This is a genomic window from Clostridium tertium, assembly GCF_902652255.1.
Taxonomy (GTDB): domain Bacteria; phylum Bacillota; class Clostridia; order Clostridiales; family Clostridiaceae; genus Clostridium; species Clostridium tertium_A.
In genome coordinates this window covers 1-57,671 of sequence record NZ_CACRTO010000018.1, presented here as the reverse complement: position 1 = coordinate 57,671, position 57,671 = coordinate 1, and the positions used below count along the sequence as shown (strand labels likewise).

The window sequence follows — 57,671 nt, the reverse complement described above, 5'->3', positions numbered from 1 at the left end:
TTTCCTTACTTCTTATAAATGCAAGTTTATGTAGTATTAATGGGTGATTTATTTGAGTTACTTTGCTCATTTTACTCCTCCTATGGAATCAATTATTATTTATTATATTTTTTTTCAATTTCAGAGATTTTATCAATTCTCTTTTGGTGTCTTTCACCTTCAAATTCTGTGTTTAAGAATGTTTTAACTATATCTATAGCTAACCCAGGTCCAACTACTCTTTGACCTAATGTTAAGATATTTGCATTATTATGTTCTCTTGTTGCATGTGCACTAAAAGTATCTGAACATAATGCAGCTCTTATTCCTGGAACCTTGTTAGCTGCTATGCCTATCCCTATGCCAGTACCACAAACTAATATTCCAAGATCATATTCTTTAGCTGCTACTGCTTCTGCTACTGGAAGAGCATAATCAGGATAATCACAAGATTCAGATGAGTTAGTCCCAAAATCTTTTACTTCATAACCTTCCTCATTTAAGAACTTCTTAATTTCTTCTTTCAATTCAACTCCACCATGATCAGAGCCAACTGCTATTTTCTTCATTAACATTCCTCCTAACTATAATATGGTAATTTTATATAAAAAAAAAGGAAAGGTTCCCCCTCCCTCCCTAATTATACTTCTATAATATCAAAGCCAGCTGCTTTATTTAATCTATTCATTATTGCAAGGCCAACACCTTTTTCAGCAAATGCCTGACATAGAATTAAATCAACTTTCATATCATCACACTGTCTAAGAGATTCAAATAAATTCTTAGCAACTTCACTTAATTCATTTTCACTTCCAAGAGAAATAATTTCTCCTATAGGAAATTCACCTTTAAGTTCTTCAGTTGATAATATAGCTACTTTTTTTTGATTATCTATATAATTTTGTACTATTTCGTTGATTTTTTCAATAGTTTTTTCTCTATTTCCTTTTATTATCTTTAATTTTGCCTTTGGAGCATAGTGTCTATACTTCATTCCAGGAGCCTTAGGCTTTAAATTTGCATCAGGTTTTCCTTGAATTGCTTTATCAATTGTTATGTCACCACAAATTTCCTTTAACATTTCTAAAGTTATTCCACCTGGTCTTAAAATTACTGGTGGTGTAACAGTACAATCAACTATAGTAGATTCTACACCAACATCACTTTGCATTCCACCTATAATATATTCTATTTTTCCATTTAAATCTTCTATGCATCTCTCTACATCCGTAGGGCTAGGTCTTCCAGAAATATTAGCAGACGGAGCTGCTATTGGACATCCTGATAACTCAATAAGCTTTAAGGCTATTTCATTATTTGGCATTCTTATCCCAATAGAAGATAAATTAGCACTAGTCCTATTTGGTATTATATCTTTTTTATTTAAAATTATAGTTAAAGGCCCTGGCCAAAACTTATCCATAAGTTTCTTAGCAATTTCAGGTATTTCTTCAACTAAGTACTCTATCTCTTTAGAAGCTACATGAACAATTAAGGGATTATCTTGAGGTCTTCCCTTTGCTTCAAATATTTTATAAACAGCATCTTCATTTAAAGCATTTGCTCCTAATCCATATACTGTTTCTGTTGGAAAGGCTACTAGTCCCCCATCATATATTATACCTGCAGCTTCTTTTAAGTATTCTATATCATTATCAATACTATTAATAATAGCCACCTTTGTTTCCAAAAGTTATTCCCTCTTTCTTATATATACGTTTCAATTAATAATCTACATAAATATAGCTTTATAAAGTCAAATATAAAAAGAATTTATTAAAGTAAAATATAAAAATTGAAAACATATATTATTTAAATTTTTATATAAGCTTATAAAGTCATTATATTACCTAATATTATTACTCTAAAATATAGCTTAATAAAAAGTAAAACATTTATTACAACTTATATTTATAATTCTATTTGTTCTCTAGCTATCTTTATATTTTCGATAGCTGATGAAGTGTATGAAGCTTTAACACAGTTACTAAAAATCGAGTTTAATAACGTATATTTTTTTAAAGCTCCTCTTCTAATAACCTGAAAATAATAACTTTCTTCAGGTTTAATCTTCTTAACTTTTATGTATTCTTCTGCAGCTTCAGGATATTTCTTTAAAAAACCCTTGTTAATAGGTTTTAAATATTTATTTCTAAACTTCATAGTAGTTATTAATATTATGTCCATATCTTCTTTTTCTTTATCTGTATGTACTACCATTACTTTATCACATAGAATAATAGATTCCCTAACGAATAGACCACTTCTAAACCTCAGTTTATTATTACTACATTGAAATTTTAATCTATGATAATTCAACTTATTTACGCAAGCTAGTATTATAAGTACCTCTAATAAGCCTAAATATCCCCATAAAAATACAGAATCTATCTGTGCTAAAAAGGCTATTAAAGGAAGAAGTAAAAAAAGAGAAGTCATCAAAATATAAAACTGTTTTATTCTTCTATTTTCTTTTTTCAAAGCTTTTAATATCTTCATTCCCACACCTACATTAAAGGGCTGTCTCTCGACAGCCCAATTAAAAATTAAAAATGTAAAATTATATCTGCAATTTATTTCAAATCACTAAAAATAATTTAATTTATAAAACTCTGACGGAAGTTCTTTCATTAATTTTAGATTTTACATTCTAAATACAATACAATCTTTTTTTTGCATTAAATAGCATCTGTATTACCCATTTGCTTCATCTTTTCAGCTTGATCTGCTGTAATTAATGCATTAATTACCTCTTCAATATCTCCATTTAAGTAAGATTCTAATTTATAAAGAGTTAATCCTATTCTATGATCAGTTACTCTTCCTTGAGGGTAGTTGTACGTTCTAATTCTTTCACTTCTATCTCCAGAACCAACTTGGCTCCTTCTATCTTCTGCTATACCAGCACTTCTTTCAGCTTCTGCAGCTTCGTATAATCTAGATCTTAAAACCTTCATAGCTTTTTCTTTATTCTTAAGCTGTGACTTTTCATCTTGACATGCAACTACTAGTCCAGTAGGTAAGTGAGTAATTCTTACCGCTGAGTCAGTAGTATTAACGCATTGTCCTCCATTACCAGAAGATCTATATACGTCTATTCTTAAATCTTTTTCATTAATTTCAATTTCTACATCATCTACTTCTGGAAGTACTGCAACTGTTGCTGTAGAAGTATGAATTCTACCGCTTGACTCAGTATCTGGAACTCTTTGTACTCTGTGAACTCCACTTTCATACTTAAGCTTAGAATAAGCTCCATGACCTTTGATCATAAATACAACTTCTTTAAATCCACCGATATCTGTTTCATTAGCACTCATAAGTTCAACAGACCATCTTTGAGTTTCAGCATATCTCGTATACATTCTAAATAAATTTGCTGCGAAAAGCGCTGCTTCATCACCACCGGCTCCACCTCTGATTTCAACAAAAACGTTCTTTTCATCATTAGGATCCTTAGGTAATAATAAAATTTGTATATGTTTTTCTAATTCTTCTTCTCTAGCAGTTAACATTGATATTTCTTCAGAAAGCATTTCTCTCATTTCTCTATCACTTTCTTCAGATAACATTTCCTTATTTGCTTGTAAATCATCTATAACACTTTTATATTCTTTATATGCAGTAACTATAATTTCTAAATCAGCATGCTCCTTACATAGCTTTCTCCATTCAGCTTGATTAGCCATAATTGAAGGATCTGATATTTTTACTGATAGCTCATCATATTTATTTTCTATAAAAGCCAATTTATCTAATAACATAAATATCACTCCGTACTTTATTTTTTTACATCTCCCTATTATATCACAAGAAGTAGAAATTTATCAACAATTAAAGTATCCTAGTAAAACTCTGTCTAAACCCGCTAAATCCTTCACTAATTTTATATTGGAAAAACATTCTTCCTCCATAAGTTTCTTTACTGATTCACCTTGATCATGACCTATTTCAAAAGCTAATAATCCATTTTTCTTTAGCGCAAGCTTACTTTCTTTAATTATTTTTCTATAAAATACAAGTCCATCTTCTCCACCATCTAAAGCTGTATGAGGTTCATAAACTTTAACATCATCCATTAATTCTGGTATATCTGAAGCCTTAATATATGGAGGATTTGATACAATTACATCGTATTTTTTACCAACTTTTATTACTTCACTTAAAAGATTACTCTTAATAAACTTAACTCTGCCTTCTAATGCATGTTTAAGTATATTACTCTTTGTAACTTTTTCAGGTATATCATAATAATCTATTTCATCTACCTTAATGTTTTTTCTAAAAATAGCTAATGATATTCCAATGGCACCACTTCCAGAACAAAGGTCACACACTTCTAAGCTATCTTCTTTGTCTATTATAGAAAGTATTTCTTCAACAAGAACTTCTGTGTCTCCTCTAGGAATAAGTACCCCTTCTTCTACATCTAAATCTATGCCCATAAATTCAGTTTCTCCTAATATATATTTTATAGGCATTTTTCTACTTCTTTTTTCAATTAATTCTAGGTATTCTTTCTCATCTTTTGATGAAACTTCCTTATCTCTATTAGTTATTAAATATATTTTATCCTTACCTAATACCATTCCTAATAAAAGCTGAGCATCTAATATGTAAGTATCTACATCACTTTCCTTAAGAATTTTTGAACCTTCATCTAAAAGATTCCCAATAGTTTTATTTTTATCCTTGATTCCTTCAGCATTCTTAAGAGCTGCAATTGCTACTTCAAGTTGAGAATCATCTGGTTCCTTTGTAGTTAGCTCTTGTAGTTTAAGCCCTGGATAAGCTATAACTTTAGATAAAATATTATCGTTTTTACCTAACCATCTAATTAATTCATAAGTTATACCAGAAATTATAGGAATTAATAAAATTCTTAATACTAATCTTTCAAAGAATCCTCCCCAACCAGTTAAGCTAATAACTAAAATGCTAACAAACATTATCAAGAAAAGAAAATTAGTTCCACATCTCGGATGAAATCTTTTAAACCTTCTTACATTTTCTACTGTAAGTTCTTCTCCTGCTTCATAGCAAAATATTGTCTTATGTTCTGCTCCATGATATTGGAACACCCTATATATATCCTCCATTTTGCTTATAACATACATATATATAAGTAAAATAATTATTCTTATAACGGCTTCAATTAAATTTAAAACTACTGGATTTAAATTAAAAATATTAAAGATAGATGCGATTCCTGTTGGAACAGCAATAAACAATCCTATAGCTATTATAAATGACATTACCATAGTCCCAGCCATTATTAAATTATTAGCCTTATCACCAAATTTATCTTTAAGCCACTTATCAAATTTTGTCTCTTCTTCCTCTTCTTCAAGGAAAGAAGCTGAATAATTCAATGTTTCCACTCCAGTGATTAAAGAATCAACTAGTACAAATATCCCTCTAATAAAAGGAATATTTAAAAATTTATATTTTTTAGTTATAGGTACTATCTTCTTTATATCAACTTCTATTTTTCCGTTAGATTTCCTTATAGCTGTAGCTTGCCCCTTACTGCCTCTCATCATAACTCCCTCGATGACAGCTTGGCCTCCTACGTCGCACCTCTTCATTGTATCACTCTTTCTAATTATAAATTATTTTTATATTTAAAATAACAATGTCCGCATAAGGATTCATATTCTACATTATCTATATTATCTATAGCAACTTGCTCACCCTCAAAGACAAATTTGTTATTGATTTTCCTTCCATTTAATACAGCTTTTCTTCCGCATTTACATATAGTTTTCATTTCTTCTATGCTATGAGCTAATAATAAAAGTCTATTACTTCCTTCAAAGCCTTGCATCTTAAAATCAGTTCTTAATCCATAACAAATAACTGGTACATCTTCAACTACTGCAATTTCAAAAAGCTGATCTATTTGATTACTCTTTAAAAATTGTACTTCATCTACAAGCATGCAATCTATATGTCCATTTTCAGACTTATATAAATTAAATTTTTCCAATACATTGTCATCTTCTCTAATAACTAAATCTACTTTTCTTTCAACACCTAATCTAGATACTAATTTATCTCCTCCCTTAGTATCTGTAAAAGGCTTAACTAATATAACCTTCATTCCACGTTCTTTATAATTATATGCTACCTGCATTAAATGCGTTGATTTTCCTGAGTTCATAGCCCCATATCTAAAATATAATTTGCTCATATTCAAGTCTCCTTTTCATTAGATATATTAAGATTATAGCATTATTATTTTCAAAATGCGAAGCATTTTAAAATGAAAAAATTAAGGAAAAGAAAGGATGAAGAAATGAAGAAAGACGTCTTGCATTGCAAAACCACTTTTGTTTTAAAAATTCCATTATAAAAAAATCTGTGAGGATTTTTTTATATGCATTCTTTCATTTTCTAATTTTTTCATTCTTAATTTTTCATTATTTTACTTCTCAAAATTAAACCAAAATTCAGCTTACCTGAATTTCTTCCTTTGGTAAGCTTGCATCTACAAATATAAATTATTCAAGGAGTTTTTAACATAACAATTCTATATTTTTATTATGTATTTCCTTGACTGTAAATAACGCCTGTGATATACTCAAGTGGTTATTTTAGAAGTTGAAAGAGGTGAAAAATATGAGAGAAGGCATACATCCAAAATACAACCACGAAGCTGTAGTTAAGTGTGCATGTGGAAATACTTTTACAACTGGTTCAGTTAAAGATGAACTAAAAGTAGAAATATGCTCTAAATGCCACCCATTCTTCACTGGTAAACAAAAAATCATTGACGTTGGCGGTAGAGTTGACAAGTTCAATAAGAGATTCAATCTTAATAAATAAGAAATTCTGGAGCTGTTACACTAAATTGTTAGTGTGCAGCTTCGTTTTTTTACAAAAAAATAAATCTTAAGCTATTAATCAAATCTTTGTTACTTTTACCTTCAAATTAATATTTTTTATAAAATTTCAGTTTAATAGGATATTTAAAGCATCTATAACCCTTCAAATAATCTTGACAAGTATCCGATTTCGTACTAAATTGTTAATATCCTAAATCAAAAACTTTACAGTAAAGAGGCTAAAAATAAATGAATATATTAAATAAACAACTTGAAACTTTTAACCAAAATATAAAAGAAATCACATCTATCTACCATAATATCGCCTTAAAATTAGGTATTTCTGACGGTGAATTTTGGGTATTATATGCTCTGTTAGTCTTGGGTGGAGAATACTCACAGCAAAATATCTGTGATATGTGGTCTTTACCTAAACAGACTGTAAACTCTGTAATTTCTAATTTAAAGAAAAAAGGTTATGTATTTTTAGAAACTGTTCCAAAAACTCGAAACTTGAAAATTATACGCCTTACCCAATCTGGAAAGATTTTTGGAGAAAATACAGTTATGCGTATTTTCGAAGTAGAGCAAAGAACCCTGTCAAAAATGCTTGAGCATGAACGTCAGATGTACATTTCCTTGATGGGAAAATACATTACACTTTTACGTGAAGAAATTAAAGAATGGTAATTCATCAAATAAAATCTGAAAAATATTATTGATTTTTATAAGAAAAGGAGATAACTATGCCAAATAATAAAATCAATCTACTTGTAACATTTGATAAAAATTATATTAAACCCTTTAAAACTATGCTTAAGTCTATAATTATTAATAATCCTAAAGAGTCATTATCTATATGGTTACTACACAGTGCCATTCCCAAATGTGAACTTCAAGAACTAGAGGAATACTGCCGTTTACAGTCAGTATCATTTACTTCACTAGAAGTAGATCGTACTATATTCCAAAATTCACCCATTTCAAAAAGATATCCACAAGAAATGTATTATCGCCTGTTAGCTCCACATTTATTACCAACTTCTGTGGAAAAAATTCTATATCTTGATCCTGATATACTTGTTATTAATCCACTTCGTCCATTGTGGGATATTGATCTTAATCACTGTGCCTTTGCTGCTGCATCACATACTGGCATCACTGACATAATAAACGGAATTAACCGTGTAAGACTTGGAACTGAACACGATTATTTTAATTCTGGTGTTATGCTTATAGATTTAATAAAAGCAAGAGCAATTGTCAAACCTGATGAAATCTTTAAGTATGTCAGCGATAACGAATCAAAACTTCTACTCCCAGATCAAGATGTTTTTAATTTCCTATACGGAAGATATACTTTACCTTTAGATGATGCTATATGGAACTATGATGCTAGGTATTATTCTACTTACCTTATTAAAAGTGATGGAGATTATACTTTAGATTGGATTATACAAAACACAAGAATTCTCCACTTTTGCGGAAAAAATAAACCATGGCTTCCATCAAACTCACGCCGCTTTGCAACACTGTACAAACATTATATGCACATTGCTAATAAGTAGTTTTAAAATTTAACTTCTTTAGTTTTCTTTAAGAATAAATTATTATTTCTTAAATTTCTCTAAGTTTTTATAAATTTTACTTCTATTTAGCCTATTTGTATTATAATATAAGTATGGATTTTTAATAATATAAGTTGTAATAAAGTTTTTTAGTTAATTAAGCTATATTTCCTATGTGTAATATGTTAGTTAGAGAACTATCTTCAACTTAGATAATAATTAAAATATCGATACTTTCAATTAATGTAGTTTATTATAAGATTATTTTTTATTTATAATTTTATAATACTTAAAATGTAGATTAATAATTAGAACATAGATTAAGTTATTTAGAAAAGCGAGTGTATTTTATGAAGAAGATTTTAATATTAACAACATCAACTGGAGAAGGTCATAATCAAGCTGCAAAATCAATCTCTACTTCTTTTGTAAAATCAGGATATGAAGTAGTAACCCACGATTTTTTAAAAAATAATAGTAAAATATTAACTAAGCTATTTATTAGTGGATATGAAATTTCTGCTTCCTTTCTTCCAAAGACATATGGAGTTGCTTATAAGTTAACAGATACAAGTTTCACTAACAAGTTATTATCAATAGTTTTTTATTTTACTAAAAAGAAACTATTAAAATTAATAAAATCAGAAAATCCAGATATAGTTTTATTAACTCATCCTTTTGCTGTTAATATTATGGGATCTTTAAAAAGAAACGGATTAGACACTCCCGTTATTTCAATAGTAACTGATTTTAAAGCTCATGCTACTTATCTAGATAATGATATTGATGCTTTTATTACCGCAAGTGAAAATACATGTGCTGATATGGCTTCAAGAGGAATAAATAAGGATAAGCTATTTGCTTTTGGAATTCCAGTAAAAGATGAATTTTTAGAACATAAACAGGACATTAAAATCATAAAATCAGATGATTATTTTAACATACTGCTAATGAGTGGTAGTATGGGATTAAAAAACATCTCTTATGTTTTAAAAGAACTACTTACTAATTCTAACAAGTTAAGAATAACAGTAGTTTGTGGAAGAAATGAGAAGCTTAGAGATGAATTATTGAAAGAATATAATCATTCAATTAAGAATAAAAAACTTCATATTTTAGGATTTTCAAAGGATATCGATTCATTAATGGAATATTCCGATTTAATCATCAGTAAACCTGGTGGACTTACTGTAACTGAGGCAATAACAAAACATCTTCCACTTTTAATACCATTTGCTATTCCAGGACAAGAGACTCAAAATGTTGAGTTCTTAACTTCTAATGGCTATGCAATATATGTAGACAATCTCCTAGAGATAAATCTAATTATTAATGAATTAATCTCGGATAACGATAAACTTGAAAATATGAGAGTTAATTTATGTAACCTAGCATCTAAGTATTCAAAAGATAAAATAGTAGATATAGCTAATAAATTAATTTCTAATAATAGTAATAAATAAAGATAAAATAAAAAAACTCCTAAAGAGTTTTTCCAATAACATATTTTTAGTAATTTAGAATAAATTACTTTCTCAATTTTTAATTGTTAATTCGGGGCTGTCATAGACAGCCCCATTTATTCTATCTTTTTTCGATTTCACTCTTACTAAAAGTACCAATAAATTCTTTATTATTCTTAGTCTTAGATAGCATATTAATTAACTTTTCAGTTACATTTTCTATATTACCATCTCTATACATAACTTTTCTAATTGAATAAGCAACTTCCTTTTCATCTTCTGTTAAAATTAAGTCTTCTTTTCTAGTTCCAGACTTATAAATATCTATAGCTGGGAAGATTCTTCTTTCTTGAAGCTTTCTATCTAAGTGAACTTCCATATTTCCAGTTCCCTTAAACTCTTCAAAAATCATGTCATCCATTCTAGAACCTGTATCTATTAAAGCCGTAGCTAATATAGTTAAGCTACCACCCTCTTCAACATTTCTTGCTGCTCCAAAGAACTTTTTAGGCATTATTAACGCCCCAGGATCCAGCCCCCCTGATAAAGTTCTACCTGTAGGTGTTATAGTAAGATTATAAGCTCTTGAAAGCCTAGTTAAACTATCTAATAAAATAACCACATCTTTACCTTGCTCTACCATTCTTTTAGCTCTCTCAAGAACCATTTGTGATACCTTAGCATGATTTTGAGGCTCTTCATCAAATGTTGAGTAAATTACATCACCATTAATAGACCTCTTCATATCAGTAACTTCTTCAGGTCTCTCATCTATTAATAAGACTATTAATTTTACGTCCGGGTAATTTTTAGAAATGTTTTGAGCTATCTTCTTAAGTAAAGTAGTTTTACCTGCTTTAGGAGGTGCTACAATTATCCCTCTTTGCCCCTTACCAATAGGGCAAATTATATCCATTAATCTTGAAGATAAATCTTTTTCATTATTTGTTTCCAAATGCAATCTTTCTTCTGGGTAAATTGGAGTTAAAGTTTCAAAAGATTTTCTTCCAACAGCTTTTTCAGGGTTTTCCCCATTTACTCTTTCTACATAAAGTAAAGCCTTAAACTTTTCTCCTTCTTTAGACTCTCTTATCTTACCTTGTACTTCATCTCCTGTTTTTAGGCTAAACCTTCTAATTTGAGATGGAGAAACATATATATCATTTTCACCAGTTTGATAGTTATTGCATCTTAAAAACCCAAAACTATTATTTTCCAGTATTTCTAATACACCTTTTGCAGAATCTGATTCATTTATCATTACTTTTAATTTTTCTCTTTTTTCCTCTTTCGCTTCGTCAGTAACTTCTCTATCTGCTACAACAGGCTCAGAAGTTCTAACCTTAGGAGTTATTTTTTCTTTTAAAATCACTCCATCTTTCTCTATGCTTTTTGGAGCATTAGCGATAATTTCATCAATAAGCTCGCTTTTTTTAAGCTTACTAATATTTTTTATATTAAGATCTTTAGCAATCTCTTTAAGTTCTACCAAAGTCTTTTTCTCATAATTTTCTTTATTCAAAATTACACCTCCACATTTTATTCATAAGTTATATTCTGGGATAATTTAAGATAAGTAAAAGATATGGATATAACATTCTTATATGTATTTATATTATGAATTAATTTTATCTATTTATCAAGCTTATTTATTCATATTATCTCCAAGTTTATATACTTTAATCAAATTTGAGAGACTATGATATTTAAAATAAAGCTTATCATATGTAATTTCAAAAAATCTCTACCAACAAATTTTCTCCTCTTTTTAATAAACAGATTTTGTTTCATAATATGAATTTATACTCTAAAAATCAAAAAAAAAAAAAAATAAAGAAATCTGTTAAGAGTTCTTTATCATCTTACTTTTGGTAGTTCAGAAAATTTCACTTCTTTATATTTATCAATATAAAGAGGCTGTCTTCGACAGCCTCGTATATACTATTTAATTAAATCGCCTTGTACATCAGAAACAACGATTTTACCATCTTTAATTTGAGATAATATATCTGCTACTTTATCAGTAGTTTCTTTTGAAAGGTTAGGATTTTCTGCTGGAATTCCAATACCATCAGTCTTAGCATCAAATGTTAATGTTTGTCCACCTGGGAATTTGCCATCTAATTCATCTTTAATGATATTGAATGTAGCTTCATCAATCTTTTTAACAGCTGAAGTTAAGATTATTGATTTGCCATTTTCCATCATTCCATCTTCATATTGGTCAACGTCAACACCAATTATCCAAACATCTTCACCTTTAGCGCCTCTAGTCTTAGCTTCATTTATAGCTCCAACTCCAACTCCACCAGCTGCAGTAAATATAGCTTTAACACCATTATCATACATAGTTGCTGCTAATTGTTGTCCTGCTGCAGGTTGATCAAATGTACCTTGGTAAATTACATTTTCAGCTTTTAAGCTCATAGTAGTTCCTAAGTTTTCATTAGCATACTTAACACCTTGTTGGAATCCCCAGTTAAACTTTTGAACTGCTGGAATTTCCATACCACCTATAAAGCCTAATTCACCTGACTTCAATTCTAGAGATGTAGCAACTCCTGCTAAGAATCCAGCTTCATGTTCAGCAAAGAATACAGCAACAGCGTTGTCTCCAACTTTAGCTACTCTTTCCTCTCCCTCTTTTCCATTATTAGGTGATCCATCTATTATTACAAATTTAGCATCTTCATATTTATCTTGTGCTTGGAAAATAGCTGTTTCAAACTTAAATCCTGGAGTAACTATAAACTTATATTCAGTATCGTAAAGGTTTCCTATTTCCTTCATATAATCAGCTTCTGTAGTACCACCTGGTTTTAAGTAGTTATTATCAACCTTAAGTTCTTCCTTAGCCTTTTCAATTCCTTCCCAAGTACCTTGGTTAAATGACTTATCATCTATAGTACCTGCATCAGTTACCATCCCTACTTTTAATTGTTCAGCAGTATTACCTGCATCACTACAGCCTGCTAATCCAGCAACCATAAGAGCTGAAAGTGTTAATGCTATTAACTTTTTTTTCATATTATCCCTCCATTAATTGTGTATGTAATATACATTTTATCTAAACTCTTGTTATCAAGAATTTTGAACAATATTTAATCTTAAATCTTAATCTTTCTCTTATGTGCATTATAAGTAGCAACTGTTGAAAAACTGCTCAATTAAAAATTTTACAATGTGCAACAGCATTTCTTAACATCTTATGTTAGAATAACCATAATTTAATAAATACCCTTAATTTAATTATATACCCATAGCCTTACATTAGACTAGACATTAATTATATTTTCTGTAAATTTAAAAAATTGTAAAATTTATTAGTAAATCTTTAAACAAATATTAATATTTTACCATTTTATTTAAATTTTACTTAACAAACTCTTAACACTTCTTTAACGATGCTTTAATAAATCCTATAAATAGAGGATGAGGATTATTCGGTCTAGACTTTAATTCTGGATGGAACTGAACAGCTACATACCATGGATGATCTTTTATTTCAACTATTTCAACTAATTTTCCATCTGGACTTGTACCAGTTATGCTCATACCCGCTTCAATTAAAGCCTCTTTATATTTATTATTAAACTCATATCTATGTCTATGTCTTTCACTTATAACCTCTTCTTTATAGCAACTATAAGACATACTTTCTCTTTTTAATACACATGGATATGCCCCCAGTCTCATAGTTCCACCTAAATCATCTAACCCTACTTGTTCATTCATTAAGTCAATTACAGGATAATCAGTTTCCGGATTAATTTCTGAACTATTAGCTCCCTCTAAATTTAAAACATTTCTAGAAAATTCAATTACTGAACACTGCATACCTAAGCATATACCTAAGAATGGTATCTTGTTAACTCTAGCATATCTTATAGCTTCAAGCTTACCTTCTATACCTCTATCTCCAAAGCCACCTGGAACTAATATACCATGACAGTTTTCAAATATCTTATCTCCGTTTTCCCTAGTAACATCCTCAGCATTTATCCACTTAACATTCACCTTAGAATCATTAGCTAAACCGCCATGTTTTAAAGCTTCTACTACTGATATATATGCATCATGTAATTCAACATATTTACCAACTAAAGCAATATTAACTTCCTCTTTTAAAGATTTAAGGTTTTCAACCATTTGTATCCACTGGCCATTATCTATATTTCTTTCTTTAACTCCTAACTTCTCACAAACTAAAGAATCTAATCCTTCTTTATGAAGCATAAGTGGTACTTCATAAAGTTCACTTGCATCTAGATTTTGAATTACACAATTACTTTCTATATTACAGAACAATCCAATTTTAGACTTTATTGAATCTGATAGTTCTTTTTCAGATCTACATACTATTATATCTGGTTGAATACCTATACTTCTTAGTTCCTTTACCGAATGTTGAGTAGGCTTAGTCTTTAACTCTCCTGCCTTCCCTAAGAATGGAACTAAAGTTACATGTATAAAACATGTAGAGTCTTCTCCTGCTTCATACTTAATTTGTCTTATAGCTTCTAAGAATGGTTGAGATTCAATATCCCCAACTGTTCCCCCTATTTCAGTTATAACTACATCCACCTCTTGCTCTTTTGCTACGCTATATACCTTTTCTTTTATAGCGTTAGTAATATGTGGGATAACTTGTACAGTTCCTCCCAAGTATTCTCCTCTTCTCTCCTTAGAAATTACAGACCAATATATTTTACCAGTTGTTATATTATTGTCTTTGCTTAAACTTTCATCAATAAACCTTTCATAATGGCCTAAATCAAGATCAGTTTCAGCTCCATCTTCAGTAACAAAAACTTCTCCATGTTGGTATGGACTCATAGTTCCAGGATCCACATTCAAATAAGGATCAAATTTCTGTATAGAAACCTTTAATCCCCTATTCTTCAATAATCTACCTAGAGATGCTGCAGTTATCCCCTTTCCTAAAGATGAAACTACACCACCTGTAACAAAAACATATTTAGTTTTCAAAATAATCCCTCCAAAAAAATAAAATTTATTTATTTTCTTGACATTAAATTTACCTTTTGATACAATTATAATTACCTCACTAATTATAATGCTATTATAATGTCTAAAAATAATATCAATAATCGTATCACATATAGAACAAAAAATCTAGTGTTTTTTTGTTTTGTTTTTATTTGAATTATATTATTTTATTTATACCTTCTTGAACTTCTAAATACTTCTCTCTAAAATCCCTATTTATCAGAAACTTTTCTTCTGCCTTATCTATATTAAATTTCATACTTTTATCACTTATTATCTCTAATACACACTTCACATTACCTGCATTAAGGCAATTATATTTCTTCAAAAGCAATAATAGTAAATACTTATTTTCTTTTTTCTTAAGTTTATCATTCAATTCTTTTACTTCAATTCCAAGATAAGCTGCCAAAACATTCATTATTATAGTAACTTTATCTAATCCTTCAATACCATTCATTATTATCACCTCTTTCAAACTTTCTATATTATCTCCATAATACCTCTATATTATTCAATCATTACCTTATATATTATTCAGTCATTACCTTATATATTTTTAACACTATATATAAAATATGATAAATAAATATATTTTAAAATTTTTTATTATATATTTTCAATATTCTACATTTATAAATAAACTATAAAATATAAATAAATAAAAAAATCCTAGTAAATTCATTACTAAGATTTAAAAAACTAATTAGTTTTTACATTAACTGATAGTTTAGTTGTTATAGGCGGTTGTCCAGCTAATTCCATGGAATATTTAGCTATAATAGCTCCTCCATTTTCATTTACATCCACATTTAATTCTTCTGTATGTATCTGTAAGTCTAGAGCTCCATAAGGAGTATTATATAAGGATATAGATGTTTCACCTTTTTTAAAGTCCATTTTAGCACTAACATTTCCTTCTCTTTCAAGAAGTAAAGAATCCTTCAACATAGTTAATGTAGTTGTAGTTCCTCCCATACCTGAAATCTCCGTTTCCTCATAAATAGCTTTAAACCCATCTTCACTTATAATAAATTCTCCAGGAGTTACTACTTCTATCACATCATCAGAATCTAAATCATTATAGCTTTTTAAAGATATAATCGCACTCTTTTTCATATTATCTTCTTAAGTAAAGTAACTATAACTTCACTTATCTCCCTTCATCATTTTCTCATTTTGTATATCATATAGTTTAAATATAATCTATGGATTAATCAAGATTATTTTTTTAATAAAATTTCAAATATCTTAAACTTAAAAATCGCTTTATTATCCTGATTTTCACCTTTACCTTCTTTTTCAATATCCTCTTTTTCAATATCTTCTTTTGAATCTTCTTCATTTTTTTCTATTTCTTTCTTAATTTCACTGGAGTCTACAGCTTCTTTCGTCTCATCTACAAAGCATAATGGAGGAAACATAACGCACCACCAATTAGCACCTTTACCGTCACCTATTATAATTCTATAAGCTTCATATTCCCCTTGAGGAAATATAAGATCACCATATACCTTGTCCGGGAAATTTTCCCTAGATAAATCGCTAGTTACACTATAAGAATAATTATTTTCTTTTATAACCTTTTTTGCTATATCTTCCATTTTATCTTTATTACTTAAAATTATATCTCTAGACTCGTCCAAAGAACCGCTTCCTCTTAATTTAGTAGATATAAACTCAACAACTCTATCTCTAACTTTTAATTTTAAAGCCTGATCTTCATCGCTATCACTATTTGCTATTACATGAAATCTTATTATTTTATTTACAATATCCTCATATACCAATTCTTCATTATCACCATTACTTACAACCGAACCTTGTCCATATTCTGGATTAGTGCAGCCATTTAAAAATATAATCAAAACTATACTTACAACAATTAATATCTTATTCTTCATAATAAAACCTCCTATAGCTTAATTGTTACCAATTTTTAGAGGTTTATTCATATTATTTAGATTGTTCTTGTAATAAATACATCATTATATTTATTTTTCATTTTTTCAAAACATTTTTGTGCTTTAAGCATATCATCAAAGAAAGCAAATACAGTAGGACCACTTCCACTCATCATAGCTCCAACAGCTCCAAACCCCTTCATTTCTTCTTTAATGTTAATAAGTATTTTATGCTTCTTTAAAGTTACATTTTCTAATAAGTTTTTCATATTACTACATACTAACTTTAAATCATTCTCTTCAATAGCATTTATCAATACATTTGTATTAGGATGACTTCTTACCTTATCTAAATTAAATTCTTGATAAACACCTTTAGTTGAAACGCCAAACGGCGGCTTAACTAAAACTAAAATTTTATCTTTAAAAGATGGTAACTCAGTAACCTCTTCACCAACCCCTTTACACAATGCAGTTCCGCCTTTTATGCAATAAGGAACATCAGCTCCAAGTCTTAATCCTAATTTCATTAACTCTTCATCACTTGCATTAATATCAAATATCCTATTTAGTATTTTTAAGACAGCAGCTCCGTCAGTACTGCCACCCGCAAGTCCAGCACAAACAGGTATATTCTTCTTAATATTTATTTCAACACCAGAATTAATATTATATTCTTCCATAAATAATTTAGCCGCTTTGTAAGCCAAGTTTCTTTCATCAGTAGGAACATATTGTTTATTACATTTAATAGTAATGTTTGATTTTCTCTTCTCTATTCTAATTTCATCATATAAATCTATTGATTGCATTATCATTTCTAACAAATGATACCCATCTTCTCTTTTCCCAACTACATCTAAAGATATATTTACCTTAGCATACGCTTTTATCTTCATAATTAAAATCCTTTCAAAAAAACTTTTAAAATAAACTTCAGAGAATTCTCCGAAGTTTATTTTAATTATATATTTTTTTATTATTATAGTAAACCAGAATAGAATGTAGTTTTAACTCATAGTTCCAAACTTATATTTTTCATTCATATCTTTTTCTTTAATATAAGTATTAATGACATTTTTTAATACGTCTATATTTTCAAAAAATACAATTATAGTATCTCCCGCTTCAGTCATAGATAAAGCTTTTAATAAAGCCTCATCTTCTTTCAATATAACCTCATATCTCTTATTCATATTGTAATTTAGTATTCCCTCTTCAATAAGTTTAGCTACTTCACCTTTATTCCTGCCTCTTCGATCTTCATCTTCTTTAATTATTATGTAGTCAAGATATTTAGAAGAAATCTCTCCTATATCCTTAACTGCAGTATTTTCTCTATCTCCAGGAATCCCTACTATTCCATATAACTTACCTTTATTTATTTTTTTAATAGATGACAATACAGCGTTGTATCCATCAGAGTTATGGCCATAATCTAATATAACATTTATTCCGTCAACATCATAACAATTAAACCTACCAGAGTTTTTATCAGAATTTAAAAGATATGAAGTAATTCCATTTTTAATCATACAATAATCTATTTTCATTCCAACCAAAGCTGCAGTAGCTGCTAATACATTCTCTATATTAAATTCCAGATTTCCATTTAAAGTAATCGGAACTTCATCAACATTACATAATAAATATTTCTTATCCTCATTTTCTATTATTATATTTTTATTTTGAATATAAATATATATACTATTTAAATCTTTTACTTCTATACTTTCTTCTAAAGTTTTAGTAGTAAAAAATATTTTTTTAGCTTTTATACGATTAAGTATAGTATTACTCCAACAATCATCAGCATTTATCACTACATATCCATCTTCTTTTACTGCTTCACCCACTAAAGATTTAACATAACAAAGATCCTTCATAGATTTAACTCCATCAATCCCTAAATGATCCTCTCTTATATTTGTTATTACTGCCACATCAGCTAAATCATAAGCTAATCCATTTCTTATTAATCCACCTCTAGCAGTTTCTAACACCGCAACATTAACATCTGGATTTAATAAAACTGTTCTAGCACTCCTAAAACCTGTGTCATCACCTTTATCTATACATTTATCATCAATAAATACTCCACTACTACTAGTCATCCCTACACAATATCCCATTCTAGATAAGGTATGGCTAATGAGTCTTGTAGTTGTAGTTTTCCCATTAGTTCCTGTTACTGCTATTATAGGTATATTAGACGGTTCATCATTATACATCATATTTACTATTTCTTTTCCTAAATCAATCGGTCTTCCTATACTAGGATTCAAATGCATCCTAAGCCCTGGAGCTGCATTAACCTCCATAACTATTCCATTATTAATTAAAGGTTCTGAAATATCATTAGTACAAATATCTATACCACAAATATCTAAGTTAAGAATCTTCGCTACCCTTATACAAATATCTATATTTTCCTGACATATCTTATCAGTACAATCTATAGCTTCTCCTCCAGTAGATAGGTTAGCATTCTTTCTTAGATATATCTTTTCACCTTTATCAAGAACATCCATCAAAGCCTTACCTTGATCTCTTAAGGAATCTAAAACCTCTTCATCTAATTTTATTTTAGTTAATGGCTTTTCATGATCTTCTCCTCTTAGAGGATTCTCATTTAATATATTAATTAATTCTAGAATATTATCTTCACCATTTCCTTCAATGCAAGGTGGTCTTCTAAGAGCAACAGCCACTACTTTATTATTAATGACACAAACTCTGAAATCTTTTCCTTTATGATATTTTTCTACCATCAAATCTTTAAAGTTCGATTTAAGCTTCCTATAAGCAGTTAATAATTCCATTTCACTCTTTATATTAAGTACTACACCATTGCCCTTATTACCAAATTGGGGTTTTATAACAACTGGATATCCAATATCCTCTGCTTCCTTTAATAAGTTAATAATATTACTTATTCTATTTCCCTCAGCTACAGGTATGTTTTGAGATTTTAATAATTCCTTTGTAAGTAACTTATCAGAAGCTATATCAACTGAAACACACCTTGTATTAGGACTAATAGATGCTTCAATTATTTTCGCTTTTTTACCATAACCAATTTGATAAAAATCTCCATTTCCAAGCTTAATAATTGGTAATCCTATTGATTTCGCATAATCACAAATAGACTTAGTGCTAGGACCTAATAACTCTTCTTTTAATTTTTCTTTTACAAACTCAAACCTATCCTCGTAATTAATAGGATTTTTATTAATTAAGGAATTGATAATATCTACAGCAAATCTTGCACACTCAATAGCTGTATTTTCATATTGATATTGAAAAATAATGTAGTAATCATCCCCTTCAATTTCTCTTGCCTTCCCAAAATGAACATCTATTCCTAGATTGTTTTGTATTGCTAATATTATATGTTCGCATATATGCGCTAAATAAGTACCTTCCTTAAGCCTCTTAACAAACCCCTCATCTTCATCAATTCCACATCTATGTGTTCTAAGCTCAGGGATCATATTAACTAAGTTGAAATTAAAATCCTCAATATCTTTACTTGGAATCTCACAATACCCTTCTAAATTAACATCTAATCTAATACAAGTTTTATGTGAATAAATACTTTTTCCTTCAAAGACTTTAGTCTTCACTATTTTCATTTTTGCTTTTATCCTCCTCAAAAGGTAACTTACTTAGAAGATTAAATTTATCTCCCTCTTTTAATACATGTAAACTCACGTTAAACATACTAAGTACTTCTTTATAATTTTGCTCAGAAACATTACTATAGGTTATATTTCTTGCATCCAAAATATAAACCGCACCACTTCCTACTACTTGAGCATCTCCATTATCTCTAACCACTAAGGCTGTGTCTTCATCTATTCCAACACCTAAAACCTCTGGATTTTGAGCAATACCTGTAAGAAGCCTTCCAACTCTCCCTCTTTGAGCAAAATGTTGATCTATCATAACACCTTCTACTAACCCTAGACCTGGTGCCATTTTCAATGTACATTTCCTTGGGGACTCATCATCTTCCCCCTTCACTATCATAGTGTCACTCATAACAGAAGCCCCTGCTGATGTTCCAACAATAATACATCCATTCAAACTAGCATCTTTTATCGCATCATAAATATTGGTACCACCTAACAAACTAGTTATCCTTAGTTGATCACCACCTGTAAAAAATATTAATGCAGCTTCATTAACAAGTTTTATATTTTCTTCATTTTCTGAATCAGATCTTTCCTTAATATTTAGTCCCTTTATATTTTCAACTCCTAAGCCTTCAAAAATCTCAGTATATTTTTTAAAAGCCTCTTCCGGATATTCTGTTGCAATAGTTGCAATTAATATTAAATCCTTAGATTTATTGATAGAATTACAAACTTTTTTTAATATTTCTTTATCGCCTTCTTTATCTTCAGCTCCTCCGATTATAATTAAGTCTCCCTTGATTTTTTCCGACATTTACTCACCCCTTATCATGCATTTCTTATTTTATCCATCGCCAGTAAATATTATTCAAAAAACAAAAGTAGTTTTCACTAAATTAAAGCTTCATCAATGTAGTTTTTCAATAAAAATAGCTGTATTAGATTGATTCTTAAAAACCAATCCAATACAGCCTTACTTTTTAGATAATACTTTAATTTTAATTATAAATTTTTTTATTAAAACATTGCTCTTCCTGGTATTATTAGCTTATCTCCAGATTTAAGCTTAGTTGAATCCTCCAACTCATTTAACCTTTGTAATTCATTAACAGTAGTCTTATACTTTTTAGCTAATTTCCAAAGATTATCTCCATCACTTACAATGTAAATAATAATCGAAGCTTGCTTTTCCTTAACTTCATTATTACCTTTCATTACTTCTTTTATATAATCCTTACTTACTTTATAGTACATCTTTAAAGTTATATTAATATTAGCTCTAATAGATATGGCATTACCTTCAATTCCAGCATCTATATTTTCAAGTCCAGCTTTAGCAACTACCTTCATATCTTTCTTTAGGCCCTTTACGTCAATTACTGTAGAGAATGGAACATCATCAACTAAAATACCATAATCTAATTCTTCGCTAGCCAACCTATAAAGTACATAAGTCTTCACTACACCTTCTAACTTTATTCTTTCATCTTCTATAACTTTTTCTTTTATCATCGGTCTTCCTGTAACACAAATTATTTCTTCAACTCTATCTTCTCTATTCTTAAGTTCTAAAGTCTCCTTAGCTGTTACTTCAGCACTAGTCATAGCATGAATTAAAGCAAATTCTGTCTTTCCATTTTCTAAATCAATATTCATAGTAGGTGAATAGGCATCCTTTAATATTTCCACCCTTTCCTTTGAATAGATTTTAACTTTTCCTTTTACTATAAATTCAATTTCTACAACTCTATTTTCTCCAACATCATCTAAGTTAACGCTGTATTGTTGATCATAGACTTTTAGATTCATATCTGTAAACATGTCACCATTTACTCCAGGAATCTCTTCTTCCTTAGAAAGATAAACATCATCCTCTAAAGATTCTAACTCTCTATTATTTTTTCCCTTATAAAGTAATGTAATCTTGCAATAACACCCTACATATACCTTACCATCAACTACCTTAACTTCTTTTTTATGAAGATTCATATCACACTTTAGGACTTCGTCTATCTCACTTTTGTCAATGGAAGCTTTAATCCTAGATTTACCCATTAAGTCAAGGTCCTTTTCACCTTTAAGTTTATTTACAGGTTCTTCTTCTTTTTGAACTTGTATATCATCAGTTCCATCAATATCCTTTACGTATTCAAATTCCCCATTTTTATAAATTCCCCATCTTAAAGTTAGAATACCGCTTATTCCAACTTTTCTTTCATTTAGCAAATCTGCTTCAATATGTTCTATGTCGCATTCAACATTACATACTATATTATGTTCATCATTATTAAGTTCAATATAATTTGCAAACTTATCATTAAATACTACAGCATGTACCTTGTTATATGGAGAATCTTCAACAGGTTCTTCTTTAGAAATATAAAATACTATATATTCAATTTTCCCTTCCACCATAACTTTATCGCCAAGTACTTCCTTACTAGTAATAGTAGTTTTTACATCTGCTCCTAAAACGTCCTTAATATCAGGATATTGTGAATCTCTAATTAAGTGTTCCCCTTTTAAAACATGATTAGTTTCTCCCTCTCTAAGTAATTCTTCATAATTGATGGTTTCTCTTATTACATCTATATCTGACATATAACCCCTCCCATAGGATACCTATTAATAAATATATTTCTGACTATATATATTTATTCATAGATTAGATTATTGTTTCAAAAATACAACCAATATTTTTCTTCATTTTATTTGCTATAATTAAAAAATGTAAATGATTTTATATATAAATGTCGAAATAAAATGCAATTTTAATTATTTTATTAAAAATTTTAAAATAAATTGTTGACACTTATTAAAATATGTCGTATTATAAATATGGTTATTGACCATATAACCTCTCATAAATTCTCAATACCCTTTTATACCATAGTTGAAAGATGGAAACCCACCATCTTTCTTTTTTTGCAAAAAATAGCTATTTTATAATTTCGGGCAAATAAAAATAGAGCTCTAACTTTTGAGCTCTAATCTTATATGGCAAAGTATAGTTGTACAGTCTTAGTTAATACATCTGAATAGCTGTATGATACTGTTCTTGGAATATCGTTGTCTAACCTTACTACAAAAATGCTTGGATGCGCGCTTTCAATTACTCCGTTGTTTACTAGGATCTTTTTTCTTCCACCGTTTGCCTTTAAAGTTACTTTTTCTCCTATATGGTTTTCTATACTTCTCTTTATAGCCTCGATAGTCTTTACATTTTCCACATAAACACCTTCTTTCTTAATTATAATTATACACCCAAACCCACCTATTGTCAAGTAAAAATTACTATTTTACCACCTTTAAAACCTCTTGTCAATGTAAACTTTTACCTACTTTTGTTCTTTTTTCTTCATTATTATTATTCCTTATTTAAAAATTTTTATTCACTCATTTTATTAATATATTAAATGTAAGGCGATCTAGGATATCCTTCTCTATACTTTCCTCTAGTTTGCAATCCTCCAATACCTTTAATCCCTGTAATAGTATTATCTATTACCTCTGTTATTGATACAACCTTCTCAATTTTTGTATATGCAATTTTTTCACATACTAAAACAGGATCTAAACAATGTATTAATACCCTATTAGGAGAACTAGCAAAATTAGCTCCAGCATCAAGCATACATTCATAGCAACTTTGGCAAGCTCCAGCAAAGATAACTAATTCATCGTAACTTGAATTATAATTTCTTAAAGCCTTAACAGCTTCTATATAGTATCTAGAATTTCTGTAATTATCTAAATTTAAATAATCATCAGTACTCCTAACAACACTATCATGCCCCGTTAAGACTACTATATCTGGTTTAACCTCTTTTACTAGATCTACTATTACATCACTTTGCTTCTTCTCAGGTATTGCCCTTCCTACTGCTTCCAAAGAAAGCTGCTTATATACCTTTAGGCAAGTTTCTAAATAATCACTATCACCATCAATATGAAGTATCTTACCTGGTCTTCCAAAAATCAATTCTTTATTTCCTTGATTTTTTGATTGCTTACTACCTCTATATAGGTTATTTAAAGGCTTTACAATATCACCATCACCCCTCATTGAAACAGCCTTTTTAATAGCAGCATCTACCCTACTATTTAATATTTTTTCTTTTGCTCCTTCATATTCATCATCTACTAACTCTAAATCTTCATCTCTAGAGTCTGCTATTATTCTTATACTTATTCCCTTTAATATATATATTTCTTTCCCAGCTTCTTCTTTGATATCAATTATCTTAAAAGTAATATCCTTATTGTATGATTTCCTTACTACTAAGTCTCCTATTTTCATATTTTCCTCACAAATATTATTATGTACTATAATATGTCGAAATTTATTTATTCGTACACTAAATTTATTATTAAACTTTATCTACATTAATTTTTATCCGCTATGTTATTTAACATAAGATAATATTAATAAAAAACTCTAATAAGAAAACTCTCACTCGAAAGAAGCTGTCTTCCGACAGCTCCTTAATCTAATTTGTATTCACTTTTAAATTCTTCTAAGAATTTCAACATATCATTTTGTTCATTTATAATAGATTCAATCTTGCTACCAAAAGTATTTTGACCCCAGTTTACTTCATTGTAATAATATCTATTGGCAAGCCTCCAGTACCTTTGAGGAAATTGTAAATAAGCATATAATACCTTATATTCAATATCTAATAGTGGCGAAACATCATTATATGAAGATATAATAGCATTAGCAAAGTTAACATCCCAATTTACTCTCTTCAAAACTTTAATCATGAAATTTGAAATGTCAAAGGTTCTAACTTCTCTTTTACAATAGTCAAAATCAATTACATGACAGTTATTGTCTTCATCTAAAATTATATTGTGATAAGTAAAATCATGATGACAAAAGCTCTTATCATTTTGAGCTATATCACATAACTTATTATAATCAGAGGATTCTAATGTCTTTAAAGCCTTCCTTCCTATCTCCTTATAAAATTCCATAGATTTTAAATATAATAAGTCAAAATCATTTTTATTACTTTTCTTTCTTACCATATCTCTCATCTTGTCAAAAGACTTTATTCTTTTACTCATAAGATGAGTCCATCTGCCTAAATCACTTTTCAATTTAGAATTTTCAGGAGGATCGTATCCTTTAGATGCTTCATGTAACATTGCTAAAGTCCTTGCTGCTAATTTCACCTCATCTATGTTATGAAAATCGCATTCTCTACCTTCTATCCATTCAGATAATGTGTAAAGATCCTCATTGACTAGGGCATATGGTTCCCCCTCTATGTTTAAAAAGTACTTATCAACAGCATTAAATCCATTATTAATTAAATGCTCCTTCGCTCCATAAACAAATAATAATTTTTGAGGTCCATAATTAATCTTTTTTAAACATTTTTCACCCTTGTTCGTCTTTAAATAATAAACTCCTTTATTGGCTTTTAGAGTTTCAATTTTAATATCAAATTGTCTTTCTATTTCAAATTCTCTCATCATAACCATCACCCCCTTTATATTTATATGACTATATTTATTCTTTTATTAACATTTTATTCCTATCTTTAATATAATAAATTAAAAACAATGAGAAAGGATTAAATCATGAAGATAAGCATAGATGGCAGGGCTGCTAAATGGTATAGAGGAACTGGAATTGGCACATATACTTATCAACTTATTAATAGTATAAGCAAAGTAGATAAGAAAAATGATTACCTAGTTTTTTTACCTGAAAATTCAGCTCTAGATTTAAGTGATAATTTTAGCGTTGAGTTAGTTGGGGCCACGGCAGAAATGAATTTTTGGGATGAGGTTAAAGTTCCTAATATTTTAAATGACAAAAATATAGACATTTACCACGTCCCACAAAATGGGGTTGGTCTAAATACTAAAATAAATTGTCACAAAGCTATTACTTTGCATGATATAATCCCACTGAGAATGCCAGAAACTGTTAGCGATAGATATTTAAATATTTTCAATAATGAGCTTCCTAATATAATTAATAATTCAGATGGAATATTAACAGTCTCTGAGTTTTCAAAGCAAGATATAGCAAAAGAATTTAACTTCCCAAAAGATAAAATCTTCGTTACTCATCTTGCTGCAGAGGATATATATAAGCCATTAAATAAGTATCAGTGCAAAAAAATAATAGAAGAAGAATATAAAATTAAAGATGATTTTATACTTTATGTTGGTGGATTTAGTCCAAGAAAAAATATTTTAGGATTAATAGAAGCCTTTTCTCTTTTATCAAAGAAATTAAAAAAAAGACTTAAGTTAGTTATTACAGGTAAGAAAGGAATATCATATGAAGCCTACAAAAAACGAGCTATTGAATTAAGTATTGAAGATGATGTTATTTTTACAGACTTTATTCCTTTAGAGAAATTACCTCTTTTTTATAATGCTGCTAAACTTTTAGCTTATCCATCCTTTTATGAAGGTTTTGGTTTACCACCTTTAGAAGCTATGGCTTGTGGCACTCCTGTAATAGCTTCTAACATCACATCTCTACCTGAAATATGTAATGATTCGGCCTTATTAATAGATCCATATGATATAGAAGAATTATCTAAATCAATCGAAATAGTTCTTGATGATAATGAATTAAGAAAAAGCATGATTATTAAGGGTCTTATTCAAAGTTCAAATTACTCTTGGAACAATACTGCAGCAGCAACTTTAAATGCATATAAAAGAATTATTAAATAATAAGAGCATTCCCTGTGGGAGTTAGTATCAAAGTAGTGTTACTATATAAATATAGTGATATTAACTCCTATACTCCTAGGGTATGCTCTTATTTTTTAATATATATTAATAAAAATATTCATTCATATCAAGTATAAATTCTTCTATAAATCGTCTTCTATATTCTTCATTATTTATCTTATCATTTAACCTATTTAAAAAGACTTCATAATCCCATTTCTTTTGCTTGTAATAATAATCCCTTGATATGGTTACAAAATCTCTTGGATAGCTTAAAATAGAATAAATTAATTTTATTTCCCCTTTTGTTAATTTATCAATGGAATTATAAGAATTAATTATTAATTTAAATGTGTCTACATCAAAATAGCTATTTTTTATTACTTTTAATGCAAAGTTAGCTATATCAACAGATCTAGTGTCTATTTTACAATAATCAAAATCTATTATTCTAACATCTACACCATCAATAATAAAGTTATGATGTGCTAAATCATTATGACATAATACTCTTTTATTAAAATCTTCAAGAAGGCTATTATAATTACACATGGCTAATAACTCTATTGATCTTTTTATCTCTTCAATAAATTTATCTACATTTTCTAAAAAGACATTATCAAACTCATTTCTATACCTAAACCTTAATATATAATCCTTAATACCAATTAAATCTTCCTTAGCATTATTAAAATAGTTTGGCAGATAATCCCCCAAGTTTCCCTTAACTATATCTGAAGTTAAACTATTAAAAATCCCCTTAGAAGCTATATGCATATTTGCTAAAGCTTTTGTACATAACTCTATCTCAACAGGATTACTAAAAGCTGCTTCTCTACCCTCTATCATATTTAGAACAACATATTTGTTATCTAATGATTCAAATACAATATTACCATTTTTGCTTTTATAATAACTTAATACATCTTTATACCCTGTAATCAAATATTCAAGAGCAGTATTAATAAAATTTACTCTATCAATAGGTGTATCTATTAATTTTAATATTTTTTTACCTTTATCAGTTAAAAGAATAAAAACCTTTCTTAATGGTATTATATCCTCTATTTCAAAATCTAATTTTTCTAAAAATTCCTCACTAAAATCATATTTGCATAGTATATCTTTATCTATATATCTATACTTATTCAAACTATAACCTCCCTATATTACTAAACCCTTACTATCGTATTTTCTTGCTCTCTCAAGGCTGCTTAGAATTCTTTCATCACTATCTTTTAATTTCCCTAAAATGTATCTTTCTAATATCCTAAATTCCTCATTAGGATAAGAAGCCAAAGCTCTTAAATATTCTCTATTATTATTTTCCAATCCCAGGGTTTCAACATAGTAATTTATAATATCTTCAAAATTAATATCAATATTCTTTCTTTTCAACTTTTTAATATAAGAATATACATCATGTTCTTTAAGGTTATAAGATAAGTATCTTATAGTTTTAACTATTATCTTTCCATCCTCTCTTACATATAAATTTTTTTCATCCACTCTCGAAAGGCATACTTCATAATTTTTCATACTATTTTCTATAAGACCTCTATAATTGCTAGTATATAAAAGCTCTAGCGCTCTTTTTCCTATAGATATTAAATATTCAGCCCTTCTTATAAAATAGAAGTCAACAGAATTCAGCTCCTCTCTTTTTTCTACTTTTTTATAATAGCTAGATATTAATCTTAATTGTGAATTAAAACTATTTATTTCTTTTCCAATTACTGAACCTATTCTAGGATATAAATTTTCTTTATACTCACCTAAACTCTTTTGAAAAGCAATTATATTATCTATTTGTTTTTTAAAATTATCTTCTTCTAAGGAACTTATAAATTCTTCATTTAAAACATATATACCCTTACTTTCTAAAAATGATAATAATCTAGCATCACTCATTATTCCACCTCTTAATAAAAAAAGCTTTCAAGGAAATCTTCTCTTTTATTTCTATCATTTAGATACTTCTTAAGCTTATTTACAAGAAACTCCTCTCCCCAAGGTTGCTGTTCCCAATAATACTGAAGTCCAATTTGCCAAAATCCCTGTGGAAACATAATAAAGCTCTTCATTAACCTCATTTCTTCTCTACTTATATAATATTTTTCTGAATAGTTCTCAATAATAAAACTAGCCTTATTATTACTCCACTTTCCATCTTTCATAGATCTAATCAATAAAGAGCATAAATCATGTATATTAGAATCTAAAATGCAATAATCAAAATCTATTATATTAACTTCACCATTACTGTTTATTAAAACATTATGATGAGCAAAATCATGATGACAAAATCCCCTCTTAAAAACTTTTTTCTCCATTATTCCTAAATAATTATTGGATTTTAAATTATATATGGCCCTTTTTCCTCGTTCTACTTCCTCATCCACTACTTTTAAATATAATTCATCGAACTCTGATTTATATGCCTTCTGATATATTCTCCTTCTAAAATCAAGTATTTCCTCGCATCTAGTCTCAAATACTTTTATCCAGGAAAACCAAGCTATCCTAGGCCTCATATTTTTATTTAAGGTAAATCCTTCACTACAATTATGTAGTTCAGCTAAAGCCATAGATGCAAGCTTTAAATCGCTTAAATTATCATAGTTACTATTTCTTGCATCTACCCACTCATTTAAATATGCATAATTGTTTCCTAGCTTTATAAAACCTTTATTATCTTTTGTATTTATTATCATTGGAATCTTATTAAAACCTCTATTTTTTAAATGTTCTATTGCCGAAAAAATAAAATAAAAATGAGGCTTTTGATATTTAATTACTTTAATACCATAATCCCCATCCTTAGTTATAACCTTATAGCTATTTTTAACTTTTTCAATACTTTCTATCTCTAAAAGATACTTATCTTGAATTTCATTTTTTATATATGAAAATTCCATTAAATTCTCCTTAAGATTTATTCTAATGCATTATATGAACTCTAATATTTTATTGTGTTTACTAATATATTAAATAATTAATTTTAAACTGTTATATATAAAAATAATTCTTAATAAGTATAATATATATTATGATTTTAGGAGGCTAACTATGAATCTCTCAATTGATGCTAGAGGTATCAATCTTTATAACGGTACTGGAATTGGAACCTACACCGAAAACTTACTTCGGGAGCTTTTAAATATAGACTCAGATAATAATTACACTATTTTTTGGAGTGGCAAAAATTATGAGGATTATAAAAAAAGAAATAGCAAAATAATTCTCACTTCAAAAAAACATGGTGGATTTTATGAAAATTACTACTTTCCAAGTTATATAAAAAATAACAATATTGATATTCATCATATTCCTCAAAACGGAATAGGATTTTGTGAAAATTATAGTACTAGCTGTGTAGTAACCATTCATGATTTAATTCCTTATATATTGCCAGAAACGACAGGAAGAGGATATTTAGAAAGATTTCTAAAGAATATGCCAAATATTATAGATAGTGCTGAAGGAATAATAACCGTATCAGAATACTCTAAAAAAGATATTTTAAAGTTCTTTAATCATATATCTGAAGATAAGATTTTCGTTACTCCTTTAGCTGCAAACTCTAACTTTAAACCATTAGATAAAGAAGCATGTAGAAAGCTTGTAAACAGTAAATTCAATTTTAATAATCCTTATATTCTATACATAGGAGGATTTAGCTCACGAAAAAATGCTAGGGATCTTATATTAGCCTTTGATAAAATATATAAAGACTTAAATTCAGAACATACTCTCCTTTTAGCAGGCTCTCTTAAAGATGAGGGTAAAAAGCTGTATGAACTTTCTAAGACCTTATCTTCAAAAGATAATATTATTTTTACTGATTTTATTTCCGAAGACTTACTACCGACTCTATATAACGGAGCTGAAGCTTTTGTTTATCCATCACTTTATGAGGGGTTTGGATTACCTCCCCTTGAAGCAATGAGTTGTAAAACAGCAGTTATTACTTCAAATATTACCTCTATACCTGAAGTAACTGGTGATTCAGCATTATTAATAAATCCTTTTGATAGAAACGAATTAGAAAAAACTATAGTAAGCTTATTAAATGATGAGAATCTGAAACATCAACTAGCTGAAAAAGGATATAAAAGAAGCCTCCAGTTCTCATGGAAAAATACTGCCATAAAAACATTAGAGGCTTATAGAAAAATCTATACTTTTTGATTTATAATTTCTAAAACAATCTTTTTAAATTCATCAATATTATTAATGGCTGGAGCCCTTTCTATAGTGTTCATTAATACTAATAAAGGGCTACTACCTTTAATATTACTTCCATCATTAATCTTTACATTCAAAGAATATAGCGAGCTTGGTAGAAAATCCATCTTTATTATTTCTTTAGATAGTAACTCTGTATTAGTAGATGCAAATGCCATAAAGCTCTTAATAACTTCACTATTTTTTCCAGCATTTAAAGCAACTAAGTTTTCCCCACCTAAATCAAAAAGTCTATTTTCTCCAATATTAAGGCTTGGATGATTCTTACACTCCCATACACCTTCGGTTTCTCCATCAATTAATTCCTTGTAAAAGTCTATCCCTGAAATTCTGCAAATATATTTCTCTGAAGTAGTATTTCCCTCATTGTATAATTCAGATATCTTTTTTAATAATTCATCCTTATTATATTTCTCATTTTCTTCTATAAATTGGGTTAATAATAATAAATCTATATTAAGTCTATCTTCACTAGAAAATAAATTATACTCTCCATTACTTTTAATATTTATATCCTTACCCATCTCTATCAGCTGATTCCATGTATTGATATCTTCTGTCTTATATCCAAAACTATTTAAAATATCCTCTCTTAAATACATTGAAATAGGATTAGATGTAAAAGGTATTCCATAATATCCATTTTCAGTTTCTACTTCTTTCAACCTATTTACATTAAAATTATTTTTATAAGTTTCAATAGTATTCATATTTTCATTAATTAAATTTATTTTATCCTTAACTAGATTAATTTCTAAGAAATTTAAGTGAACAATGTTAGGTAAATCTGTTTCATTAGAATTTATAATTTTACTTACATATTCATCTTCACTCACTTCAACTACTTTTATTTTAACCTTCTTATTACTTTCTTCAAATTCATTGGCTATATTTGAAAAATAATCATAATAATATTCATTAGTCCAGACTACAATATCACCTTTCAAACTACTCTTATTAGATTTACTAAAAAATGTACTAAAAAAGATAATAATAAAAAAAACTACAAAAAGTAATATTGATACTTTTTTTCTATTCTTCATTTGACCACATCCTAACTATATAAATTATACACTATTTTAACAAGATTTTTATCTCTAATTATTTTTTGCATTTTATAAATGATTATAATATAATAATTTAATATATAAATTATTTAATAGGAGTTTGTTATGCATATAGATAGTTTAAATTATTTTTATCAAGTTGCTAACTCTAAGAGTATCTCTACCGTTGCAAAAAACTCTCATATCTCTCAATCTGCTTTAAGTCAGCAAATCGCTAAGCTAGAGAACAAGCTTAATGTGAAATTGTTTACTAGAACAAATAAAGGCGTATCATTAACACCTGAGGGTGAGATACTATTCAAATATTCTGAAACAATATTGAATGCTTATAATAAAATGCAACAAGAGCTTTATAACTCTATAAATCAAAAGAAATTTATTTCTATAGAAGCTGTAGAATCAGTAGGCCAAACTATTCTACCCATAGCTATTTCCAAATTGAAAAAAGTTTACGACTCTCATACAATAAATATTAATAATATAGACTGTTGTTCTCATACGAATCTTCTTAATAACGTAAGGGATATTTTCATTTGTTATCATAAACCAGATGATAACAATGGAATAATAAGTAAATCTCTAGGGACTGATGAAATATTTTTAGTTGCTGATAAAAATTTCCCTATTAATACTATTACTAAAGATGAAATCTTCAATCTGCCTCTTATATTGGCTTCAGATAAGAAATGTTTAAAAAAATCTTTATCAAAAGAGCTTGGATGTACTGAGGAGGAATTAGATAAAGCAAACATATTATATAAAACTAATTCTTATTTCTCTGCATTAAACGGAGTTTTATCAGCGAAGGCAGTAGCTTTTATACCTGCAAGTATTTATCATAACTATTGTCCTTCAACTAGAATTAAAAGAATTAATATAGAAGACTTTTCTATAGAGTTAACGTTATATATATGCTACTTAGATTCTTTTTATAAAACTAATAGTGATTTCATAAAAAGCTTAAAAAATATACTAAAGGGTTACTTAAATTAAAGTAGCCCTTTAGTATGTTCTAAGTAATAACCAATTAGAAATTTCTCTTAATACATCTTTATACGGATTGTCAGGAAGTTTTTCAATTCCCTTAAAGCATTTCTTCATATATTTTTCAGCTAATTCTTTAGCCATTTCTATTCCGTTATTTTCTTTAACCAATCTAATAATTTCTTTTACTTCTTCTTCTGTATATATATCTTTACTTAAGATTCCATCAAAAGCTGCTTTATTTTTCTTGTAAGCATATATTAATGGAATTGTATAAATACCTTGCTTTAAATCATTTGCTGCTGATTTCTTTATACTTTCATCATTTCCTTCATAATCTAATATATCATCCATAATTTGAAAAGCCATTCCTAAATTATGTCCTATATTACTTAGTTCTCTAGAAACCTTCTCATCAGCATTACATTCAGCTGCACCTAAATATAAGGAAATTGAAAATAACTCAGCAGTCTTTCCAGATATTCTACTTAAATAATCTTTTACAGATAATTTCATAGAAAATCTAGCATTAAGCTGATTTACTTCACCCATACATATTTTAGACATAGCTCTAGAGTCTACTTTTATAGCTTGAAGTGAAGACTGAGTTGCAAGTATTTTAAAGCATACGCAAAATAAATAATCACCTATATATACTGCATAATCTTTTCCATATTTAGATTGAACAGTTTCTCTTCCCCTTCTTAGCTTAGAATCATCAATAACATCATCATGTACTAATGTTGCCATATGAAGCAATTCAATAACTGCTGCTGTAGGTACAGATTTAGATTTATCATTTTCACCAAACTTTGATCCAATTAAAACAAAGGCTGGTCTCAATAACTTTCCATTACCTTCTAGTAACTCTAGAATAGAATTTTCTATCTTTTTATCCTTACATCTAACATTTTTTCTCATAAGGCTTAATACTTCATTAAGTTCTTTATTAATCTCGGGGTAATTACTCCAAATATTGTTCATTTAAATCCACCTTCTTAAAGACATTAAAAGTAATTTTTAACACCTAAATATAACCTTTAAACATTGGAAGTCTTTTCAAATGATTTACAGCATAGTTAGCTGTAATTCCAATAAAAATACCAGTTCCTATTCCCACTGTAGATAACACAGGTAAGTAAAGCATAACACCAATATTCTTTACTATTAATGATGCAATTATTAATTGTCCAACGTTATGGAATATAGCTCCCGCTGAACTAACCCCTATTATACTTACCTTATCTTTAAATAACTCCTTTACAGTTACCATAGCAATAAAACTTAGTATTCCACCTGCTGCACTATACATAAATGAAGATAAATTCCCTCCAAACATAGTGGATAATAGTAACCTTAGGAACAGTACTAAAAAGGCATCTCTTTTACTATTTAATGTATATAATGCAATAACTATAATTAAATTTGCTAAACCTAATTTAGCTCCTGGAGTTATAAAAGGTACAGGAATCATTCTCTCAAAAATATGTAATACTAAGGCTTGCGCTACCAACAATCCAATGTACACCATTTTACTAGTTTTTTTCATAGCTTCTCCTTAATGCGATAATATAATATCATCATCTGCCTTACCTTTTATTTCAATCATAACTTTATTAGGAAGACAAACTAAGCTTTGCCCAGGTTTCTCAATGTATTCTGGATTCATACATACTTTATCAGGACAATCTGCCTCTATTATACCAATCTTATTATCTTTAACTTTTACTACATTAATACCATCTTTAGTTTTTATTTCAATTATTTCCTCTCCCTTATGTACAGATAGAGGAATAGTCTTATACATCTTTCCTGAAACAGTTATTTCTGCATATGTTGTACTAAAATTTTTACCTACAGATGCTCCAAGTATAATCTCAGGTAAAAATGATAATATCATAAGCGCCGCAATAATAACAAAGTCTAACCTTTTAAACATATCATTCATCTCCATAGAATTTAAGGTTAATTATTTGCATTATAACCTTACAATTTTATAAGGTAGAGTTATTACCCTACCTTATAAAGTTTATTATATATATATTTTAATTAATTATCTACATCAATGTTATTTTATCAAATTAAAAGTTAAGATAATTATTTAAGTAAATTTTCAAATTTAAAAGCATATAGTTGATTTACTTCATCAATTATTGTGCTTTCTTATATATTGGCTCTTTCTTACCATGCCAGAAATTATCTGCTATCCTTGTTATCCACGGCATTATATAGTAATCTAAACCAAATGTTCTACCTGCTCCACCCATTAAAGCAATAGATCCGAAGAAGTACCATAGTATATCCCATCCAGCCATAGCACATAAGATAAAGTTAACTACCATACCTGCTGATACTGCACTGAAGATAAATGTAAATAATCCAGCAATTAAGCAAAGACCCATACCTATTTCCATTAAAACAACTATTCTTTGGAACCATACTGCTACTTCAGGATTTGGCATCATAAATTGCATTATTGCAGCATACCAACCAGGAACTTCACTTATAATAGGCTTAGCCCATTCTGTTGCAGTTTCTGCACCTGCTGCTGCTGAAGCACCAGATGTTGCATCTTGTAACCAAGTGAAAGGCATCTTAACATTACCAGCTTTAATCCAGCTGTCTGAACCAATTGTTATAGCATCAAAGAATCCTTTTATGCTACCTGCATCCCACATCTTTTCCCAAATGCTTTCTCCAATTAACTTCTTAATACCTTCAATTAACCATAGAGAACCTATAAATACTCTTAAAGGCACAAGCCATAATCTATTAGCTTTTGATGATAAATGACCTCTCATTACAGATCTTCTATCTTCCATAGTAAAGAATTCATGTTGTAAGTAACTATAAATAGCATGAACATCATTTACTTCAAATAAGTAGTGAATATTAACTAAATGTTTCATTATCATAGCAAAGAATCCTGATAACTTAAGACCCATTAAGTTAGCAACACAGTATCTTCCACCGATAGAAACCATGAATCCATGATATTTACCAGCAAATTTTTGCATTTCTTTCTTTTCAATTGATGCAACTATATTCTTAACTACTGTATCAGCTGTTTGAACTGCAGCTTCTACTATTTGAGGAGTTCCTTTTCCCTCTTCTTCTTCGAAGTAAGCAATATCTCCTACTACAAATACATTTTCTTTACCTACAGCTTGCATGTATTCATTAGCTTGTAATCTACCAGCTCTAGCTGTTTCTAATCCATATTCCTTAACTTCTTGGTTTGCTTGAATTCCACAAGTCCATATTAATGTTCTTGTATTAATCACTTGTCCGTCTTTTAACTTTATGTTATCTTCATTTACTTCAACTATAGGTGAATTCTTTAATATTTCCATTCCATGTTTTACCATGTACTTTTCTGCTTTGTCAGCTTGTTTTCTATCTAACATATTTAAGATAGTTCCCATAGCTTCAACAACTTTTAATGTAACTTCATTTTCGTCAACATTGTGCTCTTTAGCTAATCTAGTCTTCCACTCTAATAATTCACCAGCCATTTCAATACCAGTAAATCCTGAACCTGCAACAACAAATGTTAACATCTCTCTTCTCTTAGCTTCATTTCTTTCTAAGCTAGCTTTTTCAAACATTTCTTGAATGTGATGTCTAATTTTTAGAGCATCTTCAAATGACCAAAGAGTAAATCCATTTTCTTTTACTCCAGGTACTCCAAAGAAAGCTGGTTCACTACCTGTACCTACTACTAAATAATCATAAGAGTATTCTCCATAAGTAGTTTTTATAACTTTTTTGTCTGTATCTACATTTTCAATATAGTCTGTTACAACTTTAACTTTTGTCTTACCAAAAATCTTACATAATTCTACTTGAACAGATTCTGGGTGAACTCTTCCCCCCGCTACTTCATGTAACTCAGTCATTAAAGTATGATATGGATTTTTATCAATTAATGTTATTTCCACATCATTATTTTTTTTATATTTTTTGGCTAGTTTCTTAGCAGTACGAACACCACCATATCCAGCTCCAAGAACAACTATCTTATTTTGTGCCATGTTGAAACCTTCCCTTCATATTAAATAATTCTAAAACAGCATAATTAATTCTATACACTATTTCATAATATGTCTATATCACTTCGAAAATTTTTTGTATATTTTTTAACAATGATTTATCTATATATTTTGTTATCTGAATATACTTAAAGCCTTATATTTACTTGTCTCATCGCTATTGTCTTTTTTTTAACGCCATTAGAAATTCTTATGTAGTATAAGCAAATCGAATATCTAAGCCATTTTATTTTGTGTATAATGGTCTAGTAATTGAAAACAAATTCAAAAAAATAAATTTAAGTTTGAGAGGGGATTTTGTAATGAAATCAAGAAGAGTTTTAAGCTTATTAGCAGTTGCTGCATTAGCTACTACAGTATTTGTAGGATGCGGAAAAGAAGAAGCTGGATTAAAAGACGGTACTTATGAAAAGAAATCTGCAGCTGACGAAAGAGGATATGTTGCTTCTATCGCAATCGAAGTTAAAGATGGAAAGATTGCTAACGTTAAGTATGACGAAGCTAACGATGCTGGAAGTAAATTAGCTGACGCTGAATACAACAAGAAAATGAAAGAAATCAGTGGAGCTAACCCAGAAGAAGCATTCCCAGCATTAGAAAAAGCTTTAGTTGAAAAGCAAGATGTTGCTGCTGTTGATGCTGTAACTGGTGCTACTAGCACTTCAGATTCATTTAAAAAATTAGCTGAAGAGGCATTAGCTGAAGCTAAATAATCTTTTATAGTTAACTAGACTTTAGACTTTTGTCTAAAGTCTTTTGTTATTTTTTATATTTTTACTTATACTAATAGATATATGTTTCAGTTAAGAATCTATATCAATATAGTTATATAAGATTAAACTCTAAAATAACTACTTAATGTAAAAATAAAACTTGAACTAATATATTTTTTAATTATTATATAAATTATGAAGGTAATTCTATTACTTAAATATCATTCTTATAAAATATAAATTAATATAAAGTGGGCACTATTACAACTTATATAGTAATTATTAATTAGGAGGAATATCATGTCAAAAAGATTAGCTAAAATAACACTCTCTTCTTTATTGCTAATTTTATCTCTTGGACTTATAACATCATGTTCAAAGAATAAAGCTTCACAAGAGCCGTTATCAAAGAGCGAAATATTAATGGGTACTACAGTTACTGTAACTCTTTATGATAGTAATGATTCTAAAATATTAGATAAAGTATTTAATAAAGTTAAAGAGCTAGAATCAACATTAAGTATTAATGAGAACGGAACATTAGTAGATGAAATAAATGAAAATGCAGGTATAAAGCCAGTTAAGGTGGATGATGATACATATACTTTAATTGAAAAGGGGTTAGAATACTCAAATCTATCTAATGGTTTATTTGATATATCAGTTGGACCTATAGTTAAACTTTGGAGTATTGGACTTCCAGAAGCAAGAGTTCCTTCTCTTGAAGAAATTCAAGCTAAACTACCATTAGTAAACTATAAAGATGTTGAGTTAAATGATTCGGATAAAACTGTATACTTAAAAAATAAAGGTATGATGCTAGACCTAGGTGGAATAGCAAAAGGTTATACTGCCGATGTAATTTCAAGCATACTAACTGATGAAGGTGTTGAAAGTGCCATAATTAACCTTGGTGGAAATATCTTTACCCATGGTAAAAAAGTTAATGGTTCTGATTGGAAAATTGGAATCCAAGATCCTTTTTCAGAGAGAGGCGGTATAATTGGAACTTTAACTACAAGTAATAAATCTGTTGTTACTTCTGGTATATATGAAAGATATATAGAAGAAGATGGAGTTAGATATCATCATATTCTAAACCCGAGCACTGGTTATCCTTATGATAATGAAATTGCAGGAATAACTATAGTAAGTGATAAATCTATAGATGGGGATGCCTTATCGACCTCTGTTTTTGCAATGGGAGTTGAAGAAGGCATGAAATTTGTAAACTCTCAAAGTGGAATAGATGCTATCTTTGTTACTAAAGACAATAAAATTTATTTAACTAATGAAGTTAAAAATATATTTGAATTAACTAATAGTGATTTTACTATAGCAAACTAAAAACCATAAATAATAAAAAATATCTCCTTCCTAATAATTTAAATTTATGGAGGGAGATATTTTTTCTATATTCTTCTATCATCTTAAAGTAGTAAAATAAAAATTATATCAACTTTAATTAACTAATTATTTTTAATTACTTTAAGCGCTAATAAAATTGCTAAAAATCCTGATATAAGTTTTACTAATATATAAATCAACGCTATATCTTTTGCCTCAGCAACTACATAGGCAAGTTGTCCACCAAAAACATATGCACCAGATACTGAAAAAGCAGAACATATCACCTTTCCCCTATCATCTAATTTATCAAAATCAGTAAATACAATTACTGCTGATGCTAAACTTCCTATCAAAGCTGCTACAGAACTTGAATTAATATTTAATTTCTTCTCCAGATTCCTTATTTGCTTAGAAAATACCCTCTTAATAACTTCCAGCATTACATTTGCCCCAGCTAAAAAGATAGCTATTTTACCTACAATAGTTATTGCCTCTTCCAATGAAAGTAAATTTTCAACTAGTTCTATTCCTGTTATAGAATTTATACCTTGAAGCCCAAGCCCTATTAATCCAATTATAAATATAACCCTTGATAAAACTTTGAAATAAATAACCATCTTAGAAGGACTTTTGTATAATCCAATTATAATTAAAATTGAAATTATTGTTATAGGTAAAAGACTTATCAATATCTTAATTAAGCTTATCTTTAATAATATTCCACCAATAAATAATCCTATAGGCACAGTAATTATTCCACAAAGTATTCCCTTGCAAAAAATATCTATATGCTTATCCTTTATTATCCCTAATGCTAGTGGAATAGTGAAGCTAATTGTACACCCTAATATAGATGCAATTAAAATCCCTGAAAAATAAATTATTTCAGGACTTCTTCCAATTGCTTCTGCAATTTTAAATCCTCCCATATCCACTGCAATAAATGATGAGGATATTATACTTGGATCTAATAAATCACCTTTAAATATTGTTAATATATATTTCGATAAAAAATCTGAAATTATTGGAGTTATAGACAAAATACCTATCATAGATAAAGCCAATGACCCCATACTCTTTATTCCATTTTCTATTCCATACCCTAACTTAAGCTTATTACCTAAAATATAATCTATTACTCCCACTACAAAAAATAAACCAATTATGTAAAGCATTATTTTTTCCATATGTTTTCTCCCTTATAAAGTTCTAATTTATTTTAACAAAATTCTTTATAAGAAAAAAGAGCTGTATAATATTTTGATACAGCTCTTTTTCTATACTATTCAGTTAAATTAACAATCGCAGCCGCTTGGTCTATCTCCACAGTCGTCTTTTCCATCTGAATGTTTATCTGGCTTTCCTATACATTTACCCTTAAATGAAGAGGTTTCTAATTCTGCATATTTTATTACTATATTATCCTTGTATATTTTTAACATATACTTAGTATTTGGGCATAATGGTCCTAATAAGAATTGTCCGTGACAATCAGTGAAAGTATGAGTTAGTGGATAAGGATATCTATAACCATCTACAACTTGTAATAACTTTACTACTGCATCTACTACAGGCATCCTATTACAGTCTAAAACTGTTCCAAATATAACTGATCTCTTTTCTTCCGGTAATCTTATTATTGCTTCAATCTGTTCATTACATCCAGTCTTTAATTCACATGATGTTATTCTTCCGCTCATAATTTTGCCTCCTAAGTTTCAAAAATAGATTTTATAATATAATCTATTCATTATGTCAAAAAATGTGATATAAAAACTACTTATGGAGAATAACTTATCTATTTTTAATTCTTTAATTCTAACTGAACATCGAAGGTCTTATTTTCGCCATCTCTCACGACTTCAACCTCAACTACATCGCCCTCTTCTTTTGAATCTCTGATTTTTTTCAACTCTTCAAAAGTCTTTATTCTCTTACCATCAAACTTAACTATTAAATCTCCACCCTTTAATCCTGCTTTTTCTGCTGGTGAAAATTCTACTACATCAACTATATAAAGACCTTCATCCATCTTATATTGTTTTCCTAAATCGGAATTTATTTCTCTTACAGATATACCTAAATTTAATATAGGCTTAGATAATGCTTCTATTCTATCTTTAACTTCATTTATAGGAATTGAAAATCCTATTCCTTCTGCTCCACCAGATATCTTCATAGTGTTTATTCCTATTACTTCACCCTTTGTATTAACTAGAGGCCCACCACTATTCCCTGGATTTATAGCAGCATCTGTTTGTATTAAATTTAATTTAGCTCCTGAAGTTGTTTCTACATTTCTATTGACTGCACTTACCATACCACCAGTTACGGTTTGATTAAAGTCTTTAGATAATGGAGTTCCTATAGCAAGAACCTCTTCTCCTGGTCTTAATGCATCTGAATCTCCAAGTTCAACTACAGCTGGTACTTTTACACTATCATCACTTATTTTTAGCATAGCTACATCTTGATTTGAATCATAATTAATTACTTTAGCTTTAACATCTCTACCATCTGATAATGTTACTATAACTTCTTTAGCACCTTCAATAACATGATAGTTAGTTAAAATATATCCTTCTTCATTTATAATAAATCCTGATCCAATACCTTCTGTTTCTTTAGGTATAATTCCACTATAATCAACAACCCCACTAACTGAAACTATAACTACAGCTGGTGCTACTTTATCAAAAGCTTGACTTGCAGTTAGCGCCTGAGCATCATTTTCAAAAGTTGCAGGATTAGGAGTTAGCGTAGCTCCATTAGATGAAGAATTTTTATAATCCTTCATTATGTAATAAACACTTCCACCACCTATAGCGCCCCCTAATAGGCCAGTTATTAGCGCAATTGCAATAACCTTAAACACTCCACCCTTTTTCTTTTTCTTAGGCTTTTTAGAAAGATCATTTATAGGGTGAACATAAGAATCCTGTTCATAAATCTTATCTTCTTCAATATAATCCTCTACTACCCTTTCGGAATTTTCTTCCTTTATATCCTCATATTTCTCAACATCATATATATTATTATCTTCGTTCATATAAAAGCCTCCTAAAAATTAATAATTCCTATTACAGTTATTAATATAACCTTTCTTTGTGACAATTATATGGCACATTATAAATTAATATACTTGAGTTAATTATTCTTATTCTTTTTTTCTAGTCTATCTATTTGATTTGCCTGTTTAAGAACTTGTCTTATTCCTGTAACTACAGTATCAGGTTTATACATAGAAACTAAGTTTTCTTCATAATCAACCTTATATACCTTTGTTAGAGACTCATCTCCTAGACTCTCTAATACTTCTTGTCCATCTTTTGCTATTAGATAATATGGTTTACCACTGAAAACTCCTTCTTCTTGAATATCTATATTCCCAGAAGTTATAGTCTTAAACTCATTTTTTACAGCTTGGTTATATTCTTTTTTAGTTCTATGTACTTTAAATTCATGTAACTCTTCCCAGTCTAGCATTTCTTCGAACTCATCTGTATTACAAGTTAAGTTAACCTTATCCATAAGAGTAGTAAGTCCTATACTTGATCCAAAGCTTTCAATACTTCTTCTAATATTATTTAGTAATAAACTTTTTTTGAAATCCTTAGAATTTATAGTTTCTTCAACTAGTGGATTTACTAATACAACTCCAGCAACTAAATCTGGATACTCCTTAGCAAATTCAGTTAATACTAAGCTTCCGTACTCTTCTCCAACTAAAATATATGGCGCAGGTGCAGCTGATTTTCTAAGCAATATCCTTAATTCTTCTGCTTGCTCTTTTGGTGTCTTTTGCTTACTTCCATCACTAAAGCCATAACCACTTCTATTATAAACAAAAGTATTTAAATCACCATACTCATCATCTATTATCTCAATTACTTCATTCCATTGATTTAGATTACTCCCTATATTTCCATCAAAGACAACAGTGTATTTACCTTCACCTTTTAATTTATAATCTAGTCTTTTATCATCTACTCTTGCATAATCAACTCTTTCTTTTAAAGTCTCTTTTGCAATAAAGTTACTTATTCTTTGATATATAAAACCTATAGCCATTGCTAATAATATTCCAATAATAATATTCTTAGCAATATCCTGTGGTTTTAATTCTTTTTTCATATTTACTTTATATACGCCATTTGAATTCGGTAAAAGTTTCACCCTTAACTTCCCCCCTTATAGCTTTAAGTTTGGTTTTGCATTAATGTCAAGTTTTGCTTCATTTCCATTTATAAAATTAAAATATGCTGCACTACCAATCATGGCAGCATTATCTGTACATAATATTCGTGATGGGAATAATACTTCTATTCCTTCCTTTCCAGCAGCTTCTATTAATGTTTCTCTTAATGCTGAATTAGATGCAACTCCACCAGCAATTGCAATTTTATTTACTTCTTTCCTCTTACAAGTTTTTATCACATTTTGTTTTAACACTTCTATTACAGCCTTCTGGAAAGATGCCGCTACATCTGCTTTATTCACTTCAACATTTTGCATTTTACACTTATTCAGATAGTTTAATACAGCAGATTTTACTCCACTAAATGAAAAATCTAATGTATCATCATGGAAGTTTGCTTTAGGAAATTCAATGGCATTTTCATTCCCTTCTTTTGCAAGTTTATCTATTTTAGGTCCTCCTGGATATCCAAGTCCAAGGGCTCTTGCAACCTTATCATATGCTTCTCCTGCCGCATCATCTCTAGTTTGACCTATAACATCATACTCACCATAATTCTTAACGTGAACTATAAAAGTATGTCCTCCTGATACTACTAAAGATACAAATGGTGGTTTTAAATTCTTATGCTCAATATAATTTGCACAAATGTGACCTTCTATATGATTAACTCCTACTAATGGTTTCTTTAGTGAGTAAGAAAGTCCCTTTGCATATTGTAGTCCTACTAATAACGCCCCTACTAAACCTGGACCATAAGTAACTCCAATTGCATCTATATCTTCAAGCGTAACACCAGCCTCTTCTAAAGCTTCTAAAACTACTCCATTTATAACTTCAATATGCATTCTAGATGCTACCTCTGGCACTACCCCTCCATACTTTTTATGAGTTTCTATTTGAGAAGCTATTATGTTAGATAAAACCTCTCTACCATCCTTTACAATTGCTGCTGAAGTCTCATCACAGCTTGATTCTATTGATAAAATTAATTTACTATCCATATCAATTACCTCTTATTTCTAATATTCATCACTCTTGTTAAACCTATATATCTATTGTATATAAGTTCTAATAAGGATTCTACTTTATATTAAGTTATATTTCCTTTTAAAAATATCCAAGATATACATTATCTTAACAACTTATATAAAAATTAAAAATCCACGCTTTCGATTCCAATAATTTACTTAAAAATAATTTTAATCTATAATTTATTAAGACTATAGATGTAGATTATTAATCGAAACATATATATAATAAAATAAAGTTAAAAACTTTAACTAATTACTTAAGTTCCATTGTTTATTATATAATGAAAGGAAAAAATATTCATTATATTTTATTAGAATTAATGTATTTTTAAGGAGAAATTAATAAATTAAAGGAGTTTTATTAAATGAGTAGTTATGCAAAAATAGTAGTACCAGGTTCCCCTATTACTAAATCTAATTTTAAGCTACATAATAAAGATGGTAGGGCCATACTTCCTAGTAACACAGGAAAGTCACATGATAGATACGCAATTTATGAAGAAAAAATAGCATACTATTCTAGAGTCCAAAATCCAGGTGTAATTTTAGATGAATCTCTTATTGCAGTATTAAAAGTCTATTATAAAAGTGAGAAAAGACATCCAGATACAGCTAATATAACAAAGAGTATTTTTGATGGTATTGAAAAAAGTGGTCTTATAGTTAATGATGCCCAAATAACTAGAATAATAACAGAAGAATTTTATGATAAAGAAAATCCTAGATTTGAATTGGAATTTTTCGGTGAAAGTGAATACCAAATTTCTTATTCAGTTATGAAAAAGGAAGTTACCTCAGATAGAAAAATATATTCTAGTCTTAAGAAGTCTAGAATTCCTAAAACAATTACTAACAATGAAAGGAACAATAATGATGACTTATTAAAAGATAACAACATATGCGAGTTTTGTAAGAAAAAAATTAATGACTCTAACGTTATTAAAGCAAATGGTGGTAAAACCTTAATATGTAGAAGTTGTTTTAATAAGCTGTTTTAATGAGGTGACTATAATGCAACATGAAAATTTTATCTTCATTGGAGATAGCTTGACCTTTGGATATGGAGTTAATAAAAATAAATCTTGGGTAGAATCTTTCAATAAATTTAGTTTAGATAAAAATAAATATTTCAAAATTATTAATAAAGGTATTAATGGAAATACCACTACAGATATGTTAAATAGATTTACTGAAGATGTTACAAACTTAAATCCAACTAAAGTTTTTATAATGGGTGGAACTAATGACTTACTTTCTAATAGATCTATAGATTTAATAATAGATAATATTGAGTTAATGATAAAAGAAACATTAACTTATAATGCTGATATTATAGTAGGTATTCCCCCAAGAATAATAAAAGAAGATGCTTACAGATTATTTATGCCTTCATTAACTTATAATTATTGTGAAGAGAGTCTTCCAATCCTAAGGGAAGCCTTAATGAAATTATGTATGAAGTATAAATTAAAATATGTTGATTTTTATACTCTTACCTCTACTCTTAACCATAATAATAATTATTATATTGATGGAATACACTTTAATGAAAATGGTCATAAATTACTCTTAGAAGAATTTATGAAAAACATTGATTATTAAGCTATTATAAAATAATAAAAGCTTACAAATAATATAAGTTTATTTCCTGAGCATTCGGCACACCCATACTTATATTATTGTAAGCTTATTTTATATATCTACTTTTAATATATATAGTTCTTAAGATAATCTGCTGCTTTTTCGCCTACCTTATATCCAACTTCTCCACTATTAAATATATCTGAATCCCATGTTAACACAGTTCCACAGGCAAATATTCCCTTTGCTGTAGTCTCATAATTTTCATTAACTAATAAAGTTAAATTATCCTTCATCCCGATTTTAGCATTTCTAGCGTAAGTAATTTCCGGGAAATAACCTACTGTTAAAACTAATGAATCACAGCTTAACGTAGTTATTTCTGATGTATTAATGTCTTCAATATCAACGCTTTCTATCCTATCATCACCATTTATATCTACTACTCTTACATTCTTAATAATGTTAATATCAAATCCATCTATAAATTCTTTGCCTCTTTCATCTAAAAAGCCTCTATTAGTTACATCAACAATTGCATTAACCTTGCCACCTTCAATTAGTAATCGCCTAGCTAAAATAAGGGACCAATTATTTTTTCCTAATATAACTACTTCTTTTCCTGGAAGATATCCTTGTAAATTAATTAATCTATGAGCTGACACTAAGGAATATATTCCTGTGTATTTATGAATGGGAATGTTAATATTCCCTGTAAATCTCTCTCTACATCCTGAAGCTATTATTATTGAACTAGCTTTTACATCTTGGACTCCCTCTTCAGGATTTACATAAGTTATCACTTTATTTTGAGTTAGTTCTAAAACTTCAGTATCTAGCTTATAATATCCACCGGCTTCTTTAAAGTCTTTAATTAACTTACTTCCAAGCTCCGGTCCAGTTACCTCTTCATCTAAATAATATTTACCAAAGCCACCATGTATAAATAAATTTAGATTTCCACCTAAATCACTATTTCTTTCTAATATCAAAACTTTTTTAATTCCATTTTTAAGAGCAGAAACCCCAGCAGATAAGCCAGATGCCCCACCACCAATTATAATTAAATCATATTGAAGCATTATACCCTCCATTAATATTTAATCTATGTTTCATATACAATCTTTTTAGAACTTATATAGAAATACATAATAATATTATATCATAAAAAATTATTTTCCAAATTTTCTTTTAATTACTTTTCTTAACATTAAAAATTAATAATTTCTTATTTGATTTATAAAAGTCCCTATAATATAATTTAGTTATTGTTAAATTATACAGAAAGGAAAATAGTGAACTTATTTAATACAGTTCATTATTTAGGTGCGATATATTGGACAAGTTTATAGAAAAAATAAAAGAAAGAATTTTAGGTATATTCACTATTCATGGCATAATGAGAATATTATTATTCCTAATTCCTTTCATTGCCATAGTCATTAAATCTATTATTTTCCAAGGCTTTGTTGTTAATAGAGATCCATATTTACTTGACTTTGGACTTGGACTTGACTCAGCAAAACCTTTTATAAACTATTATTATGCATTTATTCTTATCTTCCTTAGCTTTGCATTATTATTTAAAGGTAAAGGAAGAGTTATCTACTTATTTATAATCGATGCAATAATAACAGCATTAATAGTACTAGATGTAACATATTTTAGAGGCTTCTATACTATGCCTTCAGCCTTATTATTAACTCAAACTGCAAATTTAGATAATATGGGCGGAACTATAATGTCTATGTTTAGTAATATGGATTTCTTATTCATATTAGACTTTATAATATTAGGTATATTCGTATTCTTTACTAGAAAATCTTATACTACTGTTAAAAGAAGAGCTCCTATTAGCTTCTTAGTAATATTAATATCTAGTATAGTTTTTATAGCTTATGTACCTTTTAATCTTCATATACTAAAAAATGAAGATGTTAAAAATGGATATATATTCTCAAACTATGATCCAACAAATACAGCAAGATATTTTTCACCATTAGGTTACCATATATTCGATGCTTATAATGTTTATCAAGACTCTAAACCTTATGAATTAGAGGATGAGGACAGAAGTGAAATAGAGAAGTTTTATGCTAGCAAAGAAAACTTACCTGACAATGAATATGCAGGCTTATTAGAAGGTAAAAATCTTTTAGTTATTCAAGTAGAATCACTAGAAAGCTTCATTATTGGTAAAGAAGTAAATGGCAAAAAAATCACTCCAGTTATGGACGATTTAATAAGTAAAGGTCTATACTTCCCTAATATTTATGAGCAAGTAAATGAAGGTACAAGCTCTGATGCAGACTTAATGATTAATACTTCAATGTTCCCAGTAAGAAGGGGTAGTACCTTCTTTAGATACCCTGGAAATACTTATAATTCATTGCCTAATCTTTTAGAAGAAAAGAATTATAGTACAATAGCTATTCATCCAGATAAGGGTTCTTTCTGGAATTATGTAAATGGACTTACAGGAATAGGTTTTGATAAATTTGTTGATTTCTTCTCCTTTGATGAAAATAGTGAAATGATGGGCTTAGGAATATCAGATGAAAGCTACTTCACTCAAGTAGTTCCAATGATTAAGGAATTAAAAGAACCATACTATGCCTTTACTGTAACATTAACTAATCATGGACCATTTGACTCTATTCCAGAAGAAAAGAAGGTTCTAGGCTTAGATGAAGAACTAGATAAAAACGAAATGGGTGGATATTTCGAAAGTGTTAAATACACAGATGCTCAAATTGGTGAATTCTTAAAGAAATTAGATAGTGAAGGTTTATTAGATAATACTGTAGTAGTTATTGAAGGAGACCATACTGGAGTTCATAAATACTATAATAGTTCAATTGAAAAATTATCTAATAAGGAAGATTGGTACCTTGATAATGGTCACCATACTGTTCCATTTATAATTTGGTCTAAAGATATGACTGAAGGAAAAACTTTTGATGTTAAGGGTGGACAAGTAGATATAATGCCAACACTTCTGTACTTATTAGGTGTTGAAAATGAAAAATATATAAATACAGCAATAGGAAGAAACTTACTTAATACAAATAAATCCTTTGCTGCTCTAACAAACCTAGATGTTGTAGGAGACAACCTTACAGAAGAAGAAAAAGAAATGTATAAAAATATAATGTTACTATCAGATAAAATGATTAGAAGCAACTATTTTGAGAATGAGAATAATTAAAGAATGAAAGAATTAAAAAATTAGGGGATTATTGATGTGATTCCTTAAGAGTGAAGAGTTAAAATTTAAGAACTTAAAATTGTGGAAATAATTCCTTCGGAATTAATAAATTAAAAAGAGCTGTTGCATTTGTAACAGCTCTTTCTCTATTATCTATTTTCAGTAATTCCAGAGGAATTACCTCCTTCATTTTTCATACTTCATTCTTCATTATTCATTAAAAATTCAGCTAAGCTGATTTTTAGTTTTCCCCTGCTATGCTTAACCCTTCTACCCTCACAGATGGGCTTCCAACACTACTCATAGGGAATTTTAAATCAGCTCCTACTTCAACTACATTCTTTAATAAGTCGAAGAAGTTACCTGCAACTGTTATTTGTTCTACAGGAAAATCTTTTTTTCCATCCTTAATATAGAAACCTTTAGCTGCTAAAGAGAAATCTCCTGTTATTGAATTGGCTCCTGAATGTAATCCTGCAAACTCGGTAATTAAAACACCTTCTCCTACCTCTTCTAATAATTCATCAAAAGACTTAACTCCTTTTTGAATATAGAAGTTAGTTGGTGAAACTCCGACAGGTGAAGCATAGGAATTCTTAAATCCATTACCTGTAGATTTTGTATTTCCTTTATGCGCAGTTTTTAAATTATGAAGTAAAGTCATTAATTTACCTTCATGAATTATATCTTTTTTCTTAGTTGCTACACCTTCATCATCAAAAGGTACTGAAGCTAAACCATCTATAAGATGAGGATCATCTAATAAAGTCACTTTATTACTAGCTATTATTTCCCCTTCTTTACCCTTTAATAAACTTAATCCCTTTTGAGCTGCATCTCCACTAAATACACCTGCAAAAGTTGAAAGTACTGAAACCATAGCTTCATTATTAATTATAGTCTTGTACTTACCAGAAGGTATTGACTTACCGCCAATTCTAGAAACAGCTTCATTAATCCCATCTTCAGCAATCTTTTTAGGATTTACTTCTTCTAATGATTTTGCTGTTACATATCCCATTCCATCATGCATATTTTCTCCTTCTTTTATTATTGGAACTACATATGCACTTAGTAAGTTAGATTTATTTTCTAAGTTTAATCCCTTAGAGTTAATTATTCCATATTTAGATTTATTATACCCTATTCCACATCCACCAAAGCTAGTAACTCTATTATCTAATGCCTTAGATTCCTTTTCCATACTTAATGCTAAATCTATAAGCTTATCTGCTGGAATATCTTCTAAAGCTTTATAATAAGTATTTACTTCCGCGTATTCTTTATCACCTTCATAAATAAACTGAATATCTTCATTTTCAATAACTAAAGCACTTTCTTTAGCATTCTTTACTAACATTTTTATAGCATCTTCATCTAATATTTCAGTATAAGAATATCCTATTTTTTCATTTATTTTTCCTCTAAATGATAATCCATATGAAGTAGTTAAACTATACTTTTCAACTTCTTCCTTATAGACATTTATACTTAAGCTTTCTCTATCTACATAATAAACTTCGTATTCTTTAAATCCGTTATTTTTAGCTTCTTCAAATAACTTATCTATAAATTCTTTTAATTCCATAACTATTCCCCCCTTATCTTCCACCTACTGTTATTTCTTTTACTCTAATCATAGGTTGACCTACATTAGTTGGGATACTTCCAGATACAGAACCACACATTCCTTGACCTTGAGCTAAGTTCTTACCTACCATATCTATGTTAAGTAAAACTTCGCTTCCTTTACCTATAAGACTTGCTCCTCTAACTGGTTCTTGTATTTTACCATTTTTAACTATATACCCTTCTGATACAGCAAAGTTAAATTCACCTGTAACTGGATTTACTGATCCACCACCCATTTTCTTTGCATATAATCCATCAGAAATAGATTTAATTATTTCTGCTTCATCATCATTACCTGCAGCAATATAAGTATTAGTCATTCTTGAAGTTGGTGCAAATTTATAATTTTGTCTTCTTGAACTTCCTGTTGCTTCCATACCCATTCTTCTACCATTTAATTTATCTATTAAGTAACCTTTTAAGATTCCATTTTCAATTAAAACATTCTTTCTAGTTTTATTTCCTTCATCATCAATGTTTAATGATCCCCAAGCATTAGGAATAGTTCCATCATCTATAGCAGTAACCTTAGTTGATGCTATTTGCTTTCCAAGCATATTAGTAAATACTGAATTTCCCTTTGCTACAGCTGTTGCTTCTAATGAGTGACCACAAGCCTCGTGGAAGATAACTCCTCCAAAGCCATTATCAATAGCAACTGTCATTTTACCAGCTGGACAAGGCTTAGCATGAAGCATCGTAGTAGCTATTCTTGAAGCTTCCCTACCATAATGTTCTGGATCTATATCATTAAATAGCTCGAAGCCTTTATGAGCTCCTGGGCCCTCAAATCCAGTTTGGTTTTCTCCATTAGCTGAAGCTACTGAACTAATTGAAAATCTTGTTCTTACCCTTCTATCTTCAGTTAATAAGCCTTCAGTGTTAGCTATTAAAATATTTTGCTCTTTATCTAAATAGCCTACAGATACTTGAGATATTTCATCACTATATTCCTTAGCAGCTTTATATCCTGCCTTCATAACATTAATTTTTTTATCTGCACCTATTGAAGATGGAATATATATTATTGGGTTGTTATTATAAATTTCTTTTTTATTTAAAACTACACTTATATCTTCCTTTAACTCTCCAAGTGCTAATGCTGCTTTTTCTGCAGTATCTAATAAAGCAGATAAGCTAGTATTATTTGTATAAGCATAAATACTCTTATACCCCTTAAAAATTCTTATTCCTATTCCATGGGTTCTACCAGAAATGGAATTCTCAACTTTACCATTTAAAATACTTATAGAAGTATCTAGAGTATCTTCTTCAAATATTTCTGCAAAGTCTCCTCCTGTTATTAAACATCTAGCTAAAACACTAGATAATATATCCTTTGATAACATAATTTAATCCTCCTCCATATTTATTTCTATACCATCTTTAAAAGCCCTAGACCAAGTAGATACATAAGAACCACTTGCCCATTCAACCATTATTATTTCTTCGTCATTTCTTAAATTTATAACTTCTAGTGGATTTCCCTTTATATTTTTATCTTCTAATTCATATATTAGAAGCTTATCATTTAAAACTATAAATGCTAATCTTCCCGTTGGAGCAGTATATGCATCAGTAATGAAAGGGAATTTACCTTTTAAGTCTTTCCAAGGTATTAGTAAAGTATCATAATTTAATAACTTCTTACTTGGACTTAATGATAATTTAAAAGTAATGCCGTCTTCTTCTAAATCATCAGTGATTATATTACTATTTAAAGTCCATTTTCCTTCGTTTCTTTTTAAGGTGAAATTAGTGTAGTCTACTGCTGATACTAAATCTTTCTTACTATCACTTAAAGTATTTAAAGCTTCATTAAAGTCATTTTTATATTTTTCTTTAGCATCACCAGAGAATATTTCATCTATACTAATTCCTACATTAGAATTAATATTGTCAATTGGAACTGTTTGATATATTGGGAAAATATTATTGAAGCTATTGCCCTCATATTTTTCTATAGAAATATAATCATTCGAAATAAAGTTAATATTTTTATAGATATTCTGATCAGAATATAATACAAGATTATTCTCTTCAACTTTTCCCTCTAAAGGTTTAGCAGTAAAATATTCTACATGTTTATCATCTCTATTATATATATCACTTTCAATTGTCCATATTCCATTCAACCTTGGAAATACTATATTTTCTTTCTCTATTGTAGGCTGTAACTTCTGATCCTTAAAAGATACCCATAAGGTTCTATACTCTTCCGCACTATAAGTTCCATCCTCATTTAGTGTTCTTGGAGTTTTTAATGCTATCATAGCCCCTACATCACTATTATAATCTTCATTTAGAAATTCTGCTTCTACTTTATCCTTTGAATTTTCTATATCTTTAGGTGATTTATCTTCTCTAAATAGTTTAATTAACATACCTGAGTAAAATAAATATCCATTATCTTCATCTAAATGTATAAATTCTCCTACTATACTATTAGAATCAATAATTGAAATAACATCCAACTTTGAAATATCATCAATAATATCATTAATTTTTAAGTTTAATTCATATGATAAAACATAATCTTCATCAACTACTTTTAATTTAAAACTTGGATTTAAATATTCCTTATTGAAAATAGATACTTTATTATTAGAAATACTTATTAAATTTCCACTTTGTTTTAGTATTTCTTCTGTATTTTCAATTTCCTCATCTAATATATTTATATCTTCAATTTTCCAAGCTCCACCAATTGATAAGCTTTCATTTTTAGGTGCTTTTATAGATTGTGTATCTTTTCCATCTACTTTACTACAACCTACTATTAAAGTAAATAATAATATTAAAAGCAATGTTACACATTTCTTTAAAGCCTTCATATTATTCCTCCTTTATAATTGGAATAATAACCTCAACCTTAGTTCCTATTCCTAGTTCACTGTATATATTAAATTCTCCATTATGAAGCTTAATAATTTCATCACAAATAGATAAACCTATTCCATTTTGTGATTTTGAATTTTTCCCTTTAAAGAACTTTTCTTTAATCTTAGGTAAGTCCTCTTTGGATATTCCACTACCATTGTCCTCGATAACAAATTTAATATTATCTTCTATTTTAGAAACAATGAATTTAATTTTACCGCCCTCATCAGTAAATTTAAAGGAATTATCTAAAATATTAATAAATACTTGCTTCATCCTATTAGCATCAGCATATATAATTTCATCAACATCGTTATTAAAAACTAAAGATATATTTTCCTTCTTAGCCCTTGGTATCATAAATGATTCAATATGACTAATAAATTCTTTAATGTTAAACTTATTTTTCTCTAAAGTTACCTTCTCATTTATAAGCCTTGAAAAATCTAGTAGTTCTTCTACCATTAAAGATAATCTATCAGCTTCTTTCTCAATTATTTCAAAACCTAATTTTAATGTTTCTTCATCAGTCTCACTATTATTTAAAGTTATAGTCCATCCCTTTATTGCTGTAAGTGGTGTTCTAAGTTCATGAGAAACAGAAGATATAAACTCATTTTTAAGTTGCTCTCTCTTAGATATCTCATTTGCCATAAAATTAAGAGTGTTAGATAATTGCCCTATTTCATTTTCCTTATTCATACTACTTCTAACACTTAAATTTCCACTACCCATTTTTTCAGCAACTTTATTCAAATATTTAATAGGTTCAATTATACTATTAGCTAAAATTATACTTAATACAACTCCCATAATTAGTACTGCAGCTGATATACTTATAAATATAAACATTATATTAGCTATTACGCCATCAACTTCTTCTAATGAAGTAATAAACCTTAGTATACCTACCACTTCTCCATCTACTTCTAATGGATATGATACTGCCATAACCTTATTATCATAATAATTTACTTTTCCAATCCACCTAGATACTTCTCCTTTTAATGCCCTAGCTACATCTGGGGAATTATTAATATTAACATCACTAACTCCTATGGAATCCATAAGAAGATTACCTTTTTCATCGAAGATTTCTACCTGTGCATCATTTTCATTCCAAAATGCATCTACATTATCATATATGTTCTCTACTAAAGTCCTAGATGAGAAGTACTTCCCATAGAAACTTACAGCTACATCCATTCTACTCTTTAATAAATCTTCAGTATTATCATAGTAATACTTACTTATAAAAATCATAAGTAAAATATTAAGCAATACAACTGTAGAAAAAATTATTATAACTATTCCTCTAAGTAATTCATTCTTTATACTCCTCATACTCTTGACTTCCACCTATATCCTAAACCCCATATTGTTTCAATATAATTTGGATTAGAAGGATTATCTTCAATTTTGGCTCTAAGCCTTCTAATATTAACATCAATAATCTTTACATCTCCAAAATAATTCTGTCCCCAAACTAAATCTAATAACTCATCCCTAGAAAAAGCCTTATCTGGATTTTCTAAAAATATCTTCATAAGTAAGTATTCTTTTGGTGTAACATCTATTTCAACACCATTTTTAATAACCTTTTGGGAATATAAATCTATTACAAAAGGTCCTAACTCTAACCTATTCTTCTCTTTTTCATTTCCACCAACTCTTCTAAGTAGAGCTTTAACTCTAAGAACTACTTCCAGTGGATTAAATGGTTTAACAATATAGTCATCTGCTCCATATTCTAAACCAATAATTTTATCCATATCTTGTCCCTTCGCTGTAAGCATTATTATTCCCATACCTGGGAAATCAGTTCTAAGCTTATTGCATACCATGAATCCATCTATTCCTGGAAGCATTACATCTAATATTGCAACTTGAGGTCTTTTTATCTTTGCTAGCTCTAGTCCATCTTCACCATTAGCAGCCTCTATTACCTCAAATTTATTTCTTTGTAAATTTATTTTCAAAAATCCTCTTATGCTCTCTTCATCTTCAACTAATAATATTCTATCCATGATTAACACTCCTAAATAAATATTAACATAATTACAGTACTATTTTTATAAATAGGTTTATAAATAGATTATACCCTATTTATAATTAAAAGAGACGGAAAATCCGTCTCTTATTTTAAAGTTCTAAATTCATAACCTTGCTCTCTTAAATAGTTTATAGCGTCTTGTAAATAATCTACTGTACCTTTTTTCATATCAGTATCATGCATTAAAATAATTACAACATCCTGATCTAAAACTGTATCTTTTAGATTATTTAATAAAACTTCCTTCGGTTTATCATGACCTTCTGCATCACCATTTAAAGCATTCCAATCCATTTGAATTATTCCCTTACTACTTAAAGCCTCATCTAAAGCCTCAGTTCCGTTCCAGCTTGAATGTCCACCTGGTAATCTAATTAATCTTGTTGAGAAGTCTTTTCCAAGGTTTTCCTTTAAGAGTTTATCATTCTTTTCAAAATCATTTAAAAAAGCTTGTACATCAACAGTTCTGTTTGGATAAAGAACTGAATAATTATGAGAATAACCATGACTTCCTATAGCATGTCCCTCTTTTGCAATCCTTTGTAATATTTCCTTTGACCTAGGATTATTTTCTATTGAGCTTCCTAAAGTAAAAAATGTTGCTTTTATATTATTATCATTTAAAATATCTAGAATTTTCTCTGTTGAATGTTCTGATGGGCCATCATCAAAAGTTAAATATGCTATTTTTTTATTATCTTCTCTATAAAAATTCCACTTATACATAGTTTCAGGGATTACTATAGATGCATCGTCAGCGTTTTCATCTTCTTCTAAAGAAAGATATCCTGAATTATCTAAAACTCCCGTATCTTCAATGTTATCATCTTCTTTTTTATCATCCTCAGTAGCAACTGAATTATTATTTTCATCATCTATATCTTTATCATTAATATCATTTTCAATTATATCTGCTTTAGTTTCTGTTGTATCATTTCTAAACTTATTAACAAAAGTAAAAATAGTAAAAGTACTAATAAATAAAATTATGAGAAATAGTATATATTTTTTCATATATTTTACTCGCTTGCTTTTTCGTGTTGTCCTCTTTTTCATAACCTTCATCTCCTAATTCTATTATCAATAAATATAGAATGTATATAATTTCAATTATTTTCTATTATTTATATATCCTTAATATAATTATACATAATAGCATTTCTATAATCTTTACAATATGTTGAAGATTAGTTACAAAAAAGTTACAGTTTCAATCTGTATTTCCACTTGAAATTCTATAAAAAAATATATAATAAAAAGAGCCTTATAACAATAGATTCTAAATCTACTCTTATAAAACTCTTAAAATTTAAATGGCTCCGTGGAGAGGATTCGAACCTCCAACCTATCGGTTAACAGCCGAGTGCTCCACCATTGAGCTACCACGGAATATTTAATTCAGAGTGTTCTCTGAAAATTGCATATGAATAATTTTAACATTTCCAAATTTTATTGGTCAAGCCCTCGACCTATTAGTATCAGTCAGCTAAATATGTTACCACACTTACACCTCTGACCTATCAACCTTGTGTTCTTCAAGGGGTCTTACTAGCTTATGCTATGGGAAATCTCAT

Annotated in this window: 52 protein-coding genes, 1 tRNA gene and 1 rRNA gene (1 of these 54 running past the window's edge); 12 read left to right on the top strand and 42 right to left on the bottom strand. The window is 28.7% G+C overall.

Features of this window, described 5'->3' with window-relative positions; translation table 11 throughout:
- The 7 genes from GPX08_RS07605 to GPX08_RS07575 all read right to left on the bottom strand — a co-directional run.
- Positions 1-70: the 5' end (the start) of a uracil phosphoribosyltransferase gene (locus tag GPX08_RS07605; protein ID WP_156626219.1), read on the bottom strand. 560 nt of this gene lie to the left of the window's left edge; 70 of the gene's 630 nt are visible here — the first part of the coding sequence; it begins with the start codon at positions 68-70; its stop codon lies beyond the left edge, outside the window.
- A gap of 25 nt (positions 71-95) precedes the next feature.
- Positions 96-548 carry a ribose 5-phosphate isomerase B gene (gene rpiB, locus GPX08_RS07600; protein WP_156626218.1) on the bottom strand — a complete coding sequence of 151 codons (453 nt, stop codon included), beginning with the start codon at positions 546-548 and terminating at the stop codon, positions 96-98.
- Between the two features lie 71 nt (positions 549-619).
- On the bottom strand, positions 620-1,669 hold the full coding sequence (locus tag GPX08_RS07595) for a threonylcarbamoyl-AMP synthase (RefSeq protein ID WP_156626217.1): 1,050 nt from the start codon (positions 1,667-1,669) through the stop codon (positions 620-622).
- Positions 1,670-1,890: 221 nt separating this feature from the next.
- Entirely contained in the window at positions 1,891-2,478 is a 588-nt protein-coding gene (locus tag GPX08_RS07590; protein WP_156626216.1) for a hypothetical protein, read from the bottom strand.
- A 179-nt stretch (positions 2,479-2,657) separates the two neighbouring features.
- Positions 2,658-3,743: a peptide chain release factor 1 gene (gene prfA, locus GPX08_RS07585; protein WP_156626215.1), complete on the bottom strand. Its 1,086-nt coding sequence runs from the start codon at positions 3,741-3,743 to the stop codon at positions 2,658-2,660.
- Positions 3,744-3,806: 63 nt separating this feature from the next.
- On the bottom strand, positions 3,807-5,567 hold the full coding sequence (prmC, locus tag GPX08_RS07580) for a peptide chain release factor N(5)-glutamine methyltransferase (RefSeq protein WP_156626214.1): 1,761 nt from the start codon (positions 5,565-5,567) through the stop codon (positions 3,807-3,809).
- 17 nt (positions 5,568-5,584) lie between these two features.
- The gene (locus GPX08_RS07575) at positions 5,585-6,172 is read right to left on the bottom strand and encodes a thymidine kinase (RefSeq protein WP_156626213.1); all 588 of its coding nucleotides are present in this window, start codon (positions 6,170-6,172) and stop codon (positions 5,585-5,587) included.
- Positions 6,173-6,600: 428 nt separating this feature from the next.
- On the opposite strand from GPX08_RS07575, the gene rpmE reads away from it, so the two are divergent.
- The 4 genes from rpmE (at position 6,601) to GPX08_RS07555 (ending at position 9,837) form a co-directional block, all read left to right on the top strand.
- On the top strand, positions 6,601-6,807 hold the full coding sequence (rpmE, locus tag GPX08_RS07570; protein ID WP_008676589.1) for a 50S ribosomal protein L31: 207 nt from the start codon (positions 6,601-6,603) through the stop codon (positions 6,805-6,807).
- Between the two features lie 248 nt (positions 6,808-7,055).
- Entirely contained in the window at positions 7,056-7,496 is a 441-nt protein-coding gene (locus tag GPX08_RS07565; protein ID WP_156626212.1) for a MarR family transcriptional regulator, read from the top strand.
- A 56-nt stretch (positions 7,497-7,552) separates the two neighbouring features.
- Positions 7,553-8,374, top strand: a complete 822-nt coding sequence (locus tag GPX08_RS07560; protein WP_156626211.1) for a glycosyltransferase family 8 protein — start codon at positions 7,553-7,555, stop codon at positions 8,372-8,374.
- Between the two features lie 350 nt (positions 8,375-8,724).
- On the top strand, positions 8,725-9,837 hold the full coding sequence (locus GPX08_RS07555; protein ID WP_156626210.1) for a UDP-N-acetylglucosamine--LPS N-acetylglucosamine transferase: 1,113 nt from the start codon (positions 8,725-8,727) through the stop codon (positions 9,835-9,837).
- Between the two features lie 121 nt (positions 9,838-9,958).
- Here the strand turns inward: GPX08_RS07555 and GPX08_RS07550 are convergent, their stop codons facing one another.
- From GPX08_RS07550 to GPX08_RS07490, 13 genes are all read right to left on the bottom strand, one after another.
- Complete coding sequence (locus GPX08_RS07550) at positions 9,959-11,359, bottom strand: transcription termination factor Rho (RefSeq protein ID WP_156626209.1); 1,401 nt, start codon at positions 11,357-11,359, stop codon at positions 9,959-9,961.
- A 419-nt stretch (positions 11,360-11,778) separates the two neighbouring features.
- Positions 11,779-12,864 (bottom strand): BMP family ABC transporter substrate-binding protein, encoded by a 1,086-nt coding sequence (locus GPX08_RS07545; protein ID WP_156626208.1) that lies wholly within the window; start codon positions 12,862-12,864, stop codon positions 11,779-11,781.
- 360 nt (positions 12,865-13,224) lie between these two features.
- Positions 13,225-14,826, bottom strand: a complete 1,602-nt coding sequence (locus tag GPX08_RS07540; protein ID WP_156626207.1) for a CTP synthase — start codon at positions 14,824-14,826, stop codon at positions 13,225-13,227.
- 178 nt (positions 14,827-15,004) lie between these two features.
- A complete protein-coding gene (locus tag GPX08_RS07535; RefSeq protein ID WP_156626206.1) occupies positions 15,005-15,307 on the bottom strand; it encodes a hypothetical protein in 303 nt (100 codons plus the stop codon).
- 242 nt (positions 15,308-15,549) lie between these two features.
- Complete coding sequence (locus tag GPX08_RS07530; RefSeq protein ID WP_156626205.1) at positions 15,550-15,966, bottom strand: DUF1934 family protein; 417 nt, start codon at positions 15,964-15,966, stop codon at positions 15,550-15,552.
- 104 nt (positions 15,967-16,070) lie between these two features.
- On the bottom strand, positions 16,071-16,751 hold the full coding sequence (spoIIR, locus tag GPX08_RS07525; protein ID WP_156626204.1) for a stage II sporulation protein R: 681 nt from the start codon (positions 16,749-16,751) through the stop codon (positions 16,071-16,073).
- 56 nt (positions 16,752-16,807) lie between these two features.
- Complete coding sequence (locus tag GPX08_RS07520; protein ID WP_156626203.1) at positions 16,808-17,650, bottom strand: 4-(cytidine 5'-diphospho)-2-C-methyl-D-erythritol kinase; 843 nt, start codon at positions 17,648-17,650, stop codon at positions 16,808-16,810.
- A gap of 111 nt (positions 17,651-17,761) precedes the next feature.
- Positions 17,762-20,386, bottom strand: coding sequence for a cyanophycin synthetase (gene cphA / locus GPX08_RS07515; RefSeq protein WP_156626202.1), 2,625 nt, complete (start codon positions 20,384-20,386; stop codon positions 17,762-17,764).
- On the bottom strand, positions 20,367-21,203 hold the full coding sequence (locus GPX08_RS07510; RefSeq protein ID WP_156626201.1) for a cyanophycinase: 837 nt from the start codon (positions 21,201-21,203) through the stop codon (positions 20,367-20,369). The genes cphA and GPX08_RS07510 overlap by 20 nt, the downstream gene beginning before the upstream one ends.
- 203 nt (positions 21,204-21,406) lie before the next feature.
- Positions 21,407-22,990, bottom strand: a complete 1,584-nt coding sequence (locus tag GPX08_RS07505) for a DUF3794 domain-containing protein (protein ID WP_156626200.1) — start codon at positions 22,988-22,990, stop codon at positions 21,407-21,409.
- Positions 22,991-23,382: 392 nt separating this feature from the next.
- Positions 23,383-23,619 carry a hypothetical protein gene (locus tag GPX08_RS07500; RefSeq protein WP_156626199.1) on the bottom strand — a complete coding sequence of 79 codons (237 nt, stop codon included), beginning with the start codon at positions 23,617-23,619 and terminating at the stop codon, positions 23,383-23,385.
- Between the two features lie 182 nt (positions 23,620-23,801).
- Entirely contained in the window at positions 23,802-24,689 is an 888-nt protein-coding gene (yabG, locus tag GPX08_RS07495; protein WP_156626198.1) for a sporulation peptidase YabG, read from the bottom strand.
- A gap of 185 nt (positions 24,690-24,874) precedes the next feature.
- On the bottom strand, positions 24,875-25,876 hold the full coding sequence (locus GPX08_RS07490) for a CotS family spore coat protein (RefSeq protein ID WP_156626197.1): 1,002 nt from the start codon (positions 25,874-25,876) through the stop codon (positions 24,875-24,877).
- Positions 25,877-25,981: 105 nt separating this feature from the next.
- Here GPX08_RS07490 and GPX08_RS07485 point away from each other — a divergent pair, with 105 nt between their 5' ends.
- Positions 25,982-27,097: a glycosyltransferase gene (locus GPX08_RS07485; RefSeq protein ID WP_156626196.1), complete on the top strand. Its 1,116-nt coding sequence runs from the start codon at positions 25,982-25,984 to the stop codon at positions 27,095-27,097.
- Positions 27,098-27,202: 105 nt separating this feature from the next.
- On the opposite strand, the gene GPX08_RS07480 is transcribed toward GPX08_RS07485, so the two are convergent.
- Genes GPX08_RS07480 through GPX08_RS07470 form a run of 3 tightly spaced genes read right to left on the bottom strand, consistent with a single transcriptional unit; the run spans position 27,203 to position 30,015 of the window.
- Positions 27,203-28,249: a CotS family spore coat protein gene (locus tag GPX08_RS07480; RefSeq protein WP_156626195.1), complete on the bottom strand. Its 1,047-nt coding sequence runs from the start codon at positions 28,247-28,249 to the stop codon at positions 27,203-27,205.
- A 12-nt stretch (positions 28,250-28,261) separates the two neighbouring features.
- A complete protein-coding gene (locus GPX08_RS07475) occupies positions 28,262-29,008 on the bottom strand; it encodes a hypothetical protein (RefSeq protein ID WP_156626194.1) in 747 nt (248 codons plus the stop codon).
- 11 nt (positions 29,009-29,019) lie between these two features.
- A complete protein-coding gene (locus GPX08_RS07470; RefSeq protein WP_156626193.1) occupies positions 29,020-30,015 on the bottom strand; it encodes a CotS family spore coat protein in 996 nt (331 codons plus the stop codon).
- A gap of 151 nt (positions 30,016-30,166) precedes the next feature.
- Between GPX08_RS07470 and GPX08_RS07465 the strand changes: the two genes are divergently transcribed.
- Entirely contained in the window at positions 30,167-31,288 is a 1,122-nt protein-coding gene (locus GPX08_RS07465) for a glycosyltransferase (RefSeq protein WP_156626192.1), read from the top strand.
- On the opposite strand, the gene GPX08_RS07460 is transcribed toward GPX08_RS07465, so the two are convergent.
- Positions 31,276-32,388: an extracellular solute-binding protein gene (locus GPX08_RS07460; RefSeq protein ID WP_156626191.1), complete on the bottom strand. Its 1,113-nt coding sequence runs from the start codon at positions 32,386-32,388 to the stop codon at positions 31,276-31,278. The genes GPX08_RS07465 and GPX08_RS07460 overlap by 13 nt on opposite strands.
- A gap of 129 nt (positions 32,389-32,517) precedes the next feature.
- Here GPX08_RS07460 and GPX08_RS07455 point away from each other — a divergent pair, with 129 nt between their 5' ends.
- The gene (locus GPX08_RS07455; RefSeq protein WP_156626190.1) at positions 32,518-33,405 is read left to right on the top strand and encodes a LysR family transcriptional regulator; all 888 of its coding nucleotides are present in this window, start codon (positions 32,518-32,520) and stop codon (positions 33,403-33,405) included.
- 9 nt (positions 33,406-33,414) lie between these two features.
- On the opposite strand, the gene GPX08_RS07450 is transcribed toward GPX08_RS07455, so the two are convergent.
- The 4 genes from GPX08_RS07450 to GPX08_RS07435 form a co-directional block, all read right to left on the bottom strand.
- The gene (locus GPX08_RS07450; RefSeq protein WP_156626189.1) at positions 33,415-34,380 is read right to left on the bottom strand and encodes a polyprenyl synthetase family protein; all 966 of its coding nucleotides are present in this window, start codon (positions 34,378-34,380) and stop codon (positions 33,415-33,417) included.
- Between the two features lie 43 nt (positions 34,381-34,423).
- A complete protein-coding gene (locus tag GPX08_RS07445) occupies positions 34,424-34,945 on the bottom strand; it encodes a heptaprenyl diphosphate synthase (protein WP_156626188.1) in 522 nt (173 codons plus the stop codon).
- A 9-nt stretch (positions 34,946-34,954) separates the two neighbouring features.
- Positions 34,955-35,335 (bottom strand): NusG domain II-containing protein, encoded by a 381-nt coding sequence (locus GPX08_RS07440; RefSeq protein WP_156626187.1) that lies wholly within the window; start codon positions 35,333-35,335, stop codon positions 34,955-34,957.
- Positions 35,336-35,546: 211 nt separating this feature from the next.
- Positions 35,547-37,430, bottom strand: a complete 1,884-nt coding sequence (locus tag GPX08_RS07435; protein WP_156626186.1) for an NADH dehydrogenase FAD-containing subunit — start codon at positions 37,428-37,430, stop codon at positions 35,547-35,549.
- Positions 37,431-37,750: 320 nt separating this feature from the next.
- Between GPX08_RS07435 and GPX08_RS07430 the strand changes: the two genes are divergently transcribed.
- Positions 37,751-38,161 carry an FMN-binding protein gene (locus GPX08_RS07430; RefSeq protein WP_156626185.1) on the top strand — a complete coding sequence of 137 codons (411 nt, stop codon included), beginning with the start codon at positions 37,751-37,753 and terminating at the stop codon, positions 38,159-38,161.
- Between the two features lie 300 nt (positions 38,162-38,461).
- Positions 38,462-39,508 (top strand): FAD:protein FMN transferase, encoded by a 1,047-nt coding sequence (locus tag GPX08_RS07425; RefSeq protein WP_156626184.1) that lies wholly within the window; start codon positions 38,462-38,464, stop codon positions 39,506-39,508.
- A 122-nt stretch (positions 39,509-39,630) separates the two neighbouring features.
- Here GPX08_RS07425 and eutH read toward each other — a convergent pair whose 3' ends face one another.
- From eutH to tsaD, 5 genes are all read right to left on the bottom strand, one after another.
- Positions 39,631-40,698: an ethanolamine utilization protein EutH gene (gene eutH / locus GPX08_RS07420; protein WP_156626183.1), complete on the bottom strand. Its 1,068-nt coding sequence runs from the start codon at positions 40,696-40,698 to the stop codon at positions 39,631-39,633.
- A gap of 108 nt (positions 40,699-40,806) precedes the next feature.
- Positions 40,807-41,211, bottom strand: a complete 405-nt coding sequence (locus GPX08_RS07415) for a carboxypeptidase regulatory-like domain-containing protein (RefSeq protein WP_156626182.1) — start codon at positions 41,209-41,211, stop codon at positions 40,807-40,809.
- Positions 41,212-41,315: 104 nt separating this feature from the next.
- On the bottom strand, positions 41,316-42,560 hold the full coding sequence (locus GPX08_RS07410) for a trypsin-like serine protease (protein ID WP_156626181.1): 1,245 nt from the start codon (positions 42,558-42,560) through the stop codon (positions 41,316-41,318).
- A gap of 98 nt (positions 42,561-42,658) precedes the next feature.
- Positions 42,659-43,687 (bottom strand): alpha/beta hydrolase, encoded by a 1,029-nt coding sequence (locus GPX08_RS07405; protein WP_156626180.1) that lies wholly within the window; start codon positions 43,685-43,687, stop codon positions 42,659-42,661.
- Between the two features lie 15 nt (positions 43,688-43,702).
- Positions 43,703-44,713, bottom strand: coding sequence for a tRNA (adenosine(37)-N6)-threonylcarbamoyltransferase complex transferase subunit TsaD (gene tsaD, locus GPX08_RS07400; protein ID WP_156626179.1), 1,011 nt, complete (start codon positions 44,711-44,713; stop codon positions 43,703-43,705).
- 395 nt (positions 44,714-45,108) lie between these two features.
- Between tsaD and GPX08_RS07395 the strand changes: the two genes are divergently transcribed.
- On the top strand, positions 45,109-45,741 hold the full coding sequence (locus GPX08_RS07395; RefSeq protein WP_156626178.1) for a RusA family crossover junction endodeoxyribonuclease: 633 nt from the start codon (positions 45,109-45,111) through the stop codon (positions 45,739-45,741).
- Between the two features lie 10 nt (positions 45,742-45,751).
- The gene (locus tag GPX08_RS07390) at positions 45,752-46,345 is read left to right on the top strand and encodes a GDSL family lipase (protein WP_156626313.1); all 594 of its coding nucleotides are present in this window, start codon (positions 45,752-45,754) and stop codon (positions 46,343-46,345) included.
- A 104-nt stretch (positions 46,346-46,449) separates the two neighbouring features.
- Here the strand turns inward: GPX08_RS07390 and GPX08_RS07385 are convergent, their stop codons facing one another.
- Positions 46,450-47,406, bottom strand: coding sequence for an FAD-binding protein (locus GPX08_RS07385; protein WP_156626177.1), 957 nt, complete (start codon positions 47,404-47,406; stop codon positions 46,450-46,452).
- Positions 47,407-47,723: 317 nt separating this feature from the next.
- On the opposite strand from GPX08_RS07385, the gene GPX08_RS07380 reads away from it, so the two are divergent.
- Positions 47,724-49,532 (top strand): sulfatase-like hydrolase/transferase, encoded by a 1,809-nt coding sequence (locus GPX08_RS07380; protein ID WP_156626312.1) that lies wholly within the window; start codon positions 47,724-47,726, stop codon positions 49,530-49,532.
- A gap of 241 nt (positions 49,533-49,773) precedes the next feature.
- Here GPX08_RS07380 and GPX08_RS07375 read toward each other — a convergent pair whose 3' ends face one another.
- The 8 genes from GPX08_RS07375 to GPX08_RS07340 all read right to left on the bottom strand — a co-directional run.
- A complete protein-coding gene (locus GPX08_RS07375) occupies positions 49,774-51,120 on the bottom strand; it encodes a TldD/PmbA family protein (protein WP_156626176.1) in 1,347 nt (448 codons plus the stop codon).
- A gap of 13 nt (positions 51,121-51,133) precedes the next feature.
- On the bottom strand, positions 51,134-52,513 hold the full coding sequence (locus GPX08_RS07370) for a TldD/PmbA family protein (RefSeq protein WP_156626175.1): 1,380 nt from the start codon (positions 52,511-52,513) through the stop codon (positions 51,134-51,136).
- Between the two features lie 3 nt (positions 52,514-52,516).
- Positions 52,517-53,998 (bottom strand): hypothetical protein, encoded by a 1,482-nt coding sequence (locus GPX08_RS07365; RefSeq protein ID WP_156626174.1) that lies wholly within the window; start codon positions 53,996-53,998, stop codon positions 52,517-52,519.
- A 1-nt stretch (position 53,999) separates the two neighbouring features.
- Entirely contained in the window at positions 54,000-55,388 is a 1,389-nt protein-coding gene (locus GPX08_RS07360) for a HAMP domain-containing protein (RefSeq protein ID WP_156626173.1), read from the bottom strand.
- Positions 55,385-56,071 carry a response regulator gene (locus GPX08_RS07355; RefSeq protein ID WP_156626172.1) on the bottom strand — a complete coding sequence of 229 codons (687 nt, stop codon included), beginning with the start codon at positions 56,069-56,071 and terminating at the stop codon, positions 55,385-55,387. The genes GPX08_RS07360 and GPX08_RS07355 overlap by 4 nt, the downstream gene beginning before the upstream one ends.
- 110 nt (positions 56,072-56,181) lie before the next feature.
- On the bottom strand, positions 56,182-57,162 hold the full coding sequence (locus GPX08_RS07350; protein WP_156626171.1) for a polysaccharide deacetylase family protein: 981 nt from the start codon (positions 57,160-57,162) through the stop codon (positions 56,182-56,184).
- A 249-nt stretch (positions 57,163-57,411) separates the two neighbouring features.
- Positions 57,412-57,486 (bottom strand) — tRNA-Asn (locus GPX08_RS07345).
- 60 nt (positions 57,487-57,546) lie between these two features.
- A 23S ribosomal RNA gene (locus GPX08_RS07340) occupies positions 57,547-57,671 on the bottom strand; the annotation flags it as partial.

Coding starts and splice junctions, on each gene's coding strand:
- rpiB (WP_156626218.1), bottom strand. CDS start 548: ATGAAGAAAATAGCAGTTGGCTCTGATCATGGTGGAGTTGAATTGAAA.
- GPX08_RS07590 (WP_156626216.1), bottom strand. CDS start 2,478: ATGAAGATATTAAAAGCTTTGAAAAAAGAAAATAGAAGAATAAAACAG.
- prfA (WP_156626215.1), bottom strand. CDS start 3,743: ATGTTATTAGATAAATTGGCTTTTATAGAAAATAAATATGATGAGCTA.
- prmC (WP_156626214.1), bottom strand. CDS start 5,567: ATGAAGAGGTGCGACGTAGGAGGCCAAGCTGTCATCGAGGGAGTTATG.
- GPX08_RS07575 (WP_156626213.1), bottom strand. CDS start 6,172: ATGAGCAAATTATATTTTAGATATGGGGCTATGAACTCAGGAAAATCA.
- rpmE (WP_008676589.1), top strand. CDS start 6,601: ATGAGAGAAGGCATACATCCAAAATACAACCACGAAGCTGTAGTTAAG.
- GPX08_RS07565 (WP_156626212.1), top strand. CDS start 7,056: ATGAATATATTAAATAAACAACTTGAAACTTTTAACCAAAATATAAAA.
- GPX08_RS07560 (WP_156626211.1), top strand. CDS start 7,553: ATGCCAAATAATAAAATCAATCTACTTGTAACATTTGATAAAAATTAT.
- GPX08_RS07555 (WP_156626210.1), top strand. CDS start 8,725: ATGAAGAAGATTTTAATATTAACAACATCAACTGGAGAAGGTCATAAT.
- GPX08_RS07545 (WP_156626208.1), bottom strand. CDS start 12,864: ATGAAAAAAAAGTTAATAGCATTAACACTTTCAGCTCTTATGGTTGCT.
- GPX08_RS07535 (WP_156626206.1), bottom strand. CDS start 15,307: ATGAATGGTATTGAAGGATTAGATAAAGTTACTATAATAATGAATGTT.
- GPX08_RS07530 (WP_156626205.1), bottom strand. CDS start 15,966: ATGAAAAAGAGTGCGATTATATCTTTAAAAAGCTATAATGATTTAGAT.
- spoIIR (WP_156626204.1), bottom strand. CDS start 16,751: ATGAAGAATAAGATATTAATTGTTGTAAGTATAGTTTTGATTATATTT.
- GPX08_RS07520 (WP_156626203.1), bottom strand. CDS start 17,650: ATGAAGATAAAAGCGTATGCTAAGGTAAATATATCTTTAGATGTAGTT.
- cphA (WP_156626202.1), bottom strand. CDS start 20,386: ATGAAAATAGTGAAGACTAAAGTCTTTGAAGGAAAAAGTATTTATTCA.
- GPX08_RS07510 (WP_156626201.1), bottom strand. CDS start 21,203: ATGTCGGAAAAAATCAAGGGAGACTTAATTATAATCGGAGGAGCTGAA.
- GPX08_RS07505 (WP_156626200.1), bottom strand. CDS start 22,990: ATGTCAGATATAGATGTAATAAGAGAAACCATCAATTATGAAGAATTA.
- yabG (WP_156626198.1), bottom strand. CDS start 24,689: ATGAAAATAGGAGACTTAGTAGTAAGGAAATCATACAATAAGGATATT.
- GPX08_RS07490 (WP_156626197.1), bottom strand. CDS start 25,876: ATGATGAGAGAATTTGAAATAGAAAGACAATTTGATATTAAAATTGAA.
- GPX08_RS07485 (WP_156626196.1), top strand. CDS start 25,982: ATGAAGATAAGCATAGATGGCAGGGCTGCTAAATGGTATAGAGGAACT.
- GPX08_RS07475 (WP_156626194.1), bottom strand. CDS start 29,008: ATGAGTGATGCTAGATTATTATCATTTTTAGAAAGTAAGGGTATATAT.
- GPX08_RS07470 (WP_156626193.1), bottom strand. CDS start 30,015: ATGGAATTTTCATATATAAAAAATGAAATTCAAGATAAGTATCTTTTA.
- GPX08_RS07465 (WP_156626192.1), top strand. CDS start 30,167: ATGAATCTCTCAATTGATGCTAGAGGTATCAATCTTTATAACGGTACT.
- GPX08_RS07460 (WP_156626191.1), bottom strand. CDS start 32,388: ATGAAGAATAGAAAAAAAGTATCAATATTACTTTTTGTAGTTTTTTTT.
- GPX08_RS07455 (WP_156626190.1), top strand. CDS start 32,518: ATGCATATAGATAGTTTAAATTATTTTTATCAAGTTGCTAACTCTAAG.
- GPX08_RS07450 (WP_156626189.1), bottom strand. CDS start 34,380: ATGAACAATATTTGGAGTAATTACCCCGAGATTAATAAAGAACTTAAT.
- GPX08_RS07445 (WP_156626188.1), bottom strand. CDS start 34,945: ATGAAAAAAACTAGTAAAATGGTGTACATTGGATTGTTGGTAGCGCAA.
- GPX08_RS07440 (WP_156626187.1), bottom strand. CDS start 35,335: ATGTTTAAAAGGTTAGACTTTGTTATTATTGCGGCGCTTATGATATTA.
- GPX08_RS07435 (WP_156626186.1), bottom strand. CDS start 37,430: ATGGCACAAAATAAGATAGTTGTTCTTGGAGCTGGATATGGTGGTGTT.
- GPX08_RS07430 (WP_156626185.1), top strand. CDS start 37,751: ATGAAATCAAGAAGAGTTTTAAGCTTATTAGCAGTTGCTGCATTAGCT.
- GPX08_RS07425 (WP_156626184.1), top strand. CDS start 38,462: ATGTCAAAAAGATTAGCTAAAATAACACTCTCTTCTTTATTGCTAATT.
- eutH (WP_156626183.1), bottom strand. CDS start 40,698: ATGGAAAAAATAATGCTTTACATAATTGGTTTATTTTTTGTAGTGGGA.
- GPX08_RS07415 (WP_156626182.1), bottom strand. CDS start 41,211: ATGAGCGGAAGAATAACATCATGTGAATTAAAGACTGGATGTAATGAA.
- GPX08_RS07410 (WP_156626181.1), bottom strand. CDS start 42,560: ATGAACGAAGATAATAATATATATGATGTTGAGAAATATGAGGATATA.
- tsaD (WP_156626179.1), bottom strand. CDS start 44,713: ATGGATAGTAAATTAATTTTATCAATAGAATCAAGCTGTGATGAGACT.
- GPX08_RS07395 (WP_156626178.1), top strand. CDS start 45,109: ATGAGTAGTTATGCAAAAATAGTAGTACCAGGTTCCCCTATTACTAAA.
- GPX08_RS07385 (WP_156626177.1), bottom strand. CDS start 47,406: ATGCTTCAATATGATTTAATTATAATTGGTGGTGGGGCATCTGGCTTA.
- GPX08_RS07380 (WP_156626312.1), top strand. CDS start 47,724: ATGAGAATATTATTATTCCTAATTCCTTTCATTGCCATAGTCATTAAA.
- GPX08_RS07375 (WP_156626176.1), bottom strand. CDS start 51,120: ATGGAATTAAAAGAATTTATAGATAAGTTATTTGAAGAAGCTAAAAAT.
- GPX08_RS07370 (WP_156626175.1), bottom strand. CDS start 52,513: ATGTTATCAAAGGATATATTATCTAGTGTTTTAGCTAGATGTTTAATA.
- GPX08_RS07365 (WP_156626174.1), bottom strand. CDS start 53,998: ATGAAGGCTTTAAAGAAATGTGTAACATTGCTTTTAATATTATTATTT.
- GPX08_RS07360 (WP_156626173.1), bottom strand. CDS start 55,388: ATGAGGAGTATAAAGAATGAATTACTTAGAGGAATAGTTATAATAATT.
- GPX08_RS07355 (WP_156626172.1), bottom strand. CDS start 56,071: ATGGATAGAATATTATTAGTTGAAGATGAAGAGAGCATAAGAGGATTT.
- GPX08_RS07350 (WP_156626171.1), bottom strand. CDS start 57,162: ATGAAGGTTATGAAAAAGAGGACAACACGAAAAAGCAAGCGAGTAAAA.